The sequence below is a fragment of the Tistrella arctica genome, from assembly GCF_039630945.1.
GTDB classification, from domain to species: domain Bacteria; phylum Pseudomonadota; class Alphaproteobacteria; order Tistrellales; family Tistrellaceae; genus Tistrella; species Tistrella bauzanensis.
Map to the genome: position 1 here is coordinate 56,509 of NZ_JBBKTV010000015.1, position 48,415 is coordinate 104,923.

Here is a 48,415-nt window from a genome sequence, read left to right on the forward strand (position 1 = left end):
GCCCAGCAGGCTCAGAAGGCACGAGAAGCGGGCGTGTTCTTCCAGATTGCCACTCGGCCTGCGCCAGCCGCCACATCGAGCGCGGGGCAGGGCGCCAGCATCGCGACGGCGGGCGAGCTCCCGCCGACAGCGGACGCCGATCGGCTTAATCTCGATCCTGAGCGCGATCAGAACAACCAGCAGCGCAAGCTCGACTTCCTGAACCAGCCGGTCGAGAAGAGCATCTACAATCCCCACGCGCTCCAGACGCCGGCGACGCCCTATCAGGTGATGGCGGGCAGCATCATCGCCGCCAGCCTCGTCACGGGCCTGAACTCCGATCTGCCGGGTGCCGTCGTCGCCCAGGTGACGGAGAACGTCTACGACAGCGTCACCGGTCGCACGCTGTTGATCCCACAGGGCGCGCGGCTGATCGGCAGCTATGACAGCGTCATCGCCTTCGGACAGTCGCGTGCGCTCTTGGTCTGGCGGCGCATCGTTCTGCCCGATGGCTCCTCCATTCAGATCGAGAATCTGCCCGCGACCGATGCCGCTGGCTACGCCGGGCTCGAGGACGAGGTCGACTTCCACACCTGGCGGCTGATCAAGGGCGTGGTCCTCTCGACGCTGCTCGGCGTCGGCACCGAGCTCAGCCTTGGCGGTGAGGAGAGCGATCTGGTCCGGGCTCTGCGGGAATCCACCCAGCAGAACGCCAACCGCGCCGGCCAGCGCCTCACCGAGCGGAACCTCAACATCCAGCCGACCATCACCGTCCGCCCCGGCTGGCCGCTGCGCGTGATCGTCCACAGGGATCTCGTGCTCAGGCCCTATCGCGGATGAAAGGAGCAGGCCCATGTCCGAACTGAAGCTCGGCAAGCTGCCCGACCGGACGCCGGTCAAGATCGCCATCACGGTGAGTCCCGACCTCAACCAGGCGCTTCGGGATTATGCCGCGATCTATCGCGCGACCTATGGTGAGGCCGAATCCGTCGCCGACCTGATCCCGTTCATGCTCGGCGCGTTTCTGGAAAGCGACCGCGGCTTCGCCAGGGCGCGAAAGACGGTGTCGCTCGACGCCCCTGTTGAGACGGCGCGGGACCGCCGTACCCGCCGCTCTCTATCCGAACCCCCGTCAACCACGAGCCAGGAGGAGTAAGACCATGTCTGTGATCGGCACATTCACGCCCGCCAAGGATGGCGGCTGGACCGGTTCCATCCACACGCTGACGATCAACACGAAGGTGCGGCTTGTCCCGAACGACAACCGCGACAACGAGAACGCGCCGGTGTTCCGGGTGTTCGTCGGCCAGTCCCGCGTCGGCGACGCCTGGGCGGCGCGCTCCAGCGGCGACAGCCCGAAGGACTACCTTCGCGTCCGCCTCGACGACCCCAGCCTGCCGGGACCCATCAGCGCCGCCCTGTTCCAATCCGAGGACGGGAACGAGGCGCAGCTCGTCTGGAGCAGGCGGAAGGCGGAGGGGGCTACGAAATAGGCTCTCTGTCCTGAGATCGGAGAAAGCCATATTGCATATATGGTTTGGATCAATTTTGACGTAGTACGTTGGTTCGATCGCCGCTTTACCATTGACGGGCGAAGCCATATCTAATATATGGTTATGGTCGAATTTGTCAAAGTAAGTCCGAAACCGCCATGTCCCGGCTCCTATCCGCGCCCTTCTTCAGCGCTCACCCGGTCTTCAGCCGCGCCGAATATGCCGCCGCTGTCGGCCGTCGCCCGCAAGACAAGGTCGTCACGGTGATGCTCACCCAGCATCTTCAAGCGGGCAACATCCGGCGCATCGCGCGGGGCGTCTTCGCGTCCGTGCCCAAGCATGCCGACGCCGGGAAATGGTCCGTCGACCGCTTCCTGGCCGCCTCCCGTCTGCGCCGTGGCGGCGTGATCGCCTATCACTCGGCCCTCGAGCTGCACGGCTGCGCCTACACCGAGGGCCATGAGGTGCAGGTGATCGCGCGCGGCGACCCCGGCCTCTTCGAGGCGGTCGGCTTGACCTGCCGGTTCGTCAAGCCGCCGCGCGGCTTCGCCCAACGCAATGGGGCATTAACTGACGGCGTCACGGCGGTCGACCGCCTGGGGCTGGAGGTCTGTGTGACGACGATCGAGCGGACGATCGCGGATCTGTTCGACCGCTATGACCTGGCCGGCGGCGCGGAGGAACTCTTCAACTCGCTGGACCTGGTCGCACGCGTCGACGCCGAGGCGCTGGTCCGGTACGCGCGCGCACTCGGCAATGCCACGGCCGCTGGCGCGCTGGGCTCCTGGCTGGAGCGCGAGCAGAAACGGCTGGGTGTGCCGGACCGTGCGCTCGAAGAACTCCGCACGCTGGCGCCGTCCCAGGCGCGATATGCGCTGGGCACCAAATCGGGCGAGGGTAGGACAGCCAAGGGCTGGAACGTCATCCTCCCCATCGACATCGTCGAACGCCGGTTTGAGGGGCTGTGAATGGCGGCGCCCTCGGTCCAAACACTGCAGCGCATTGCGGACGAGACCGGCCACCAGCTCGGCACGCTCGAAAAGGTGCTGCGGCTCCTGGACCTGTTGCAGGAGATCGCCCGCGATCCAGACCTGTCGGAGCGACTCGTCCTCAAGGGCGGAACGGCGCTCAATGTCTTCCACCTCGGCCTCGACCGACTCTCGGTCGATATCGACTTGAACTACATAGGCGCGCTCGACCGGGCGGTGATGGAGACCGAGCGCCCAACCGTCGACGCTGCGCTCAATCGTCTCCTCGCTTCCCAGGGTTACAGCGTCCGCCGTCAGCCCGACGAGCACGCTGGCGGCAAGTGGCTGTCGCGCTACTCGTCCGCGCTTGGCGGCAATGCCACGCTGGAGCTCGATGTCAACTACATGGCGCGCCAGCCCCTGTTTGGCGCGGCCCGCATGGAGTCGCGTCCCCTCGGCAAAATACACGCGAGCGACGTTCTCGTTCTCGACCTCCATGAAATCGTCGCCGGCAAGCTCGTCGCACTCGTTGACCGGCATGCCGCGCGCGATCTGTTCGATGCGCGCCGCATACTATCGATCGACGGGCTCGACTGGAGCGGGATCAAGGCCGCCGTTCTGGCTATCGGCGCCTGTGGGCGGCGCGACTGGCGGACCATGTCGGTCGACGCCATCAAAGGCGATCCGCGCGAGCTTCGCCAGAAGCTCGCGATCTGCCTGCCGCGCGACTGTTTTGCCGCCAAGGGAGACGTCGACGCGTGGATCGAAGAGACCGTGGCGCTTTGCCGGGAAAGATTCGCCTTCCTGTTCAATCTGTCGGCGAACGAGCGCGAGTTTCTCGATCGCGTTCTCGATCGGGGCGAAATTAATGCAGATCTGCTCGACGTCGCCCCCGAGATAGGTGCTCGAATTGAGGCTATGCCGATGCTTGCGTGGAAGTGCCTCCATGTCCGGAAAAACCGAGGATTGGACCGCTGACCGAATGGAACCGGTGAGGATCTCATCATCTGATCAAAGCCTCCGACGACCGGTCCGGCTCGTCCTCTTCAATCGCGCGTCCTTTGGAGTCAATTTGGCCGTGCCTCTCGCTATCGGCTCGGCGTTGCTATTTGCCGGCAATGTCGATTTTCTCGAAGACACGTCCGAGCCCCGTCGCGGTCCGCGACACCTTTGCGCTCGACAGGGTACTTGCTGCAGTCTATATGGTTCTAGTGACTAAGTTCGTCCGGATATTCGTGTTCGCCTTGCTCACCGCATTTGCGGTGGGTTCGGTCGCGCACGCGACGAGCGCAACCGCCATGTCGCTTAAAATGGCACTCGCCGATGGCGGCGCCATGGATATGGCCGACTGTCAGGGCTGCGGCTCCGACAACGAAGGCGACGATGGCGGGCTTGGTTGTGACATGGTCTGCGTCGCTCCGCTTCTGGCCAGTCTCAGCCCGGAGGGCAGCGTTCCGGCGGTAACCGGTATATCTCCGTCGGCCCGCGCCTTTTACGACCTTGTCGGACGGACGGGTCCGCCCGAACCCTACCCTCCCCGAACGCTCATCTGATCGGACGCCGGTCGGGGTACGCTCCGACCGCTGCGCCCTGCTGCGCTTCCCGGGCAATCGCACGGGCAGCCGCCGCTCAATGCATGTGCAGACCCGAGTCTGCGCATCCGAAGCACAGCGGAAATCAGATGAGAGCGAACCATGTCACCGATCACCCTGGCGCTATCGCGCCGGACTTTACTGAAGGCGTGCGCCGCCGGCGCTGCCAGCCTGGGAATGCCCGGTCTCATGTTTCCCGCGCGGGCGGCCGGCATCCGGGAGTTTTCCTTGCGGGCCGCACCGGGACGGGCGCGGCTCGTGTCGGAGCCGCACCGCGAAACACCTGCCTGGTGCTATAACGGAACTGTCCCCGGACCTGAAATCCGCGTCCGTCAGGGCGAGCGCCTCCGGATCACCGTCGAGAACGGGCTCGCCGAAGAGACCACCGTCCACTGGCACGGGCTCAGGGTGCCGAACGCCATGGATGGCGTCCCGCATCTCAACCAGCCGCCGATTGCGCCGGGCAAAAGCTTCTTCTACGAGTTCGACGCGGTCGATGCCGGTACCTTCTGGTATCACCCGCATCAGCGCAGTTTCGAGCAGGTCGGGCGCGGCCTCTACGGGCCGCTGATCGTCGAGGAGCCCGCACCTCCCCAGGTAGATCGGGAACTCTTCTGGGTGCTCGACGACTGGCGCCTCACCAGGTCCGCCGAGATCAGCGACGACTTCGGCAACGGCCATGACATGAGCCACAATGGCCGGATCGGCAACACCGTCACGATCAATGGTCGCGTGCCGGACGCGCTTCCGGTGCGAAGCGGCGAGCGCATCCGGCTGCGGCTCATCAATGCCGCGAACGCACGCATCTTCGGGCTCGACTTCCAGGGCCATGCACCAACGGTCATCGCGCTCGACGGCCAGCCGGTTACGCCGCATGCGCCCGCGGGCGGTCTCGTCGTGCTCGGGCCAGCCATGCGGGCCGACATCATGCTCGACATGACCGGAAAGCCAAACAGCCGTGTGACGGTCAGCGACCGCTTCTACCGGGGCCTCGAATACCGGCTGATCGACCTCGTCTATGACCAGAGACCGGTGAGAGACACTGTACCCGACTGGCCCATCGCGCTTCCCGCGAACCCGTTGCCCGAACCCGATCTCGCCGAAGCCCGTCGCCATGAGGTGATCTTCAACGGCGGCATGATGGGCGCGATGGTGATGGCGAAGATGGGCGGCAGCATGGGCGAAGGCGGCCGGACCGGCATGGCCAGCGGCATGATGCGCGGCATGATGGGAATGATGCACGGGCAGGGCATCTGGTTCGTCAACGGCAAGGCCGCCGAAGGCCATGTGCTCGACCCGATGCTGACGCTCGACCTCGACCGTTCGCATGTCATCGCCATGACCAATGCGACGGCGTGGCACCATCCGATCCACCTGCACGGCCATTCCTTCCGGGTGATCTCGCGCAACGACGCGCCGACGCCGCACCGCGAATGGCAGGACACGGTGCTGATGGCGCCTCGGGAGAAGGTCGAGGTTGCCTTCGTGGCCGACAATCCCGGCGACTGGATGTTTCACTGCCACATCCTCGAACACCAGGCTGGCGGGATGATGGGCGTCATCCGCGTCACCTGATCCAGAGATTCAAGGAGAACCACCATGCACAAGATCATCGTCGCCGCCCTCGCCGCAGTAATTCTCGGTGCAGGCGTCTATTTCACGAACGCATCGCTCGCGGTCGCCGAGGACGTGACCCTCTACAAGAACCCGCAATGCGGCTGCTGCGAAGCCTATGCCGACTATCTGCGCGACAACGATTTTACCGTCACCGTCAAGCCGACCCACGAGCTCGTCACCATGAGCCGCGATGCCGGCATCCCGGACGACTTCCAGGGCTGCCACCTCGCCTTCATCGACGATTACGTGGTGAGCGGTCATGTCCCCATTGGAACGGTGAATCGCCTGCTCTCGGAGCGTCCCGACATCAAGGGCGTGACTTTGCCCGGCATGCCGATGGGATCGCCCGGCATGAGCGGCGCCAAGACCGAACCTTTCACGATCTACGCCGTGGGTGACGGCAAGCCGTCCGTATACGCGGTCGAATAGGGAGATTTTCCGATGAACAACGCACCGACCGGCATGGGTATGGGCATGATGGACGGCATGGGCGGCATGATGATGTGGGGCATGGGCCTTGTCTGGCTTCTCGTGATCGTCCTGCTCGTCCTCGGCATCGCGGCGCTGGTCAAATACCTCTTCGTGGGCAAGCGCTGATGAACCGTGCCGTTCTTGGCGCCACGATACTACTCGGCGGAAGCGCCGTGGCCGGGCTGCTCTGGGTCGGACTTGACCGGAGCGGTCCGGGGGAGGAATCCGGCGAACGGCTCGAACGCGGGCGAGCGATCTATGCGGCGAATTGCGCGTCCTGTCATGGCGCGAAGCTCGAAGGCCAGCCGGACTGGAAGAGCCGCCTTCCATCCGGTCGCCTGCCCGCGCCGCCGCATGACGCCTCTGGCCACACCTGGCATCACCCCGACGCGGTTCTGTTCCGCATCACCAAGGAAGGACCTGCAGCCGTTGTTGGCGGCGGCTACCAGAGCGACATGCCCGGTTTCGCTGGCGTGCTGTCCGACGACGACATCCGCGCCGCCCTGGACTTCATCAAGAGCACCTGGCCGGAGCGAGAGCAGCAGTACCAGGCCAAGTTGGGCCGACGGGAAAGGGAGGCACGCCAATGAAACCTTTTTCCGTGCTCGGGTTCCTGCTGGCGCTGGTTTTCTCGACCGCAACGATGGCGGACGGGCCGAATGCCGTCCCGCTGCACGACACGTCGCAGCTGCTACCGACAATCTTTTTTGCTGACGAACACGGCAACGCGCTCACGCTCGACCGCTGGCGCGGCAAGGTTGTCCTTCTCAACGTCTGGGCCACCTGGTGCGCCCCTTGCCGCCATGAGATGCCGACACTGGACCGCCTTCAGGCAAAGCTCGGCAGCGGGCGCTTCGAGGTCGTGGCCCTGTCGATCGACCGCGCCGGCGTCGGTGTCGTTCGTAAGTTCTTCGACGAGATCGGTATCCGGCATCTGGGTATCTTCATCGACGAGACGATGAAGGCATCGCGCGACCTCAGGATACTCGGCCTCCCGGGGACGTTGCTCATCGGGCCGGATGGGCGGGAGCTCGGCCGGCTGATCGGACCGGCTGAATGGGACACACCGGAGATGGTCGCCTTCTTCGAGAGCGTCATCGCCGGGCAAACAGGAAAGGAATAGACACGATGATCACGAAACGGACCGCCGCAATTGCGACCCCGCGCATCCCATTGTTCCTCCGGATGCCCTGGCTGTCGAAACGTCGGATTGTGCTGCTTGCGGGTCTCGGGACGCTCGCCGCTGGACTTGCCCTGAACTGGGGCTGGCTGACGGCGGTCGGCGTGGCGCCGATCCTGCTCGCCCTCGCGCCCTGCGCCGCGATGTGCGCCCTCGGCCTGTGCATGCGCGGCGGTGGGGCAAAGTCCTGCGCGACCCATGGCGAGACGGATGCAGGCCCGTCGCCGCGGAGCCGACAGGAGTGATGTCGCCGACCGGTGTCATCGACCGCAAGGATGGCCAAGGAGAGCGTATGAGTTTCGCTCGATTTACCGCTGTTCTGATCGGCGCGTTCGCTTTTGCCATGCCGGCATTGGCGCACCATCCGGGCGCCGACCTCGACCGGGTCATGGGCAGCAAGGAGCAGTTATTTCAGGCCATCGACAGCCTGGCCCCGCCCTTCGATCTGGCCGATGCCGACGGGAACATCGTGAAACTATCGGACTTCGCCGACAGAATCGTCGTGCTGAACTTCATCTTTGCCAGCTGCACGGATGTCTGCCCGCTGCACTCCGCCCTGATCGCCGACGTCCAGTCGAAGATCAACGTCACGTCGATGAAGGACATGATCCAGTTCATCACGGTGACGACCGACCCCGATCTCGACACGGCGGATGTTTTGAAGAGCTATGGCGAGGCGCATGGCCTCGACCCGTATAATTGGATGTTCCTGACCCGCCGTCCGGGCGACCCCGAGGACGCGACACGAACGCTTTCGGAGACCTATAAGGTCAGGTTCGAACCGCTGAATGATGGACAGCAGATGCATGGCGTCGTGACGCACGTGATCGACCGTGACGGGCGTTTCGCTGCCAAGTTCCACGGCTTGCGCTTCGAGCCGTTGAACCTGGTGCTTTACATCAACGGGCTGACCAACGCCTCCTCTCGCCCGTCCAGGCCGGCAGAGGCGGGCTGGTGGAACAGCGTGAAGGGGCTGTTCCGATGACGAACGTGAATTCGAGCAATGGACAATTCGCCGCCGCAGGGGCTGGCGAATGGCTGTCCGCGCTGCGTCGATACGTCGCCTTCGTCGCTGTCGCGAATCTCGTCTGGGAGTTCGCGCACATGCCGCTCTACACGTTGTGGGAAACGGGGTCGGCAGGGGACATCGTGTTTGCCGTCGTGCATTGCACGGGCGGCGACATCCTGATCGCGCTCAGCGCGGTCATGCTGGCGCTGTTCCTCGCCGGCACTCCTACATGGCCAGCCGTAGGGACAGGCCGCATCGTCGTAATGACCCTGATGCTCGGGCTTGGCTACACGCTTTTCAGCGAATGGCTCAACATCGAAGTGCGGCAGGCATGGGCCTACCGGGATCTGATGCCGGTCATCCCCATCATAGACGCCGGACTCAGTCCGGTGCTGCAATGGATATTTGTTCCACTGACGGCGTTCCGCGTCGCGACCGGCAGGTGGTTCGGACTGACCAGAACGGCGGGCGGTGCCGATGCTTGAACTGTCGGGCATCGGCCTGATCGCCGCCTTCGCGGCGGGCGCGGTCTCCTTCGTCTCTCCCTGCGTCCTCCCGCTGGTGCCGGGATATGTCTCTTACGTTGCGGGACATACGGTCGTCGCCAGCGACGTCGATCCTGTCGGCCGTCGGCGCCAAGCCATCGGTATGAGCCTGTATTTCGTCCTTGGCTTTTCGACGGTCTTCATGATTCTGGGAGCAAGCGCGACGGCGCTCGGCCAGATACTTCTGAGCTACCGGTACGAACTGAACCTCGTCGGTGGCGGTATTGTAATCGTGTTCGGCCTGTTCTTGATCGGCATGGCGCGGATCACCGTGATGCAGCGAGAGGTCCGCTTCCACCTGTCCATCACGGGGGGCCAGCCGCTCTCGGCCTATGTCCTCGGGCTCGCCTTTGGCTTCGGCTGGACGCCCTGCATAGGGCCGATCCTCGGCGCCATCCTCACGGCGAGCGCGGCCACAGCAACGGTTGGAGAGGGCGTCGGACTCCTCGCCATCTACTCAGCCGGGCTTGGTGTGCCCTTCCTGCTCGCTGCCGCCTTCACCGACCGCTTGACCCGGCGCCTGCGAGCGATCGGGCGCATCGGGCGTCGACTGCATCAGATCGCCGGGCTGCTCATGGTGGCAATGGGCATCGCTATGATCACCGGGCAGCTTTCGGCGCTGTCCTACTGGCTGCTGGATACCTTTCCAATACTGGGGACGGTCGGGTGATGCGATGGCCTGCCCCGGAACCCACAACCGCTCGCGTTCCAGGTCATAGCAGGCGGCCCGAAGGCTTGCGGGAACCCCCGAAGCTTTGACGCGTTAGTGTCCTACACCCCGCGAGCGGATGGAGAGGATACACTCTGAACTCATGCTGGCTCTCGGACGGAGTAAAGACGGCGCCAGCAGGAGAAATGCATGTCAAAAGGATTTGGAGCGGGTCTGGGGCTCGGCATCGTCGGGACGATCATCGTCGCTATCGCCGTCTGGATCACCGTCACTTATACGGGGATCTACAATGTCGCTGCCTCGGATCAACATGCAGATGCGGTCCGGTGGACGTTCGACACCACAATGCACCGTTCGGTCGCCAACCGGGCAGGCGGCGCGGACCTGCCGGACAGCTTTTCCCGAGACCTGATTGTCCAGGGCGCGCAGCATTATGCGGAAACTTGTGCGCACTGCCACGGCACTCCGGGCGGGAAGCCGGCGGAATGGTCGCGGGGGATGCGGCCTGAGCCACCGCATCTGACCGAAGCCGCGACCGAGTGGAACCCGCAGCAGATCCACTGGATCATCACCAACGGTATCAAGATGACGGGGATGCCGGCGTTCGGGCCGCATCATTCCCGGGAGGAAATCGTAGCGCTGACGGCGTTCGTAACGACGCTTCCCGCGTTGACGGCGGATGAATATGCCACGCTAACGGGTGGCGCCAATGGCCCTGCAACTGAGCGACCGTAACGAAGAGGAACGCCAGCGCATGTCCTATGTACGCTTCGGGCTGATGATCCTCACCTCCACGGTGGTGATGTTCATCCTCATGTACCTGAACACCTACGCGTGGGAACACGTCTTCTTCTCGGAAACGCGGACCTACATGGCGATCATGATGGGCGCGACGATGGCGGTCATCATGCTTGCCTACATGCTGGGCATGTATTCGAATAAGGGAGTCAACATTGCTATCTTCGCGGGAGCGATTGTCGCCTTCACCCTGTCGCTATGGTTGGTCCGGAGCCAGGTCGCGGTCAGCGGGCCGAGTTACATGCGGGCGATGATCCCACACCACTCGATTGCCGTCATGACTTCCGAGCGGGCGCAAATCCGTGACCCGCGTGTGCGCAAGCTGGCCGACGAGATCATTGAGGCGCAGCGGCGCGAGATTGCCGAGATGGGCTACCTGATCGCGGACGTCTCGTCCGGAAACGTCGTCGAGAGCATTTACAAGGATCCGCCTGCCGAGCCGGGGACCGTTGAGGATGCTCTCTCAAACACACTTGTCAGCCAGCTCGACCTTGCGCCAATGCCTGAGGCCGAGGCCGATCGAGTGCTTGAAGCGTCTGCTCCCTGCACATTCACCCGAAGTCCGGAGGCCGACCCGATACTTTGGTCCGCTCGCGAAAGTGGCGCGGCGGCGATAAAGTTGAATGGCGTCCTGGTGTCTCTCGCCGCAGCTGGTGCCCTACAGGATGGCGGCGCGACTTTTTCGGCGCCCGGCACAACGATAACCGTCCGGCCGCTCGGTGACGATGCCAACTGGCGCCAGAATGCCGAGCTCGTGTTCGAACTCGACTCGGGCCTGAACGTGGGTTACCGCGGATTCTATAGCTGTGCGGCGGACTGAGGCCCAGGGAAGCGGTATTCCTAGGAAGGAGAGCCACATGGCTTTGGACGAGAGCGACAGGACCGCGAGCCTCTACCGGATGGTAATGCCCGATCATTTGTGCCCCTACGGGCTCAAGGCGAAGGATCTGCTTGAGCGTCGGGGCTTCACCGTCGAGGATTACCACCTCAAAACCCCCGAAGAAACCGAGGCCTTCAAGAAGGAGCATGGTGTCGACACGACTCCGCAGGCGTTCATCGGCGGAGAGCGGATCGGCGGCTATGACGATCTCCGCGAGCATTTCGGGCAGGAGCTCCGGGACCAGGGCAAAACTAGCTACCAGCCGGTCATTGCCATCTTTTCGGTGGCGCTCCTGATGGCGTTCGCCGTGAGCTGGTACACCTTCGGCACCGTCCTCACGATCCGCGGCTTGGAGTGGTTCATCGCGATCAGCATGTGCATTCTTGCCATCCAGAAGCTCCAGGACATCGAGGGCTTCTCAACGATGTTCCTGAACTACGACCTGCTGGCGCGACGATGGATCCGATACGGATACGTCTATCCGTTTGGTGAGGCGCTGGCCGGCATCCTCATGATCGCCGGCACACTGATCTGGATCGCAGCGCCGGTCGCGCTTTTCATCGGAACGGTAGGTGCTGTGTCGGTCTTCAAGGCGGTCTACATCGACAAAAGTGAGCTGAAATGCGCTTGCGTGGGCGGCTCGAGCAATGTCCCCTTGGGGTTCATCTCGCTCACCGAGAACGTGATGATGATGGCGATGGCGATCTGGATGCCGCTTCGGATGGCCTGGCTCGGCTGAACGGCTCCAAGCGACCGATGTTCTCCCGGTAGCTCCGCTCGCGTTCTGGCCAGCTACCCGTAAGCGAGCGCGGCGGCACCACGGCGGTGCTATGCCGCACCCCCTTTCCTGGAATGAAGTCGTTGCCGTTGATGACGCCGTATGCTATCCACTCTCCATGTTGAACTGGTCCTTCAGATTGTGCATCAATGTCCGGCGCCTCTTGGGCGCCCTTGTTGCTGTCGCATTTTTGATGGCGAGCGCCGGCGTCGGCCATGCCATCCCGGCATCCGGTCCGCACGATCACCCGGCCGAAAGCGGTTCTCTTCATGGGGGAGCCTGTCATGCCGGCATCTCGCAAGCAGCGGATTGTGCCGACAACGCTGCACAGCAGCACCAAGGGCAGCCCGCGAAGCACGGCGCCCTTGGAAATTGCTGCGTCGTCGCTTGCTCTCCGACTATTGTAGTTGCCGCCATTACGGAAGTCGGTGCTATCAACTTTTTTGTGGTGCGGCTTGGTGTTCATGTAGACCAGTTCGCGGGCTTGGATGCCCCCGACGGCCTTTTCCGTCCTCCCCGCGCGCGCATCTGATCTCCGCGCGGCTGCCCTTGTCGGGCGGGATTCGGACATCGAGAACTTCACGTTCCTGCTGACATAAGAACTGCGTTCGTTCGGGCGCAGCAGGTTCGGAAGTGCGCGATCGCACGTCCCGATTCCCTTCCAATCCGCTTGTCGCGCCCGCCGGAGATCCGCTCCCGGCCACTGGAGGTCTGTGTCCTCAACAAGCAGCCTCGGTTCTCTCAATGTGACAAACAGGATTCGCAAAATGTCGAAAACACTCCCGAACCTTCTCCGCATTTCTTTCCTCGCCGGCTTCACGACGATCGCCGCCGCGAGCGCCGCTTTCGCATCTCCCGGTCATGGCCTGCCGTTCGGCGAGGCCGCCAAGGCCGAGCAGGCGACGCGCACCGTGACGATCACCATGCGCGACAATCTGTACGAACCAGAAAGTCTGACCGTGAAGCCGGGCGAGATCGTCCGCTTCGTCCTCGTGAACAAGGGCGAACTGCTTCACGAGTTCAACATCGGAACCGCCGCCATGCACGCCAAGCACCAGGAAGAAATGGCGATGATGATGCAACACGGCATGCTGACGCCGACGGGCATGAATCACGACATGTCGAAGATGGACCATTCAAAGATGGGCGGCATGAACATGGGCGATATGAAGCATGACGATCCCAACAGCGTCCTGGTCGAGCCCGGCAAGACGGCGGAACTAGTCTGGAAGTTCACGAAGCCGACCGAACTCGAGTTCGCCTGCAACATCCCGGGCCACTACGAGTCCGGTATGGCTGGCCCCATCAACTTTACGAAGTGAACGGGGAGGAGCAGACGATGAACAATCCAATCTCTGGTTTCTCGCGACGGGATGCACTCAAGCTTGCCGGAGCGGCGGGCTTTGCCGGCACCCTCGCTGTCTATCCTGGTCGCCGCAGCTTCGCCTCCTCGACGAAGGAGTACACGCTGAACGTCGACGTCGATCGCATAGCCGTCGACGGCATCAGCAGCAAGGCGATCCTGATGGGCGGCTCCGTGCCGGCGCCGACGATGCGCTGGCGCGAGGGCGACGAGGTCGTGGTCTATGCGACCAATCGGCTCGATGTGCCCACGTCCATCCACTGGCACGGACTCCTCATCGAAGGCGTCATGGACGGCGCACCCGGCTTCAACGGCTATGTCGCCATCCAGCCCGGCGAGACGTACACCTACCGCTTCAAGCTCCGTCAGGCTGGTACTTATTGGTACCACAGCCACTCCGCGATGCAGGAACAGCAGGGCATGTATGGCGCCATCGTCATCGAGCCTTCCGGGCGCGAGCCGGTGCGCGCGGACCGCGACTATGTCGTGGTTCTCTCGGACCATACCCAGGAAGACCCAAAGCGCGTGCTGTCCAACCTGAAGGCCGATGCCGGGTACTACAATTACGGGAAAAGGACCCTCATCGACTTCTTCCGGGACGCAAACCGCGACGGGTTCAATACCGCGCTGAAAGATCGCCTCGACTGGGGCGACATGCGGATGGACCCGACCGACCTCGCGGACGTTACCGGATACACCTTTCTGATCAACGGCCGTGGACCGAAAGACAACTGGACCGCCCTGTTCAACCCCGGTCAGCGTGTCCGGCTCAGGTTCATCAATGCGTCGGCCATGAGCTTCTTCGACGTCCGCATACCGGGACTTCCCATGACCGTGTTCTCGGCCGATGGGCAGAATGTCCAGCCGGTTCGTGTCGACGAGTTCCGTTTCGGCGTCGGCGAGACATACGACGTCATCGTGCTTCCACGGGATGACAAGGCGTTCACGATCTTCGCGGAGCCGATCGATCGTTCGGGCTATGCCCGGGCTACGCTGGCGCCGCGTGAGGGTATGGAGGCCGTTATCCCCGAACAGCGACCGCGCACGATACTCAGCATGGCGGACATGGGCATGGCACACGGTGGCATGGACCACGGTTCGATGACGGGGATGGACCATGGCTCGATGGCGGGCGGTGCCATGTCCGGTGGCGCCATGGGTGGCATGGACCATAGCAAGATGGGCGGAGCGCCCATGGCTGGCATGGACCACGGCACCATGGGCGGAGCGGCGGCCGAGGGCGGAGAACGCCGTCCCTTCGGCTGGGCCGACGCAAGTACGCCGCCGGGGACGAAGGCTCTGGACTACGCGGACCTGAAAGCATCGACGCCGAATCCGGACGGCCGTGAGCCGAATCACGAGATCGAAGTGCGGCTGACAGGCATCATGGAACGGTACATGTGGAACCTGAACGGCCGTCCCTTCGGGAAGGACGAGCCGATCCGTGTGGCCTATGGGGACCGGGTACGCTTGAAGTTCGTCAACACGACGATGATGGCGCACCCCATGCACCTGCACGGCATGTTTGTCGAACTGGAGAACGGCCAGACCGACAGGAAGCCGCGCAAGCACGTCGTCGTGGTGCCTCCCGGCAAGACCGTCTCTGCGGTGTTGACGGCGAACGAGCCGGGCGATTGGCCGTTCCATTGCCACCTGATCTATCACATGGAAGCTGGGATGATGACGCGTTTCATCGTCGAGCCGAAAAGCGCGTGAGGCAGAACGATGAAATCAATGACTGGACGATGCAATCCTCGGCAGAAGCTTGCGTTCCTTGCCGGTTTCATGCCCGCCCTGTTCCTGTTCGGCCCGGCCCAGTCCGCCGAGCCCGGTCAGCTGTTCACCTTCTTTCAGGCCGAGCAGTTCGAATACCGAGCGAATGATGGGCAGGATAGTCTCAACTGGGATGCCCAGGGCTGGATCGGTAACGACGACCACAAGGCCTGGCTGAAAACCGAAGGCGAGAAGCCGACGGACGGGCAGTTGGAAAAGGGAGAAATCCAGCTGCTCTATAGCCGCCGGATTTCCGATTTCTTCGATGCTCAGGCGGGTGTGCGCTATGACCTGGAACCCGGCCCCGAACGGGGATTCGGCGTCTTCGCCCTGCAGGGACTGGCACCCTATTGGTTCGAAGTCGATGCCTCCGCCTTCGTCAGCAACAAAGGCGAGCTTTCGGCTCGCTTCGAGGCCGAGTACGACCTCCTGATCACACAGAAGCTGATCCTTCAACCGACGGCCGAGGTCAACCTTGCAGCCCAAAGCGTACGGGAGCGGGGCATCGGCTCCGGCATCAACGATGTCGAGCTCGGGCTTCGCCTCCGCTACGAAATCGAGCGGAGCTTCGCTCCGTATATCGGCATCAGTTGGGAGCGCAAAATCGGCGAGACGGCCGATTTCGCGCGGGACGAGGGAGAAGATATCGACAATCTATCCTTCGTCACCGGAATCCGTTTCTCGTTCTAAGCAGGAGATTTCTATGTTTCCGAGAAGTTTATTCGCTTTCGCCACCATACTGCTGCTCAGTAGTCCGGCAGTGGCTGGCGAAGTGCGCATGGAGATGCGCAATCAGTCTGGAAGCGAGCGGTTCGTCTATGAGCCCGATTTCATCCGAGTGTCGCCGGGTGACACGGTCGTCTTCGTCCCCATCGACAAGGGCCACAATGCCGTCTCCATCGGCGGGTTTGGCGCCGGCGGCGATCAGCCAATCAATGTCGGCTTCAACAAGGAGGTATCGGTTACGTTCGACAAGCCTGGCATCTACGGCGTGAAATGCACGCCCCATGTCGGGCTTGGCATGGTCGGCATCATCGTCGTAGGCGAGGTCGAGGTATCGGAGGCAGCGCGCGCGAGCATCGCAAAGCTTCCGCCGAAGGCACGCCAGCGGTTCGAATTGCTGCTCGGACAGGTCGGGCGTTCCTGATGTCCGTGGCCCGAACAGAGCAGGAGGGGCGCCTAACGAGCGCCTCTCCGTCCACAACGACGAAGGTTGGCCCGACACTGGATGGTGCGCGACCTGGCTGGCGGCGGTTGGGACAGGTCACCAGAGTGTTGGTCGCTGCCGGCTCTTTCAACCTTCTTGCGGACCTTGAAAGTGTCTACGCCGACGCCCCGCCGCTATCATTGGGATATCAGGTCCAGGTCGAGAACGCCTATGCCACCAGTGGTCCCGCGGCAAGTTCAACGGAAGTTCGTTTTCGACTGGTAAACGACAGCGGCACAACCGTCGTGCTGTTGGGAGTCAGTTCCCGGATTGCGAAAAACTCAAGGCTCGTCGCCCGAATCGGAGCCCAGGCGACCACCGAACTCCAATCGGTTAGTGTGCCCGCAGGGGAGGTACTCGATCTCACGACGTCGCACCTTTGGTATGAGTTGTCTCCCCTGCGCAATAAGCTCGAAGCGGGAGACGTCTTTGAACTGGAACTCAATCTTGTGAATTCACGTGTTATGACAGACGTCCACGTCCACTGACTTAGGGGGACCGTAAAATCCACGCCGATGAACGATGTTCGAAGAGATTATCGAATCAAAGAAATCTACGCATAGAGTGAAGGATTGCTGATGGCGCAAGAATACCAGAAAGGGAGCATCAGCCTTTCCGGAGCAGTAGCTATGGGCACCGGTGTCATGATCGGTGCCGGGATCTTCGCGCTTACCGGACAGATCGCGCAGTTGGCCGGACCGCTTTTTCCGCTGTCGTTCGTTGTCGGCGCGATCGTGACCGCATTCAGCGCGTACACCTATATCAAGATGTCGAACGCTTATCCGTCGGCGGGCGGCATCGGGATGATCCTGAAGAAAGCCTATGGGCCGACGACAATCGCGGCAGGTGCAGCGCTTCTGATGGCGCTTTCGATGGTCATCAACGAAAGCCTCGTCGCTCGGACGTTCGGCACTTACATCCTGCGAGGGTTCGGCGCCGACCCGGACAGTTTCCTGGTGCCTTTGCTTGGCGTCGGGCTCATCGTCTTCGCTTATCTTGTCAATGTCTCGGGCAACCGATCCGTCGGGCTTCTGTCCATCGTCATGGCAGCGCTCAAGATTGGCGGCATCGCGCTGTTCGGCGCGGCGGGACTCTGGGCCAGCGGCATTTCCTTCGAAGCCACGGGCGGAGATACGGGCACCGGCGGCTTTCTGGCGTCTGTCGCGCTTTCGATCCTGGCCTTCAAAGGCTTTACGACCATCACCAACAGCGGCGCCGAGATCACCGCTCCGCACCGCAACGTCGGTCGGGCAATCGTACTCTCCATCGCGACCTGCGTCGTCGTCTACCTGCTCGTCGCCTTCGCGGTCGGCTCCAGCCTGCCGCTCGATCGCATCGTGGCGGCGAAGGATTACGCCTTGGCTGAAGCAGCCCAGCCCGCCCTCGGTCAGACCGGCTTCTACCTGACGGTGGCGCTCGCTCTGGTGGCGACGGCGTCTGGCCTGATCGCCAGCGTTTTCGCGGTCTCGCGCATGTTGGCGATGCTGACCGACATGAAGATGATTCCACACAGCCATTTCGGGATGCTGGGAACGATCAAGGACCACACGCTCGTCTACACCGTCGTGATCGCAGGCTTTCTGACGGTCTTCTTCGACCTCAGCCGGATCGCCTCTCTCGGGGCCTTCTTCTATCTCGTGATGGACATCATCATCCACTGGGGCGTGTTCCGGCATCTCCGCCAAGAAGTCGGCGCGCGCGGCTGGGTGCTGCTGGCGGCAATCACGCTCGACGCGGTGGTGCTTTCTGCCTTCGCCGCGATGAAATGGCAGTCCGATCCGCTGATCGTCGTGATCGGCATCGTCGGTATGACGTTGGTGTTCCTGTTTGTGCGGGCTTTCCTGGCGCGCAATCCGGTCAGAGAAGGCGGTCAGAACCATCATTGAAAATGGCGGCTTGAGCTTCCTATCCCTGGAAGCCTCAAGCTGAGGCGCGGTAGCGAAAGGTTGGCATGACATGGGCCACGATCATCATCACGCAGCGTCCAACATTCCGGTGGATGCCAAAACGACGAAGGACCCGGTCTGCGGGATGACGGTCGCAGTCAAGCCCGGCACTCGCCACGCCGAGTTCCAGGGCGAGACCTTTCATTTCTGCTCAGAGAAGTGCCAGACGAAGTTCGAGGCAGACCCTTGGTTCTACGCCTCGGGCCGGGCCGCAGGGCGGAAGAAGGCTGCTCCGGCCAACGTCCAGTATACCTGCCCGATGCATCCTGAAATCGTCCGCGACTCGCCCGGTGCCTGCCCGATCTGCGGCATGGCGCTGGAGCCGATGCTGCCATCAGACGAGCCCAGCGAGGAGCTCACCGACTTCACCCGCCGGATGTGGATCTCGGCGGCGGCCGCAGTGCCGCTCATCATCCTGACTATGGGTGAACTCGTGGCTTTGCCGGTGCGCGACTGGATCGGGCACCAGACCGCGAGTTACCTCGAGTTCGTGCTGGCGACGCCGATCATCCTTTGGGCGGCCTTGCCGTTCTTCAGGCGCGGGTTGGACTCGGTGGTGAACCGATCCCCCAATATGTGGACGCTGATCAGCCTCGGCGTGGCGGCGGCCTATCTCTATTCGCTGGTCGCCACCTTCCTGCCGGGCGTCTTTCCGGATGCTTACCGGATGGGTCATGGCGTCGGCACTTATTACGAGGCGGCGGTGGTGATCGTGGCGCTGGTCTTCGTGGGCCAGGTTCTGGAGCTGCGGGCACGCGAACGGACCGGCGACGCGATTCGGGCGCTGCTCGACCTCGCGCCCAAGACCGCCCGGCGCATTCTGCCCGATGGATCGGAATATGACGCGCCGCTGGACAACATCATGGAGGGAGACCGGCTGCGGGTGCGCCCTGGGGATGCGGTCCCGGTGGACGGGACGGTGATCGAGGGCAGATCGTCCCTGGATGAAAGCATGCTGACCGGCGAGTCGATGCCGGTGGAAAAGGGTCCTGGCGATGCGGTGACCGGGGCCACGATCAACAAGAACGGCAGCCTCGTGATCCAGGCGGGCAAGGTCGGCGCCGATACGGTGCTGGCGCAGATTGTGGCGATGGTTTCGAACGCACGCCGGTCGCGCGCGCCGATCCAGGGGCTGGCGGACCGGGTCTCGGCAGTGTTCGTGCCGACCGTGGTGGCCATCGCGATTGTCGCGTTTGTCGTCTGGCTGATCTTTGGCCCGGAGCCCGCGCTCGTCTTTGCCATCGCCTCGGCCGTGTCGGTGCTGATCATCGCCTGCCCCTGCGCGCTAGGTCTTGCCACGCCCATCTCGATCACCACCGCGGCGGGGCGCGGTGCGCAAGCAGGCGTCCTGATCAAGGATGCTGAGGCGCTGGAACGCATGGCGGCTGTCGACACGCTGATCGTGGACAAGACCGGCACGCTGACCATGGGCAAGCCGAAGCTGACGGATACCGCGACACTTGGAGACCTGCCGGAGGCCGACCTACTGTCACTTGCCGCAGCGCTCGAGCGCGGCTCGGAACACCCGCTCGCCGAGGCGATCGTCGAGGGCGCCGAAACGCAGGGTGCCCTGCGTCAGGAGGCGGAGGACTTTGAGGCGGTCACCGGCAAAGGCGTGCGCGGCAAAGTCGGTGGACGCGCGGTGGCGCTCGGCAATGCCGCGATGATGCGGGAGATGGGGCTGGATACGGCACAGGCTGAAGCAAAGGCAGACACCCTCCGCGCCGAGGGCAAGACGGCGATGTTCATCGCGGTCGATAGCGCACTTGCCGGCGTCGTGGCGGTGGCCGACCCCCTCAAGGAATCGACGGGGCAGGCGATCAAGGAGCTCCACGACCAGGGGCTGCGCGTCATCATGGCGACGGGCGACAACGAGCGCACGGCGCAGGCGGTGGCGGGCAAGCTTGGCATCGACGAGGTGCGCGCGGGCATTCTGCCCGAGGCCAAGAAGGACCTGATCGACCAGCTGCGCCGCGATGGCCGCAAGATCGCCATGGCGGGCGACGGGGTGAATGATGCGCCCGCGCTGGCCGCTGCCGATGTCGGCATCGCCATGGGCACCGGGGCCGATGTGGCGATGGAAAGCGCGGGCATTACCCTATTAGGCGGCGACCTCATGGGCATCGTGCGGGCACGTAAGTTGGCGCGTGCTACGTTGCGCAACATCAAGCAGAATTTGTTCTTCGCCTTCGCCTATAACGCCCTTGGCGTACCGATCGCAGCGGGGCTGCTCTATCCCGTTACCGGGCTGCTGCTGTCGCCGATGATTGCGGCGGCGGCGATGAGCCTGTCGTCGGTATCGGTCATCACCAACGCGCTTCGCCTCCGGCGCTTGGATTTGTAGAAGGTTCGTTCCTCTACATGAGAGGCAGCGCTAGACTAGGCCCGCGATCGCGACCCCGATCACGAGGCGGGGAAGGACGCCCCGCAGCGTCATGCGGCGGGCTCCTGGCGGCCCAGCGGGTAGAGGCGGTCGTCATCGCGGAACGGCTGCAGCAGCATGCGGTCGAGGCGCAGTTCGCGCGGGTCGCGGAACTGCTCGATGCCGATCGTCATGGCCTCGTGGCCCGCTTGCGGTTGTGCCTGGTAGATGCCGAGCAGCCGGTCCCACCAGGGCAAGTTGAAGCCGAAATTGCTGTTGGTCTCGCGTGGCACCACCGAGTGGTGGACCCGATGCATCTCCGGGGTGACGATGATCCAACGCAGCACGCGGTCGAGCCGTTGTGGCAGCCGGACATTGCCGTGGTTGAACATCGAGGTGGCGTTGAGCAGCACCTCGAAGATCAGCACCGCCGCCGCCGGCGCGCCGAGCGCGGCCACGACGCCGAGCTTGATCCCCATGGACAGCAGGATCTCGATTGGATGGAAGCGCGCGCCCGTCGTTACGTCGAATTCGAGGTCGGCGTGGTGCATCCGATGCAGCCGCCACAACGCCGGCACGGCATGGAAAAGGACATGCTGCAGATAGATGGCGAGGTCGAGCAGGATCACTGCGGCGGCGACGGCAAACCACGCCGGAGCCTCCAGCGCAGGGAACAGTCCCCAGCCACGGGATTCGGCCAGCAGCGCCACGCCGACGGCCGCGGTCGGGAAGGCGAGACGGACGAGTAGCGTGTTGAGCACGACAATGCCGAGATTGCCCGGCCAGCGGCGCAGGCGCCCAATGGCTTGGCGCCGCCGCGGCGCCATCAGTTCCCAAAGCGCCATCGCCATGAAGATGGCAGCGAAGGCGCCGAGGCGGATCAGGGGTTCGAGAGCAAGCAGAGTTTCGGCCAAGGTCATGTCTCATACGCAGCGGCCTTGACGGGCCGCTGAGATTACGCCATCATTCAAGTAGTTTCTTGAATGATGTAACGATGATTGTCCGGGGATGTCAAGCGAGAGTCCCAAGCAAGCCCTGTTCGCCCAGTTCGCGGCCGTAGCGAAGGCGGTGGCCCACCCGCATCGGCTGGCGCTCCTGGAGCAGCTTGCCCAGGGTGAGCGCAGCGTCGAGGTGCTGGCGGATCGGACGCGGGTCTCTGTCGCCAACGCGTCGCAGCATCTCCAGCACCTGCGCCGCGCCGGGCTGGTCGCTGCCCGGCGGGACGGCAAGTTCGTCTTCCATCGGTTGGCGGACGACGATGCCGTTCTGGGGCTGCTGACGTCGCTTCGGCGCATCGCCGAGCTCCAGTCGGCCGAGGTCGAGCGTGTCGTACGCAGCTACTTCAATGACCGCGACAGCCTGGAAGCCGTCTCCCGTCCGGAACTCATGGACCGGCTCAAGGCAGGGATCGTGACGGTGCTCGATGTCAGGCCCGAAGACGAGTTCGCGCTTGGACATCTGCCGGGCGCTATCAACCTTCCACTGAGCGAGCTTGAAAGGCGGCTGGCGGATCTCGATCCCGGTCGCGAGATCGTGGCGTACTGCCGTGGCCCGTACTGCGTTCTGTCCTATGAGGCCGTGGCGATGCTCAGGGCCCGCGGCTTCAAGGTCCGCCGCCTGGAAGATGGGCTCCCGGAATGGCGCGCGGCTGGATTGCCCGTCGAAGGCAGCACGTCGGCGTAACGTCTCGCGCAACGGCGCCGGCGGAGAACCATTGCGCCTTTGTAGGACGCGCGCTGCCTTCGTACATGAGCGCCATTGGCTTCGGACCTTTCGTGTACCCGGTGTCCATCCGCTCGATGCGAAATCTCGGGCCCGCGCTGCGGTCGGCAATCACGGCGTACGCCGGCATGGGCGAACGGCCGTGCTCGACGAAAAGAAATGGGCCACGGGGGTTGAGCATACGGCGCGTCTCTTCCAGCGCCCACGGAGGCGTCCGGGATACGGTGAACGACGTGAGCGCCGTGATCTCTTACACCAATCGTTCGATCGCGATCATGCGGGGCGCTCGATGGACCTGCCGACGCTCAAGATCGCCTGGAAGAACAGCGACGGCTGGCCCCATAGCGAGTTGAAGAAAATGGTCGTCACGCTCACCGCCATGGCCGCCATCGCCCAGACTGGATAAATCAGCCCGGTCGCCGCCAGCGGCACGCCGATGCCGTTGAACAGGAACGCGAGCGAAACGTTCTGCACCATCTTTCGGTAGCTGCGGCGGCTGATCTCGCGGGCGGTCACCACCCCATCGAGTTGGTTGCCGAGGATAATGATGTCGGCCGAATCGATGGCGATGTCGGTGCCGCCGCCCATAGCGATGCCGACGTCCGCCTGCATCAGCGCCGGCGCGTCGTTGATGCCGTCGCCGACCATGGCGACCCGGCCCTTTTCGTGAAGGCGCCGCACGAGCGCCGCCTTTTCTCCCGGCAGGACGCCGGCGTGGATTTCGTCGATCCCGACCTCGGCGGCGACACGTCGGGCGGTGCGCTCGTTGTCGCCGGTCACCAGCACGGTTCTGAGGCCGGCGTCCTTGAGAGCGGCCACCGCTTGGGCGGCCTCGCTCCTCACTATGTCGCCAAGGGCGAGAAGGCCAAGGGGTTGCCCGTTGCGGCAGACAGCGATGACGGTGCGCCCGGCGCTTTCGAGCGCATCGATGCGGCTCGCCAGCGGCGCCAAGTCAATGTCGCTCTCGGTCATGAAGCGAGGGCTACCGGCCAGTACCGCTTCCGTACCGATGCGCGCACGAACACCCCTGCCCGGAACAGCCTCGAAGCGCTCCACCTCGGGCGGCGTGATGCCCCGCTCGAAGGCAGCCGTTACGATCGCGTCCGCCAGCGGATGCTCGGAGGAGGCCTCGGCTGCTGCGGCGACCCCGAGCAGAACCTCCGCGCCGATGCCTGTAGCTTCGATCTCTATAAGGCGCGGCCGCCCCTCGGTCAGCGTTCCGGTCTTGTCGAAGGCGATCTGGTTCACCAGGCGGTAGCCCTGGAACGCCTCGCCGGTGCGCATGAGGATTCCCCGCTCGGCCGCTTCGCCGGCGCCGCGCACGATCGACAGCGGCGCCGAGATGCCGACGGCGCAGGGATAGCCCATGACGAGCACGCTCAGGCCGGCGAAGACCGCCCTCTGGAGGTCTGGCTCGCTGCCCAATAGCCAAGGACCAATGATCCAGCCGAGCGTCGCGAGCGCCGCAATCGTGAGTACTGTCGGCGTATAGACAACGAGCACGCGGTCGACGAGGTGCAGGAGGCCCGGCTTCAGCGCGCGGGCGTCCTCGACCTCGCGCGCGATCCGTTGCAGAAAACTCTCCTCGCCGACGGCGGTGACCCGAACGAGCAGCGTGCCCGTGCCGTTGATCGAGCCGCCGATGACCGTATCGCCCGCCGCGCGCTCGACCGGGATCGGCTCGCCGGTGACGAGCGCCTGGTCGACCGAGGAATGGCCCTCCACCACCTCGCCATCGACGGGCAGGCGCTCGCCCGGGCGAATACGCACGAGGTCGCCGACCACGACGTCCGCTATCGGGATCTCTAGCTCCCGGCCGTCACGCTGAACGCGGGCGACGTCCGGCTGCAGGTCGAGGAGCCGCTTGACCGCCTGCGAGCTGCGTGTCTTGACGATGAGCGACAGCCACTCCGAAAAGAGATGGTAGGTGGCGACCATGACCGACACGGCGAAGAACGGTGCGGTCGGAAATCCGGGCGGATCGAAGATGAGCCCGATCAGGCCGCCCGTGAGGCCGGCGAATGCGCCTGCTTCCAGGAGCACGTGCTGATTCAGAATCCCACGGCGCAGAGCCTGGAAAGCCATATTCAGGATGTGACGCGCGATGCCGAAGACGAGGACAGCCGCAAGGGCGCCGACCAGCCACGGCGTGACATGCGTCAAGCCAAGCGCCTCGCGAAACAGGAGCAGTACGCCAGCAAATACGCCGAGCCCCACGGCGCTTGCACCGGAGACCCATAGCCCTTGCGCACGCAGCACCAGGAACACGAAGGCGATCAGGCCGATCGTGGCGACGAGCGGCAGCGCGGTCGACCAGATGCCTGTCGGACTGGCGATGAGCGCGATGGCGATCAGGCTGAAGGTGACGGCGACGAGAAAGCGCCGGCCCTCGCGTACGAGATCGCGCTCCTCCTCCTCGAAGGCGCGCAGCTTGCGCGGATCGTGCAGCGTGTAGCCGATGTCGCGCAACGTCTGCAGAAGTTCGGCCGGATTAGCCACGGCCGGGTCGTATTCGATCAGCGCCTGCTCGTGGGTGAGGCTCACCGCCACCTTGTCGACGCCGGGCTTGCGACCGAGCGCCTTTTCGATGGTGCTCGTGCAAAGCGAACAGTGGAGCCCGCCGATGCGGGCCCGGATGCGCGCCCGATCCGGCCGGCTCGCGGGCTCCTCGGTCCACAGTGGAAGGGTGGCGGGCTCTGTCGCTGTCGCGATGGTCATGATGACCTCCCATGAGGCTGTCGGCCAGGAAGGGAGCCCTCCCGGGCCTCGATCCAACGATGTCAAAAGAAGTCTGCACCCCGTATCAACGTACGGAGTCAAGAGGCTATGATCGCCCGCGAAAAGTAAGATCGCGCTTGCGTCACGCCGGCTCGGGCAGGTGGGCGAACAGTCCGAATCCGATCGACCACAGGCCGAGTGCGATGAGCACGACGCCGGTCCAGAACGGCATGCGTCCGGAGAGACCTGCCAGCCAGTCGAGCGCCCGTCTGGCCGGCTCGAACAGCACGGCGAGGACAAGCGGCAGCGACAGCGCGAGGCCGAACACGGCGAGCGAGACGAAGCCGCCGAGAAATGTCGTGCCTGCCGCGCCACCGGCCGCGGCGGCCCCGAGGAGGACCACCAGCAACGGCGCTGCGCAGGCCGGGATGTTGAGGCCGAACACCACGCCGAGGCCAATCGAACTACGCGCGGCGGAGAAACCGCTGAGCCTCGGCCCGATCGACTGCATCAACAAGCGCGCCCGCCCCGTGGCGTAGAGCGCACCGATGACGAGGTACACCGCGCCAAGCAATATCCACGCGCCTTTCTGCAACCCGAGGAAGGCCGTACCCAGAAGAACCGCAAGCACGCCCAGCACGCCAATGAAAACGGCGCGCGTGGCGGCAAACAGCACGGTTTCGGTGATCTTCCGCGCCGCTTCCTTGCGCTCCAGATATTTGATGAAGAGGAGACTCGAGCCGATCGAGCAGGGCTCGATGAAGCCGAACAGGCCTACCGCCGCGGGGACGATAAGGAGATTGATGAGCCCAAATTCCGTCACGATCACTGGCTCGCGACGGAATATCCGGCCTTTCGGATCGCCGCCGCGAGTTGGTCCTCGCTTGAGGCTTGCGGATCGAACAGGATGCGCGCCTCCCGCGCCTTGAACGAGACGGTCGCCTTGCGCACGCTGGGTTCCATTGAGACGAGCGCCTCGATGGTGCGTGCGCAGCCGTCGCAGTGCATCCCGTCGATCTTGAAGGTGGCCGTTTTCATGTTGCGTCCCTTCCTTACTCGGTTCTGACGATCTGTCTTGCCCGACGGCCGGAGGTCTTTTGTCGCTCGCCGCCCGGCCAATGCGTCGATGATCGTGCAGGCGCGCAAGGCGCCACCGCCCGGGCAGGTGGCGATCAGCTCGCTGAGCGCCGCTCGGATGTGCTGAAGCTGCACGATCTTGCGGTCGACCTCCTCGCGCTTGCTCACCGCCTGCGTGCGGACGTCGCCGCAATCGGCCGCCGGATCGGCCCGCAACGAGAGGAGTTCCGCGATCTCGCGCAGGGAGAAGCCGAGCTCCTGCGCTTGCCGAATGAAGCGGATGCGTTCGACTACCTCATCTTCGTAGAAACGATAGCCGCCACTGCGTGGCCGCGCGGGCTGCTCGATTAGCCCGCGTCGTTCGTAAAAGCGGATGGTCTCGACGCCGACGCCCGCCCGCTCGGCGGCTCGGCTGATGGTCATTCCGGTGGCCATGGCGCGTCTCGCTAACTTTGCACGTTAGTTCCCGTACTATAGTACGGAGTCAACGGCATCTTTCTGTGGATGTTCCATCGTGCGGCCATTCCCCTTCCGGACGGTCCCTCGCCGAAGGGCGCGCCAGGCGAGCCAGCCGCCAACGGCCAGGACCGATCCAATTAGCGGCACGCCGAAGCCGCCGAGCCATGCGAGAAACCACCCGCCAGCCGCCACGAGTGCAGCCGGACCAAGCACGCAAACGCGGCAGAGCGGAGCGACTGCAAGCGCCGCCATGACTCCGGCGAGTGGTTTGTCCGACATGGAGGTCTCCTATCCCGCACAGCATGACAGCATGGCGACGTCCTTTTCGAAGGTCTGCGCGGCGAGCTTGAGCCCCTCGACCGTGGTCAGATAGGGGAAGATCGTCTCGCCGAGCGCCTTGGCCGTCATCCCGAATTTCAGGGCGAGCACGGCGGTCTGAACGCTGTCCGCGCCCTCGGGCGCCAGAATATGAGCGCCGAGCAATCGGTCCGTCCGTGCGTCGGCAACCAACTTGATGAGGCCGCGCGTATCGTGCGCGGCAAGAGCCCTCGGCACGTTTTCGAGCGACAGCACGCTCGTCTTGACCTCGTTGCCGGCCCTGCGCGTTTGCGCCTCCGTCAGCCCGACGCTCGCCACCTGCGGGTCGGTGAATACCACGGCCGGCATGGCGCCATTGTCGTAGACGAGACCGTCGCCGTTCAGCGCGTTCAGCGCGGCGAGCTTTGCGCCATAGGCGGCCATGTAAACGAACTGGTCGCGGCCCGCTACGTCGCCCGCGGCGTAGACACCTGGTCGCGTGGTGCGCATCCGGTCGTCGATCCTGATCGCGCCGTTCGAATGCCGGGCGACGCCCGCCTCCTCGAGCCCAAGACCTTCCGTGTTCGGCGTTCGGCCCGTCGCGACCAGCACACGCTTGGCGGCGAGACGCTGCTCTCGACCGTCCCGCTCAACGGTGAGGACGACATCCGTGCCGGTCTGCTCGATGCGCCGATAGGCGATACCGGAAACCACTCGGATGCCTTCGTCGATAAAAAAGCCCGTCAGCGCTCCGGCGATCTCCGGCTCCGCTTCCGGCAACAAGCCGCGGCGGCTGACGATCGTGACCTCGACGCCCATGCGGGCGAACATTTGCGCGAGCTCGCAGCCGATGTAGCCCGCGCCGACCACCAGCAGGGATTTGGGGAGGCCGGTCAGTTCGATGGCGGTGGTGCTGGTAAGGCAGGAAACGGTCTCGATGCCCTCGATGTCGGGCAGCGCCGGGCGCGCGCCGGTCGTGATGATGATCTTTGGCGCCGAGATGGCGGCGCCGTTCACCGTCACGCCGGTCTCGCTCAGCCGGGCCGCGCCTTCGAGATAGGCAACGCCGTCATATCCGGGCAAGAGATCGACATATTTCTTCTGCCGCAGTGTCGCGACAAGGTCGTCCTTGGCGGCGACCAAGCGGCTCCAGTCGGTGACGTGCGCCTCGCCCGCGAGTCCAGCGAAACGGCTCGCGGCGCGAGCACCGTGCAATGCCTCGGCTGCACGGATCATCGTCTTGGACGGTACGCATCCGATATTGACGCAGGTGCCGCCGATGGTGCCATGACCGATCAGGGCAACCTTCGCGCCTCCTTCGGCCGCGGCGATCGCGGCGGAGAAGCCGGCCGAGCCCGCACCGACGACGGCGAGGTCATACCGTCCAGTCGACCCATTGTTGGTGGCGCAGCAATTCGGCATGTCAGGCATTTTCCTTGTTGCCAACGGATTCTTGTGAGCAGCAGGCCGCTGCCCGTTGACGGCGCCACAACCCGTATACGGTGATGCCAAGAAAGAATACGAGGGCCGGGAGCAGAACGTAATCGAGCCACCCGAGCCAAGCCGAAAGACCGGCCGCTCCGAGCAAGATGACGAGAACGGGCGTGAAGCAGCAGATAGCGGCAATAACGGATCCGGCGATGCCCGTCTTCAAAATTGTGGCATCCTTCATCTCAACTGCCTTGCCCCGCCGGAGTTGCCGGATAGCCGGCATTCGTCGAGGCTCTGGCGATCGCCTCTACTGTCGCGATCGACGGGTCATAAACGACCGTTGCCGTCTTGGCGTCGAAGTTCACCTTTACGGACTTCACGCCATCGACGTACTCCATCGCCGTCTTGACGGTGATCGGGCACAACGCACAGGTCATGTTCTCGATGGCGAACGTTTCCGTCCGCTCGGTCGCGGCTGCGACTATGGCCGCCGTTCCTGCAGCGGCGGGGGCCAAGGAACTGAACGCACCAAACCCGGACAGGCCAAGTGCGACGAGAGCTGCAAGACTCATTGCCGAGCGGTTCATGACGGTCTTCTCCTAGTAAAACAACGGGGCCCAATAATTGATCGTGATGGCGAGGAGGACGAGGACCGTCGCCAGCCACAACGCGGTCTTGGTGAGGCGCGAGGACTCCGGACGGGCGCAGTAGGTGCCATCCTCGCAAGCCGATTTGGGCTTGGAGTAGACGTGCCAGAAGCCGAGACCGATCAGGACGACCGTGACGGTCGCGAAATACGGCTTGTAGGGCTCGAGTGCCGTCAAATTACCAATCCATGCCCCCGAGACTCCGACGGTCACCAGCGCCAGCGGTACGATGCAGCAGGATGAGGCCAGAACCGCGCCGAGAACGCCGCCGACGGCGAACCAGCCTTTGCGACGGTCCGGGATATTTACCGGGCGCGGGAGTGTCCCGAGATCTGTGTCGATATCTCTCATGGAGAATACGTCCTCGATTTCCACGTCGGGCCATCGTATGGTCTGTAGAAACTACAGACTCAAGAGGTGTTTCGCGCTATGGCCGATCACGTTTCCGGGAAGGGGTTGCAGCGGGCAGAGCTGGCCCGCCGCACGGGCTGCAACCTCGAGACCATCCGCTATTACGAGAAGATCGGAATGATGCCCGACCCGCCGCGGACGGCCTCAGGCTATCGGGTCTACGACGCAGGCCACGTCTCGCGTTTGCGCTTCATCCTGCGGGCCCGCGAACTCGGCTTTGCGATCGAGGAAATTCGCGGCCTGCTTCAGCTGGTCGACGGCGGAACCCAAACCTGTGCCGAGGTGAAAGCCCGAACCGAAAGCCATCTTGCCGACGTGCGGGCGAAAATCGCGGATCTCCGGCGGATCGAGCGGGTGCTTGCGACGACCGCGGCGTCCTGTTCCGGCGACGACGCCCCTGAATGTCCGGTCCTGGAGGCGCTCGCTTCATAATCGCGAGCTACTCGGCTGCGACTGCCACCGTCTCTCGTGTCGCCTTCCGCCTTGGTGCAGTCGCCAGCTTGCCTTTCTTCGGCGTTCCAGTTCGCCTCGGTTTCTTCCGTCTCCCCAGCATCGCGGCGCCGATCGCGTCCGACACGCGTCCGGCGGCTGTCTTTACGGGGTCGTTTGCCAAGTGCGCGTACCGTGCTGTGGTCTGCACCTGCGTATGTCCGAGTAGCTTGCCGATCATCGGCAACCCTTCTCCCAAGGCGAGGGCACCACTGGCATAGGAATGCCGGAGATCATGAATACGCACGTTATCGAGACCGGCTTTGGCCCGGATGCGCCGCCATGGGTGCTGCAGGTCGGTGAGGCGGCCACCCTGCTTTTTGCCGGTGATGACGTAGGAGTTGTCCTCCAGTTTCTCGATGCCTTTCAGCACGTCGGCCGCTGTCTTCCCGAAATGCACGATCTTCGCCCCGGTCTTGGAGTCAGGCAGGTGTAGCTCGCGGCCTTTGAGGTCCACATAGTCCCATTTCAGCGCCATGATCTCACCGAGCCGACAGCCGGTCAGCATCAGGAGTCGGATGGCATCGACGGCCGATTGGGTCTCCGAGCCGTCAGCTTCGACCTCCCGGAGTGCCTTGCCCAGTGCCGCGAACTCCTCGGGGCTTAGGAACCGCTCGCGCTTCTGCTCGGGATACTTCTTCACGTGCAGGCAGGGATTGCTGCCATCAGGACGGAGACCCCAGACCTCGGCGAGGTTGAACATCTTCGACAGCACGCCGAGGGTGCGGTTGGCCTGATAGGGGATGTGGCTGAAAGAATGATGCAGCTCCGCGATGTCGCGGCGCTCGATGTCGGTGACCTTCCGCGTGCCAAGCTTCGGATTGATGAACAGCTCCACCGAACGCTTGTATTCATATTGGGTCGAGGCCTTGCAGCGCACGGCGACATGCTCCTTGAGGAAACGCTCGCCCAGCCCCTTCATGGTCGGCGCCTTGCGCGCCTGGTCGAGCTTCTTCGCGGGATCACGGCCATTCTTGGCTTCGGAGAGGATGTTGTATGCCCTGGTTCGGGCCTGATCCGCCGTCACTGGCCCGTGCTGGCCAAGGGTGATGAAGCGCTGCTGGCCCTTGATGCGGCATTTGACGACATACACCTTGCGCCCGTTCGGATAGACGCGCAGGCCGAAGCCCCGTAGTTCCTCGTCCCAGATCGCCGTGACCTTGGCGCCGGCCGTCGCCAAATCGGCGGTGCGTTTCGTGAGTTTCGCCATGAGCTACCATCTCGAACCTTCAGGTTCCAGACCCTCAGTTTCAGCAACCTGAAAGTCACCCCAGCTACCAAATAGCTACCACTTGAGGGAAAATTCGGTCGCATGAGAGAGTAGCAGGCGGTGGCTCTATGTCAATGTTTATCAAGCAAAGACAGTATGTTAAAGCGTGTTCGGCGTAGGTCGTCGTATGTGGGGGACGTCGGTTTAGCCTATCTCATAACCTGAAGGTCGCAGGTTCAAATCCTGCCCCCGCAACCAAGTTTCAGACACGCCGCCCCAGGTGAAAGCCAGGGGCGGCGTTCTGCGTTTCGGGCGGGGGCTGCGGGGTAGGCATGGTCTGGGGGGCCGGAGCAGGGCAGGGGGCACCGAAAGCCCCACCACAGCCCCACACGCGGCCCGTCATCCGCCCCGCCATCCACAGCCCCGCCACGCCCAAAAAGGGCAGGGGGATCCGAGGGGGCCCACGGCCCCCTCGCCGCTTCCATCTTTCGGCTCACCCCCCAAGGGCTCCGAGCGGAAGCATCAGTGCCGCCGGCTGATAGAGGCGACCTGTGGTCAGCGGTCACTCCCAGGCCAGCCGCTCAGGGCCTGCTCGGCCACCGCCTGGAGAACCGCGCGAGGGAAACCGGCTTTTGCCTGTACGGCGATGCCGTGGGTCACCGCCATGACAAACGCGGCCAGGATGGCGCAGTCGGCGGTTTCCGGCAGGTCACCCTCGGCCTTCGCTCTCTCGAAGCGCGCGCGAAGCCGTGCTTCGCCGGTGGCCCGATAGGCGATCAGGGCCTGGCGGATGGGCTCGGCGGTGTCCGATCCGGCCAGCACGCCGTTGACGCCCAGGCAGCCTGTGCGGTCGGGATAGCGCGTGTTGAGGTCAACCGCGCCATGCAGGAAATGTGCTGCCACCTGACGTGCGCTGGACATCTCAAGCGCTTCCGGGAGATAGCCCAGATAGCGCTCGTGATAGCGCGCCAGAGCCTGACGGAAGAGCGATTCCTTGTTGCCGAAGGCCGAATAGAGGGCAGGCCGCTCAACGCCGGTCGCGTCGGTCAGATCGGCGTAGGACGTGCCCTCATAGCCTTTGCGCCAGAAGACGCACAGCGCGGCATCAAGGGCCTTCTCCACGCAAAATTCACGATGGCGTCCCATCAGATCAATCCGGCTGTTTTCATAACGATCATTACTAATCCACTTGACAGCCTGTGTCCATATTTCATACCAATCGTTATGGTAACGAACGTTATGATAAATGGGCAATGTCGCCCACCTTGGATCAGGCCGGGCCCTGGTCCTGCACAGAAAGGATTTTTCATGCAGACCCTGCTGAAGGGAAAGGTCGTGCTGATCACGGGCGGCTCGCGTGGACTTGGGGCCGCGACGGCGGAAGCCTTCGCCGAGCGCGGCGCGGATGTTGCGATCAGCTACGCCGCCTCGTCCGACAAGGCCGAGGCGGTCGTGGCGAAGTTGAGGGTGAAGGGCGCGCGCGCCATCGCGATCAAGAGCGATCAGGCCGACCTGTCCACCGCCAAGCCTCTGATCGACGCGGTGATCGCCGCATTCGGCAAGCTCGACATCCTCGTGAACAATGCCGGCATCGCAATCCAGGGCCAGCTCGTCGACGATCCCACGCTCGATGGAGCGGCATATAATCGCCAGTGGCAGGTCAATGTCATGGGCACCATCGCCAACACCCGTGCGGCGGCGCCCAGATTGAGCAATGGTGGCCGGATCATCTTTATCGGCTCGGGGCTCGGCTCTTTCGTTCCCTTCCCGGGTGTCGCCGATTATGCCGCAACGAAGTGGGCGCTGGCCGGATATGCCAAGGGCATCGCGCGCGATCTCGGCCCCCGGAACATCACCGTGAATGTCGTACAGCCCGGCATCATGCCCACGGACATGGCTTCGGACGTCGCCGGCGAGCTTCCGAACCGCGAGGCGATCCTGGACATGCATCCGATCCGCCGCATCGCAACCCTGGAAGAGGTGGCGGAAACCGTCTGCTTCCTCGCCGGACCGTCTGCGGGCTACATCAACGGTGAGACCATAAACATGACAGGCGGTTTCGGGATCTGAGAGAAGAGAAGGCCAGCGGTCTGAGGGGGCATCCCCATATCGGGACATCGGGACCCCCCTCGCCGCGCCCGTCTTCAGCCCCCCAGCACGATCATGTCATGCGGGGCGATGGCTTTCAGAAACGCCTCGTCATGGCTGACCACCAGCACGGCGCCGTCGTAAGCGGCCAGCGCCGTCTCCAGGGCTGCAATGGCATCCAGATCGAGGTGATTGGTCGGCTCATCCAGGATCAGCAGCATCGGGGGCGGTGTGGCCCCGAGCGTGCAGGCGAGCCCTGCGCGCAGGCGCTCGCCGCCGCTCAACTCACCCGTGCGGCGCAGGGCATGCCTGGCGCGGAAGCCGAAACGGGCCAGGGCCGCATGGGCCATATGCGCATCCGCGGCGGGATTCAGGTGCCGGAAGCTCTCATACACGGAGCGGGCGGGATCGAGCAACCCCGGATGCCGATCCAGCAGGGCGACGGGAACCGTCAGCGCCACCGTGCCGCGTTGCGGTAACAACTGGCCGGTGATCAGCTTGAGAAGCGTGGTCTTGCCGCAGCCATTCGGCCCGGCGATGGCAAGGCGCCGAGGCCCGGTGACGGTCAGCGACAGGTCGTGGATGAGCGGTCGGTCGGGATCATAGCCCCCCGTCACGCCGTCAAGCCGCAGCACCACCCTGCCCGGTGGCAGACCGGTCGGGGGGATATCCATATGGAGGGGTTGCAGAACCTCGATCTTCCGGCGGGCGGTTGCGAGCGCCGCGTCGACCGCCTCGCGCCGGCTGTCGCGCAGGCGCGCATCCGCTCCCCCCGATGCCTCGGCCCGGCCCCTGGCGGCATCCATCAGAATTTTCGGCTGATCGCCTTTCGCCCGCGCCCTTTGGCCGGCGCTGTCCTTGCGCGCCTTGCGCTCGGCCGCCTGCTGCGCGCGGCGGGCCATCTCGGCACGCGCCGCTTCCACCTGGGCGAGATCGCGGCGGGCGGCGTTGAGGTCGCTGTCCTTCTGCTGCCGGAAGGCGCTGTAATTGCCGCCATATCTGGCCACCCTCAGCGGGGTCAGCTCCACGATGGCGTCGACCGTGTCCAGCAGCGCGCGATCATGGCTGACGATGATCGCGGCGCCTTTCCAGTCCCGGATCAGGTCGATCACGGCCTGCCGACCGGCCCGGTCCAGATTGTTGGTCGGCTCGTCGAGCAGCAGGATGTCCGGCGCGGCAAAGATCAATGCTGCCAGAGCGGCGCGGATGCGCTGCCCGCCCGACAGCGAGGCCAGCCGGGTTTGCGGATCGGCCGACAGGCCACAGCGCAGCAGCGCCGCCTCGATCCGCGCAGGCAATGTCCAGTCCGCACGGCCGAGATCATCGGCATCGGCAAGCCCCGCTTCGGCCCGGCCGAGCCGTCCGAGGGCCGGGCGCACGCCGAACAGGTCGGCGATGGTCCAGGCCGGGTCTTCCAGCGCCTGCTGCCGCATGATCGCGATCGTGCCGGATATCCGCACCCGGCCGGAAGCCGGGCGCAGATCCCCCGCGATCAAACGCAGAAGCGTGGACTTTCCCGTGCCGTTGCGCCCGACGATGCCGGTGCGTTCGGCCCCGAAACGCAGGGTCAGCCCGGTGAAAAGCGGGGTGCCGTCAGGTGCGGCCCATGACAGATCGGACAGGGAAACAGAAGCAGACATAAGACAGACCATCTCGCAGCGATACCGAAGGGGTGAAGGCGGCGAGGATCAGGTCCATGTCGAAAGCGTCTCCTGTTATCGGATCATGTCGGGTTCAACATAAGGTATGTCAGGCCACGTGCAAGGGCAGGTGGGCCGCTGAGGCTCGGCATCCCGTCTGGCGGCCTATGCGAACTGCGCCACACCATGACCGACCGACCAGTTCTCTTTCGCGGACGGGATGATGGTCACGAAGACATCCTCCGGCCGGATACCGGGACTGGTGCCCAGCCGTTCGGCGATCCGCTGGAACAGGGTCTTTTTCTGCAGAGGGGTGCGGGTGTCGAACAGGGTGATCTGGATATAGACGAGGTCGTCGCCGCGGGCGATGCCGAAGGCGGCGCCATAGCGGAAACTGGCGGCGTCGTGTTCGGTGATGACCATGAACTGATCGTCTTCGGGCACGTCGAGCGCGTCGCGGAGCGCGCCATAAAGGCTGTCGCAGATCGCCTGGCGATAGGCAGCGGGCTTTCCGGCACGCAGGGAGATGTGGGAGAACGGCATTGTCGGCCCCTTTCGGTTGTGTCCTGGGCTTTACACTAGGGGCCGTTCATCTATTTTAGAACACGATGGATTTTGATATCAGTGATGATGATTGAAAATGATAGAGCGGCCGCTTGACCTGGATGCCGTCCAGGCTTTCCTCCATATCGCCGAGCTTGGCAGCTTTACCCGCGCGGCCGATGCCATGCGGACCACGCAATCGGCCGTCAGCCTGAAGCTGAAGCGGCTGGAGGAACGGCTTGGCTGCCGGCTGGTCGAGCGGACGCCGCGCTCGGTGGAGCTTTCGGCGCAAGGGGCGGCGTTCCTCGACCGCGCCCGTGACCTGCTGGCGGCGCATCAGCGCGCGGTCACGGTGTTTGCCGGCGCGCGTCAGCGCCTGACCATCGGCATCAGCGATCATGTCGCCGGACCGGAGCTGCCGGCGCTGATCGCACGCATGAACGCGCAGGATCCCAAGCTGCTGATCGACATCCGGATCGGGTCTTCGGGCGAGCTGCTGCAGCGTTTCGACCGGCGGGAACTGGATGCGGCGATCGTCCGCCTGCATGCCGGGCGCAGCGATGGCCAGCTTCTGGCCGAGGAAAAATTCGGCTGGTATGCGGCCGCCGGCTGGCAGTGCCGTGCCGGCGAGCCGCTGCCGGTGGCGACCATGCCCGAACCCTGCGGCGTGCGCGGGCTGGCGGCGCAATTGCTCGATGACGCGGGCCTGCCCTGGACGGAGGTTTTCGTGGGTGGCGGGGTCGCGGCGGTCTCGGCGGCGGTGATGGCCGGGTTGGGCGTCGCGGCGCTGGCGCGGCGCATGCTGCCCTTCGGTGCGGTCGATGTCGGCCCCCGGCTGGGCCTGCCCGACCTGCCGCACCTGCCGGTTCTGCTTCATGCCCGGGTGGCGGACGGTCGCGCGGGCGATGCGCTCGCGGCCCTGGCGGCTGCCTATGGAAGCGTGGTGCGGGACCAGGGGCCGTCGTCTATCCGGCCTTAACCAAAGTCGGGCCTTAACCAAAGTCGGGCCTTAACCAAAGTCGGGGCGGCGCTTTTCCAGAAAGGCGGCGAGACCTTCCGCGGCTTCCGGTCCGAAGCGCGCGAGATTGATCGCCCGCGCCTCATCGTCGAGCTGTGCTGCAAGGCCGCTGACCTCGGCTGCGCCGATCAGCCGCTTGATCGTGCCCAGGGCGGCAGACGGACCGGCGGCCAGACGCGCCGCCAGATCGAGCGCCCTGGCACGGGCCTGCCCCTGGGGGACCAGATGGTTCACGAGCCCCGCCGCCGCCAGCCGTTCGGCGGGGACCGATTGGCCGAACATGCAGATCTCGTTCACCATCTGCCGGGGAAGGGCGCGGCGCAGAAAATAAGTTGCACCACCGTCGGGACTGAGCCCCACCCGGACATAGGCCGCCGAGAAAACGGCGGTTTCGCTGGCAACGATCAGGTCGCAGGCCAGACACAGCGAGAATCCCGCACCGGAGGCGCCGCCTTCGACCGCCGCGATCACGGGTTTGGTGCCGTCCGTGACCGCCTTGATCATCGCGTTCAGCCTGTCGGTGTTGCCGGTCACGGCGGACAGCGATGACTGCCCGCTGGCCTTCAGCGCCCGCACATTGCCGCCCGAGGAAAAGAACCCGCCCGCACCGGTCAGGACGATCGCGCGCACATCGGGGTCCTGCTCCGCGTCGAGCAGATGCGCCTGTACGCTGACATAGACGTCAGGTCCCAGCGCATTGCGCGTCTGGGCACCGTCCAGAGTGAGTGTCGCAACGCCGTCCCGCCGGTCTATCAGGACATGTGTCACCTGATCGCTCATTCCACGCTCCTTCTCGCTCGGCGGAATGATGGGCCATGGCGGCTAAAAACGCAAATAAATGAATCAATACCAATATCATTCGAAATAACGGAACATTGTGGCACTTATAGGTGAATATATGGAGAGGTGCCATGACGAGAGACACCGGGCAGGGGCCGCTTTCAGGTCTGCGTGTGCTGGACATCGCAACGATCATCGCCGGGCCCATGGCGGCCACGATGATGGCCGATTTCGGCGCGGAGGTTATCAAGCTGGAACTGCCCGGCATAGGCGACGGCCTGCGTGGATTCCCGCCCCTGAAAGGGCAGAAATCGCTGTGGTGGAAGGTCACCAACCGGGGCAAGTATTTCGGGACGCTCGACCTGCGTCACGAGGAGGGCAAGGCGTTGTTCCTGCGCCTCGTCGCACAGAGCGACGTCGTCGTGGAGAATTTCCGTCCCGGCACCCTGGAACGCTGGGGCCTGGATATCGAGACGCTTTGGGCGGCGAACCCCCGCCTCGTGGTTCTGCGGCTCAGCGGGTTCGGCCAGGATGGCCCCTATCGCGAGATGTCGGGCCTTGCCCGGATATTCGAGGCGATGGGCGGGCTGACCGCGATTTCGGGTGATGCGGACCGCCCGCCGATGCACACCGGCTATCCCATCGGCGATCCGGTCGGCGGGTTGTTCGGTGCGTTCGCGATCATGGCAGCACTCTGGCGGGTCGCGCAGGATGAGCGTGAGGCCGGCGAGGAGATCGACCTGTCCCTGACCGAAAGCCTGCTGCGCATCATCGAGGTGCTGGCGATCGAATACGATCAGCTTGGCGCGGTGCGCGAGCGGGCGGGCAACCGGAACCTCTATTCGGCGCCATCCGACGTCTATCTGACCGCCGACAAACGCTATGTGACGGTGGCGGGCAGCACGGCGCGGACCTTTGCCAACAATGCACGGGCCATCGGCCGTCCGGACCTGATCGACGATCCGCGGTTCTGCGACAACACGTCGCGGGTGGCACACGTGGCCGAACTCGATCGCATCTTCGGCGGCTGGATCGCCGCGCATACGCAGGATGAAGCGGTCGCGGCATTTCGCGCCACCGGCGGCACGCTGGCGCCGATCTATTCCATCGACCAGATTTTCGCCGACCCGCATTTCATCGCGCGGGGAACCATCGCGACCGTCGAGGATGAGGATTTCGGCGCGGTGCGGATGCAGGGGCTGGTTCCGCGTTTTCGCAACAATCCAGGGCGGATCCGCTGGGCAGCCAAGGGGATCGCCGCCGACAACGATTACGTCTATAGAGAACTCCTGGGCCTCGACGACTCGGAAATCGAGGGCTTCAAGGCAAGGGGTATCATATGACCATAGCGCAGGACGCGTCGGAACAGACGGAGGATCAACAGGCAGTCTCCGAAGGTGGCCCCGACGCATCTCTCTCGTCCACGCTCATGCGGGGCATCGAGATCCTTCAGTGCTTCTCGTCGTTAGAACAGGAACTGTCCAATGCCGATATCGCGCGCCGCATGGGGCTGAAGCGCCCGACGGTGTCGCGCCTGTGCAAGACGCTGCTGCATATGGGATATCTGCGCAAGACGCAGAAAGGCGCATTCCGGCTGGCACCGCAACTGCTGTCCCTGACCTATCCCGTGCTGGCCACGATGCCGTGGCGGCACAATGTCGGTGGTCCGATGCGCGAGATTGCCGAGATGTGTTCCGGCAATGCGTCCGTCGGGGTGATGTCGGGCACGTCCTTCGTTCACGTCCAGACCGCCGGCATCCCGCCGGGCTGGCCGCATGTTCCCGATATCGGCCAGACCGGGCCATTGCTCCATTCCGCCCTGGGCTGGTCGCTGCTGTCGATGCTGGGCGCCCGCGACTATGACGAGAAGATCACCGAAATCCAGGCCCGCCACGGGCAGGACTATGAGGACTCCCGCGCGGTGATGGAGGCGGCGGTCGCGCGCTGCCGGTCGGAAGGGTTCTGCGTCTCCTATGGGGACTGGCGGCCGGACCTTGTGGCTGCCGGGGCACCTCTCGGGCAGACCAAAGACGGCCTGTGGGTGGCGATCGCCTGCGCCGTGCCGCGCTACCGGGCCGTCGCGGATTATTTCGAAGCGGATCTCGGCCCGCGCCTGGCCGAGGCGGCGGCTTCCATACGGTTGTCGGGCGTTTTCAGACTGTGATCCGGCACGGCCTGACCGTCCCGGGCTCATTGCCGGGTCAGGCGGGCCAAACGGCATATTGCAGAGATACCCAATGGCCCCGCGTATTTCATTTCATATATTCAAACGAATACGTCAGAATGACCATTAATTAGAAAATACATTGAAGGGAGGCAGACCGTGTGCAAGTCTTTTCCCATACCGACCGCCTCAGTGTCGGATGACTTGGGAGGAGACGATGCGAAAGATTGTTTTCGCTGCCGCCATGTGCCTTGCGGCACCCGCTGTGCACGCGGCCGACTTCGATCTGCCCCGTCAGATCGCCTGGACGGCCTATGGCACCGGCTCGGCCGGCTATAACGAAGCGGTTGCCATTGGTGCGGCGTTGCAGGATGAGGCGGATATCAACCTTCGTATCCTGCCTGCGGGCAATGACGTGTCCAGAATGGAACCCTTGCGTCAGGGCAAGGTGCAGTTCTCGCTGAACGGCATTGGCGTATACCTCGCGCAGGAAGGTGTGCTGGCCTTCGGCAGCGAGAGCTGGGGCCCGCAGAAGATCCGGACGCTGGCCACCAATTCCGGCGGTGGCGTCGCCATGTCCATCGGTGTGGCCCGAGAGGCCTGTGACCAGGTGGGCAAGCCCGATTGCAAGGGCTTCACCTATGCCGATGTCAGGGGCTTGCGGGTCGCCTACATCAAGGGCGCGCCGGCGCTGAACACCAATACCTCGTCCTGGCTGGCCTATGGCGGCCTGGATTGGGACGATGTGACGCTGGTGGAGTTCGGCGGGTTCGGTGCAGCCTGGAAAGGCATGGTCGACGGGTCTGTCGACGTGGCCTTCTCGTCGACCAACGCCGGTGTGACCTATGAGGCCGCGTCAAGCCCGCGCGGCCTGTTCTGGCCGCCGTTCGACCCCGCAGACGAGGACGCATTCAAACGTCTGACGACCGTCGCGCCTTACTACATCAAGTCCAAGGCCATGGTGGGCGCGAATATCGACGGCACCGGCGGGCGCGACATGGCGGCCTTTCCCTATCCGATCCTGATCGGATTGGACACCACCGACACCGACCTGGCCTACAACATGACCAAGGCCATGTTCAAACTGCTGCCGGTCTATTCAGGCAAGACCCCCGGCATCGAAGGCTGGGCGATGGAATTCCAGCAGTTCGAATGGGTGATCCCCTATCACGAGGGCGCGATCCGCTACTACAAGGAAGCAGGCGTTTGGTCGGATGCCGCACAGCAGCACAATGACAGGCTTGTCGCCCGGCAGAACGCCCTTGCCGCAGCCTGGGAAGACCTCAAGGCCGAGGCACCGGCGAACTGGGACGAGGTCTGGCCCGAGAAACGCCGCGCCGCGTTGAAGGCCGGGGGATTCCAGGTCGCGTTCTGAAGACGGCGGGGCGGGGACCGTTTCCCGCCCGAACTGCTTCCTGACGGCTCGAACAGCAGGAAAATGCAGATGAGCGACGGGTCCGGCAACAGCCTTTCGACAAAAGCCATTGAAGACGAGATCGCGAACGAGGCGCTGTCGTTTCCGCCGATAGCCAGATGGTATATCGGCCTTGCGACGGTGGCGGCCATCGCGCTGTCGATCCAGCAACTGTTCAACCTGCGCATCGGCGGCTACGCGATGCTGGAGGGCATGTATCTCTACCTCCTCGCGGGCATCTTCCTGTCCGTGACGTTTCTGGGCTTTCGCATCACCGGACGGCGCTCGACGGACATCCCATGGTATGACTGGCTGCTGTGCGGTGCGACGCTTTTCGTTGGCGGTTATTTCGCCGCGACGACGGACGAAAGCCTGAACAACGGGTGGGAATATGCCACCCCCGAGACGGCGACATGGTTCTCCATCGTCTTTTACGCATTGATTCTTGAAGGCACGCGACGGGCGGGGGGGCACGTGTTGTTCGCCGTCGTGCTTGCCTTCTCGCTCTATCCAACCTTTGCCGAAAGCGTTCCGGATCCCCTGAGCGGCTTCACGCAGCCCTTCTCCGACGTCATCCCCTTCTTCATGATCTCGTCGGAGGCGTCCTTCGGCATTCCGATGCAGGCCTTCGGGACGCTGGTGATCGGCTTCATCCTGTTCGGCGCGGTGCTCCAGTACACGGGCGGCGGGCGTTTTTTCAACGATCTGGCAATGGCGCTTGTCGGGCAGTACCGGGGCGGGGCCGGCAAGGTTTCGATCTTCGCCTCCGGATTCATGGGGTCGATGTCGGGTTCCGTCATCTCGAACGTCCTGACAACCGGCGCGGTGTCGATTCCGGCGATGAAGGCCAGCGGCTTCTCGGCCCGCTTTGCCGCGGCAACCGAAGCCTGCGCGTCGACCGGGGGCGTCCTGATGCCGCCGATCATGGGGGCCACGGCCTTTGTCATGGCGTCATGGCTGGGCCTGCCCTACACCCAGATCATGCTGGCGGCGGCGATCCCCTCGGCACTCTATTACTTCGGACTGTTCGTGCAGATCGACGCCTATTCGGCGCGGCGGGGTCTGATGGGCCTCAACCGCGCGGACCTTCCCAGGAATGGCGACACAATCCGGGACGGGTGGCCCTATATCCTGGTCTTTGTGCTGCTGATCGTTCTGATGACGGCGTTCCGGTGGGAAACCACGGCGCCGTTCTATGCCGTGGCGCTTCTGCTGGTTGTCAACCAGTTCAGCAGGCGCGACAGGTTCACCCGATCCGGCTTCGCCGACATGATCATCTCCGTCGGTCGCACGCTTTCCGAGATCGTGTCGATTCTGCTCGGCATCGGCATGATCGTCGGCGCGTTTCAGGCGACGGGCCTGACGGGCCCGCTGGCGAACGAGCTTGTCCATGCGGCGGGCAGCTCGACAATCATGCTGCTGCTGATGGGCGCCCTTACGTCCTTCATCTTCGGAATGGGGATGACGGTGACCGCCTGCTACATCTTCCTTGCCGTGGTGCTGGCGCCAGCGCTGGTTCAGGCGGGGCTGAACGAGCTGGCGGTGCATCTGTTCATTCTCTATTGGGGGATGGTCAGCTTCATCACGCCGCCCGTGGCGCTTGGTGCGTTTTCCGCGGCGACGCTGGCCGGCGCCAACCCGATGGCATCCGCGTGGCAGGCGACGCGGCTGGGGGTGGTGATCTATGTGATCCCCTTCTTCTTCGTGCTGAACCCGGCCCTGATCGGGCAGGGATCGATGCCGCAGGTCGCGATGGCGGTGAGCTGCGCCTTCCTCGGCATCTGGTTCATTGCCGCCGGAATGCAGGGTTATCTGGCCTTCGTCGGTTCCCTGGGAGAGGGCCTGGTCTCGATCGCGATGCGCCTGCTGCTCGTGCTGTCGGGTCTGATGATCGCCGCCCCGTTCGGCGGGATCCTTGGCCTGAGCCCGATCGAGCTGTCGCTGGCCGGGCTTTTCCTGGCGGCCCTTCCCGCCGCCTTCGCGTGGCGGCTCGGCGCTCTGGCCTCACCGCGTAAAAGAACCGCCGACTGACGGTCTGAAACAACCGCCTGCGCGGGGGAGGCGCGGACGATCTTGAGGGAGGAGAGAGATCATGCAGATATCCATCAGGGCCCTGACATTCGGGATCGCGATGGCGCTGGCGACAACGGCGGCAGCCGGGGATCTGCCGACCGTCGAACCGGAAACCGTCGGTCTGTCCCGGGACAGGCTTGAGCGGATCGACACCATGCTTCAGGGCCGTATCGATGCGGGCGACTTTCCCGGCGCGGTTCTTCTGGTGTCGCGCCACGGAAAGATCGCGCATCTTTCGGCCCTGGGCAGTCTTGCCGAGGGCGGCGGACCGATGCCCGAGGACGGGATCTTCCGCATCTATTCGATGACCAAGCCGATCACCTCGGTTGTGGCGCTGAGCCTTGTCGAGGAGGGCAAGCTCGATCTGAACGCCCCGGTCTCGCGTTACCTGCCCGAGTTTTCGCAGATGACGGTCGCCACGGGAACGGCGGGCGACGGCACGATCCAGACCGAGCCCGCGAAGAAGGCGATCACGATACTCGATCTGATGCGCCACACGGCCGGGCTGACCTACGGGTTCTTCGGAACCGGCCCCGCGCGTGAGGCGCTGAAGGCGCAGAACCCCGGCAACGGAGACAAGACCAATCGCGCGGTCGCGCAGGTGCTGGGCGGGCTGCCGCTTGAGTATCAGCCGGGCACGACATGGGAATACAGCCGCGCGACCGATGTTCTGGGGGCGGTGATCGAAGTCGTCGATGGTCGCAGCCTCGGCGCTTCCATGCGGGCGCGCGTCCTTGGGCCACTGGGGATGGAGCATACCGGCTTCAGCGTGGATGATGTGCAAGCCCAGGCCCAGATCGCGGAACCGAATAACGACGACCGGATGATCGGGAATATCGCGGTCTTCGACCCGCGAGAGCGGCGGCCCTTCGAAACCGGCGGCGGGGGCCTTGTCTCGACCGCAGGCGACTATGCCAGGTTCATGCACATGCTGATGAACGGCGGCGAGCACGACGGAGCGCGGATTCTCTCCCCCTTTACCGTGAACTACATGCTGACCGATCAGTTGGACGGGATAGCCAAGGGCAAATACTACCTGCCCGGCAGCAGCTATGGTTTCGGGCTTGGCGTCGCGGTCCGCCGCACGGCGGGCGGGATGTCGCAGATGGGCAGCGTGGGCGATTTCTTCTGGGGCGGCGCGGCCGGCACCTACATGATGGGAGATCCCGCCGAAGACCTCTTCATCATCTGCATGCTGCAATCGCCCTCAACCGGCACCACCATCCGCCCCATGCTGCGTAACATGGTCTATGCCGCGCTCAGCGACATTCAGGCGACGTCCGGTGAGGGCTCGCCGACAGCGGCCTTGCAGCGGTAAGACCTGCGACGGAACAGTCGGCCGCGACGGGGCCGGCCCGGCTTGGGCCGGTTCCTGTGGCATTGAGACGAGATCATGACCGGGTGCTGGTTTTCGGAGGAGATCCGAAGGCCTGTCGAAAAGCGTGGGCAAACGCGCTTTGTGAGGTATAGCCGACCTCATTCGCCACATGGGCGATCGTGGTATCGCCGCGTATCAGTGCCGCACGCGCGATGGTCAGGCGCCATGTCCGCACATATGCGAGCGGCGGCCTGCCAACACGGCGCGTAAACTCGGCGGAGAAGGCCGCGCGCGACATGCCGGCCACGCCGGCGAGCCGGGCCACGGTCCATGGCTGCGCGACATCCTGGTGGATGGCACGGAGCGCCCGGCCGAGCCGGGCGTCCGAAAGCGCGCCGAGCCATCCCATGCCGCTCTGCCCGGCGCTGCCGGCACAGGCGCGGATCGCCTCCACCACCAGCACGTCGGCGAGCCGGGCGCTCACGATCTCGCCTCCCATCATATCCCGCTCGATCTCGTTGCTGATCAGGGCGAGGACCGTCGCGATCGCGCAGGATCCGGGCGAGGATCGCGGCACGATCATGAATGCCGGCAGCATGTCGAGCAGGAAGTCCGCATCCGCGGCTGCGAAGGTGACCGTGCCGCCGATCCCGATCGTATCGTCTCCGCCGATGCGCGCCACGTCGCAGCCGGGGCCATCGTAGAGGGACTGTCCATCGATCGGCGTCACGTCGAGGTCGCTGGCCACCGTATATGCGGTGCGTCCGATCAGACAGACATCCCCTTCGCTCAGACGTTGCGAGGGGAGCCCCGGCACCAGCATCCAATGGCTGCCGCGCAGCAGCGCGACGAATTTGAGCCGGTCGATGGCCGGAAACGCCAAGGCCCATCGCCCCGCCGCCGCGATGCGGGTTCGCCGGGTCACCCTTGCGCCCAGAACGTCGAGAACGTCCGACAGCGGGTCGCGGGTTATCTTGGACGATTGCGATAATGTCATAGACTACAGAGCATAGATGATCTTGAGGCCGTCGTATATTGTCTTCGTGAAGGAGATTGAAAATGAGCATCCAAGGTAAAGTTGTCATCATAACCGGAGCAAGCAGTGGGATCGGCCGCGCGACGGCGAGGCTGCTTGCGGAGCACGGCGCGTTCGTTGTGCTGGGCGCTCGCAACGTGGCGTCGCTTGGGGCGGTTGTCGACGAGATCACCGCCGCCGGCGGCCGGGCGGCCTTCAAGAAGACCGATGTGCGTCATCGGCGCGACCTTGAAGAGCTTGTGGCGTTCGCGGTCGCGCGGGGCGGCCGGCTCGACGTCATCGTCAACAACGCCGGGGTCGGCCCGATCTCCCGCTTCGACGCGCTGCGCGTCGATGACTGGGATGCCATGATCGACGTGAATTTCCGGGGCACGCTTTACGGAATCGCTGCCGCCCTGCCGGTGTTCGCGCGCCAGGACAGCGGGCATGTGGTCAATGTCGTCTCGACGGCAGGCCTCCAGATCGTGCCGACCATGGGCGTCTATGCCGCGACCAAGAACGCGGTGCGCACCGCGACCGAAGTCTTGAGGCAGGAGGCGGGGCCCAGGCTTCGCGTGACCGAGGTGTCGCCGGGCGTGATCGCCACCAGTTTCGGCGACACGATCACCGATCAGCCGACCAGGAAAATGATCGAAGAGCGCTTGGGCGGCATCGCGATTTCTCCCGATGCGGTCGCACGGGGCATCCTTTATGCCTTGGAGCAACCGCCCGAGGTCGACGTCGGCAGCATCGTCATTCGCCCGACCGCCCAAAGCTGATGTGTCTGCAACCCGCGCCGACAGACCTCACACCGGCGGCGGGTTGCGGTCGGACATGGTCCGGCGCTGATGCCAATAGGGATAGGCCGGCGTGGTATCGCTGGCGGCATCCAGCCGGGCGATCTGGTCGGCGGTGAGGGTGATGTCGGCGGCCGCGAGATTGTTGCGCAGTTGATCGGCATTGCGGGCGCCGATGACGATGCCCGAGATGCCGGGGCGTCCGAGGCACCAGGCGAGCGCGATCTGCGGCACGCTGTGGCCCGTCTCTGCCGCCAGGGCGTCGAGCACGTCGGTGACGGCATAGAGCCGGTCGTCGGGCACGGCCCAGGTGGCGTCGGTTGCGGCGCGGCTGTCGGCCGGGGCCGGGCGGTTGCGGCCGATCCTGCCGCTGAGCCTGGCGCCGGCGAGTGGGCTCCAGACCAGCGTGCCCACCGACTGGTCGAGGCCGAGCGGCATGAGTTCCCATTCGAAATCGCGCGCGACCAGAGAATAATAGACCTGATGCGATACCGGCCGCGGCAGGCCCAGACGATCGGCCGTGGCCAGCATCTTCATCAGGTGCCAGCCGGAATAATTCGACACACCGGCATAGCGGATCTTGCCGGCGCGGGTCAGGCTGTCGAGTGCGTGAAGCATCTCGTCCACCGGCGTCACCGCATCGAAGGCATGCAACTGGTAGAGGTCGATATAATCGGTGCCGAGCCGGCGCAGGCTGTCTTCGCAGGAGCGGATGATCCGGGACCGCGCGGTGCCGACATCGTTGGGGCCGGGGCCCATCGCCATGCCGGTCTTGGTGGCGATCAGCAGATCATGCCGCCGGCCGCGCACCGCCTGGCCCAGAATTTCCTCCGACAGCCCGCGGGAATAGCTGTCGGCGGTATCGAACATGGTGCAGCCGGCATCGCGCGCCAGATCGACCAGGGCGCTGGCCTCGCGGGCATCGGTTTCGCCCCATTTGCGGAAGAAGTCGGTGCCGCCGCCGAAGGTGGCGGTGCCGAGGATCAATGCCGGCACCTTCAGCCCTGATCCACCGAGTGTGCGGTACTGCATGACGGAGTCCTCCCCTGATTGTCTGCTTGCCACCAAGCAGACATGAGCCGGCGGCGCAGGTCACCCCGCAATTTTCTCAAAAATAGGGTGAGCGCCGTTCAACCAAGGGGCCTGCCGTCTGTCAGACGCCGAGCCGGTCGAGCAGGCCGGTGACCATCGGCCGATAGCCGGCGCCGAACAGCCTGAGATGGACCAGGGCCGGCCACAGCCGATAGGGTGTTTTTCAGTCCGACGGAATAGGAAGAAATTTCCCTTTTATGGGGATCTGCTTCAACATATGCGCGGGTGAAGGAAATCAGCCGACGTGACAGCACCTTTGCCGGAGCGTGTCGCGATAAAGGGTAGCGAGGTTACCTCATGACCTTGGCGACGCGATTGCGGCCGGAATCTCGATGAAGCCAGACGTGATTGGGCGTGGTGTGATCTCATCGCTTCCGCCCGCTTCTTGAGTTACCGGTTCAAGGCTAGTGCCGGAAAGATGCCTGAAGCGTAGTTCCAGCGCAGCCGAAAGCGCGGGCAAAAGGACGACGCGATCAGGGTGCCATCGTACATGAAGGTTCCAAAATTTAATATTATTTCGGCACCTTTCCAGACTCTGTCTGCCTATGACGAGCGAATATCGTTTCCTTGAGTTCTGGAATACAATTGAGGCTGGAGACAAGAAAATGTCGGACTGGATTTACGTTGATAATTCAAACGTCTTTATCGAGGGCAAGCGCGTCAGTGCGGTGAAGGTCGGTATAGCGCTAAATATCCGGGACGCCTTTGAGCGCGGCATTCTCGATAATGCCTATCGAATGAGCTTCGGCAAACTCTACCGCTTCGTCGCTGGCAACAACAAAGCCGACACGGCACGTGCAATGCTGTTCGGCTCGCGCCCGCCGCAAAACGATGCGATATGGCAGATTGCCGAGCAGGCGGGCTTTGAGGTGATCGTCAAAGATCGTAATATTGCGAACAAGGAAAAAAAGATTGATACTGGCATCGTCGCGGCCATGATGCGCGATGCCTATAAAAATGCAAAAAATAAAGACGTATTCACCATCGTTTCGGGTGATAATGATTATGTACCCGCAGTCGAACAACTGCGTGAAGACGGCTTCCAAGTGGATGTAGTGTTTTGGGAGCATGCAGGTCGTGAGTTACGTGAGGCTGCAACGAACTTTATTCCGCTCGATCCACATTTGGACGCCTTGCGTGTCTAGCAGGCTGCTGAAGCCCGTCTGAAGATCGGATTGATCGCATGATCGGTAGTGGCGCCAACTGTCAGGTCATTTCCGTCTCAGTACAACCAGAGCGCTGGGCATGCGGGCGTCAAACTGTACAGAGAGGGTATTCGCCTGACAGTTCCGCCTCGGGAGCCGGGTTAAGCGGCGGTCGCCGCGATGGCTTTCGGGGTCGTGCGCTTCTGTTCCTTGGGTTGGGGTTTCAGGATGCCTTC

The 48,415-nt window shown here is 64.0% G+C and carries 52 protein-coding genes and 1 pseudogene (1 of these 53 cut by a window edge); 37 read left to right on the plus strand and 16 right to left on the minus strand.

Annotated features, from left to right (window positions below; all coding sequences use genetic code 11):
- The 26 genes from WG924_RS25190 to WG924_RS25315 all read left to right on the plus strand — a co-directional run.
- Positions 1 to 819: the 3' portion of a TraB/TrbI/VirB10 family type IV secretion system protein gene (locus tag WG924_RS25190; protein ID WP_345935804.1), read on the plus strand. 411 nt of this gene lie to the left of the window's left edge; only the last 819 of its 1,230 coding nucleotides appear in the window; its start codon lies beyond the left edge, outside the window; its stop codon occupies positions 817 to 819.
- A 13-nt stretch (positions 820 to 832) separates the two neighbouring features.
- Positions 833 to 1,135, plus strand: a complete 303-nt coding sequence (locus WG924_RS25195; RefSeq protein WP_345935805.1) for a DUF2274 domain-containing protein — start codon at positions 833 to 835, stop codon at positions 1,133 to 1,135.
- Positions 1,136 to 1,139: 4 nt separating this feature from the next.
- A complete protein-coding gene (locus WG924_RS25200; protein ID WP_345935806.1) occupies positions 1,140 to 1,472 on the plus strand; it encodes a DUF736 domain-containing protein in 333 nt (110 codons plus the stop codon).
- A 158-nt stretch (positions 1,473 to 1,630) separates the two neighbouring features.
- Complete coding sequence (locus tag WG924_RS25205) at positions 1,631 to 2,440, plus strand: type IV toxin-antitoxin system AbiEi family antitoxin domain-containing protein (protein WP_345935807.1); 810 nt, start codon at positions 1,631 to 1,633, stop codon at positions 2,438 to 2,440.
- Positions 2,441 to 3,418 (plus strand): nucleotidyl transferase AbiEii/AbiGii toxin family protein, encoded by a 978-nt coding sequence (locus tag WG924_RS25210; RefSeq protein ID WP_345935808.1) that lies wholly within the window; start codon positions 2,441 to 2,443, stop codon positions 3,416 to 3,418.
- A 140-nt stretch (positions 3,419 to 3,558) separates the two neighbouring features.
- Positions 3,559 to 3,993 (plus strand): hypothetical protein, encoded by a 435-nt coding sequence (locus WG924_RS25215; RefSeq protein ID WP_345935809.1) that lies wholly within the window; start codon positions 3,559 to 3,561, stop codon positions 3,991 to 3,993.
- 141 nt (positions 3,994 to 4,134) lie between these two features.
- Positions 4,135 to 5,607, plus strand: coding sequence for a multicopper oxidase family protein (locus tag WG924_RS25220; protein ID WP_345935810.1), 1,473 nt, complete (start codon positions 4,135 to 4,137; stop codon positions 5,605 to 5,607).
- Between the two features lie 24 nt (positions 5,608 to 5,631).
- Positions 5,632 to 6,078, plus strand: a complete 447-nt coding sequence (locus WG924_RS25225) for a DUF411 domain-containing protein (RefSeq protein ID WP_345935811.1) — start codon at positions 5,632 to 5,634, stop codon at positions 6,076 to 6,078.
- A 12-nt stretch (positions 6,079 to 6,090) separates the two neighbouring features.
- On the plus strand, positions 6,091 to 6,246 hold the full coding sequence (locus WG924_RS25230) for a hypothetical protein (RefSeq protein ID WP_345935848.1): 156 nt from the start codon (positions 6,091 to 6,093) through the stop codon (positions 6,244 to 6,246).
- Complete coding sequence (locus WG924_RS25235; protein WP_345935812.1) at positions 6,246 to 6,710, plus strand: c-type cytochrome; 465 nt, start codon at positions 6,246 to 6,248, stop codon at positions 6,708 to 6,710. The genes WG924_RS25230 and WG924_RS25235 overlap by 1 nt, the downstream gene beginning before the upstream one ends.
- Complete coding sequence (locus WG924_RS25240; protein WP_345935813.1) at positions 6,707 to 7,243, plus strand: TlpA family protein disulfide reductase; 537 nt, start codon at positions 6,707 to 6,709, stop codon at positions 7,241 to 7,243. Before WG924_RS25235 ends, WG924_RS25240 begins: the two co-directional genes overlap by 4 nt.
- A 5-nt stretch (positions 7,244 to 7,248) precedes the next feature.
- The gene (locus WG924_RS25245; protein ID WP_217895477.1) at positions 7,249 to 7,545 is read left to right on the plus strand and encodes a hypothetical protein; all 297 of its coding nucleotides are present in this window, start codon (positions 7,249 to 7,251) and stop codon (positions 7,543 to 7,545) included.
- Complete coding sequence (locus tag WG924_RS25250; RefSeq protein ID WP_345935814.1) at positions 7,545 to 8,285, plus strand: SCO family protein; 741 nt, start codon at positions 7,545 to 7,547, stop codon at positions 8,283 to 8,285. Before WG924_RS25245 ends, WG924_RS25250 begins: the two co-directional genes overlap by 1 nt.
- Positions 8,282 to 8,794, plus strand: a complete 513-nt coding sequence (locus WG924_RS25255) for a hypothetical protein (protein ID WP_345935815.1) — start codon at positions 8,282 to 8,284, stop codon at positions 8,792 to 8,794. The genes WG924_RS25250 and WG924_RS25255 overlap by 4 nt, the downstream gene beginning before the upstream one ends.
- A complete protein-coding gene (locus WG924_RS25260; protein ID WP_345935816.1) occupies positions 8,787 to 9,524 on the plus strand; it encodes a cytochrome c biogenesis CcdA family protein in 738 nt (245 codons plus the stop codon). The genes WG924_RS25255 and WG924_RS25260 overlap by 8 nt, the downstream gene beginning before the upstream one ends.
- A 189-nt stretch (positions 9,525 to 9,713) precedes the next feature.
- Positions 9,714 to 10,259: a c-type cytochrome gene (locus tag WG924_RS25265; RefSeq protein ID WP_345935817.1), complete on the plus strand. Its 546-nt coding sequence runs from the start codon at positions 9,714 to 9,716 to the stop codon at positions 10,257 to 10,259.
- Between the two features lie 19 nt (positions 10,260 to 10,278).
- Complete coding sequence (locus tag WG924_RS25270) at positions 10,279 to 11,142, plus strand: DUF6692 family protein (RefSeq protein WP_345935845.1); 864 nt, start codon at positions 10,279 to 10,281, stop codon at positions 11,140 to 11,142.
- A 37-nt stretch (positions 11,143 to 11,179) separates the two neighbouring features.
- The gene (locus WG924_RS25275; RefSeq protein ID WP_345935818.1) at positions 11,180 to 11,941 is read left to right on the plus strand and encodes a MauE/DoxX family redox-associated membrane protein; all 762 of its coding nucleotides are present in this window, start codon (positions 11,180 to 11,182) and stop codon (positions 11,939 to 11,941) included.
- Positions 11,942 to 12,032: 91 nt separating this feature from the next.
- Positions 12,033 to 12,512 (plus strand): hypothetical protein, encoded by a 480-nt coding sequence (locus WG924_RS25280; RefSeq protein WP_345935819.1) that lies wholly within the window; start codon positions 12,033 to 12,035, stop codon positions 12,510 to 12,512.
- Positions 12,513 to 12,747: 235 nt separating this feature from the next.
- Positions 12,748 to 13,302, plus strand: coding sequence for a cupredoxin domain-containing protein (locus WG924_RS25285; protein ID WP_345935820.1), 555 nt, complete (start codon positions 12,748 to 12,750; stop codon positions 13,300 to 13,302).
- A 17-nt stretch (positions 13,303 to 13,319) separates the two neighbouring features.
- Positions 13,320 to 15,059: a copper resistance system multicopper oxidase gene (locus tag WG924_RS25290; protein ID WP_345935821.1), complete on the plus strand. Its 1,740-nt coding sequence runs from the start codon at positions 13,320 to 13,322 to the stop codon at positions 15,057 to 15,059.
- A 9-nt stretch (positions 15,060 to 15,068) separates the two neighbouring features.
- Entirely contained in the window at positions 15,069 to 15,806 is a 738-nt protein-coding gene (locus tag WG924_RS25295) for a copper resistance protein B (protein ID WP_345935822.1), read from the plus strand.
- 13 nt (positions 15,807 to 15,819) lie between these two features.
- Positions 15,820 to 16,263 (plus strand): pseudoazurin, encoded by a 444-nt coding sequence (locus WG924_RS25300; protein WP_345935823.1) that lies wholly within the window; start codon positions 15,820 to 15,822, stop codon positions 16,261 to 16,263.
- A gap of 125 nt (positions 16,264 to 16,388) precedes the next feature.
- Positions 16,389 to 16,811 (plus strand): copper chaperone PCu(A)C domain-containing protein, encoded by a 423-nt coding sequence (locus tag WG924_RS25305; RefSeq protein WP_345935824.1) that lies wholly within the window; start codon positions 16,389 to 16,391, stop codon positions 16,809 to 16,811.
- 90 nt (positions 16,812 to 16,901) lie between these two features.
- A complete protein-coding gene (locus tag WG924_RS25310) occupies positions 16,902 to 18,209 on the plus strand; it encodes an APC family permease (RefSeq protein WP_345935825.1) in 1,308 nt (435 codons plus the stop codon).
- 70 nt (positions 18,210 to 18,279) lie between these two features.
- Positions 18,280 to 20,613 carry a heavy metal translocating P-type ATPase gene (locus WG924_RS25315; RefSeq protein ID WP_008946223.1) on the plus strand — a complete coding sequence of 778 codons (2,334 nt, stop codon included), beginning with the start codon at positions 18,280 to 18,282 and terminating at the stop codon, positions 20,611 to 20,613.
- Positions 20,614 to 20,702: 89 nt separating this feature from the next.
- Here WG924_RS25315 and WG924_RS25320 read toward each other — a convergent pair whose 3' ends face one another.
- A complete protein-coding gene (locus WG924_RS25320) occupies positions 20,703 to 21,551 on the minus strand; it encodes a sterol desaturase family protein (protein ID WP_008946222.1) in 849 nt (282 codons plus the stop codon).
- 88 nt (positions 21,552 to 21,639) lie between these two features.
- Here WG924_RS25320 and WG924_RS25325 point away from each other — a divergent pair, with 88 nt between their 5' ends.
- Positions 21,640 to 22,314, plus strand: coding sequence for an ArsR/SmtB family transcription factor (locus WG924_RS25325; RefSeq protein WP_345935826.1), 675 nt, complete (start codon positions 21,640 to 21,642; stop codon positions 22,312 to 22,314).
- A gap of 312 nt (positions 22,315 to 22,626) precedes the next feature.
- Here WG924_RS25325 and WG924_RS25330 read toward each other — a convergent pair whose 3' ends face one another.
- The 7 genes from WG924_RS25330 to WG924_RS25360 all read right to left on the minus strand — a co-directional run bounded on the left by WG924_RS25330 (position 22,627) and on the right by WG924_RS25360 (position 29,333).
- Positions 22,627 to 25,071 (minus strand): heavy metal translocating P-type ATPase, encoded by a 2,445-nt coding sequence (locus tag WG924_RS25330; RefSeq protein ID WP_345935827.1) that lies wholly within the window; start codon positions 25,069 to 25,071, stop codon positions 22,627 to 22,629.
- Positions 25,072 to 25,213: 142 nt separating this feature from the next.
- Positions 25,214 to 25,894 (minus strand): cytochrome c biogenesis protein CcdA, encoded by a 681-nt coding sequence (locus tag WG924_RS25335; protein ID WP_345935828.1) that lies wholly within the window; start codon positions 25,892 to 25,894, stop codon positions 25,214 to 25,216.
- Positions 25,895 to 25,896: 2 nt separating this feature from the next.
- The gene (locus WG924_RS25340) at positions 25,897 to 26,583 is read right to left on the minus strand and encodes a MerR family DNA-binding protein (RefSeq protein ID WP_008946218.1); all 687 of its coding nucleotides are present in this window, start codon (positions 26,581 to 26,583) and stop codon (positions 25,897 to 25,899) included.
- Between the two features lie 312 nt (positions 26,584 to 26,895).
- Entirely contained in the window at positions 26,896 to 28,326 is a 1,431-nt protein-coding gene (merA, locus tag WG924_RS25345) for a mercury(II) reductase (RefSeq protein WP_040708401.1), read from the minus strand.
- A gap of 1 nt (position 28,327) precedes the next feature.
- Positions 28,328 to 28,576, minus strand: a complete 249-nt coding sequence (gene merF / locus WG924_RS25350) for a mercury resistance system transport protein MerF (RefSeq protein WP_008946216.1) — start codon at positions 28,574 to 28,576, stop codon at positions 28,328 to 28,330.
- 1 nt (position 28,577) lies between these two features.
- Positions 28,578 to 28,922 carry a heavy-metal-associated domain-containing protein gene (locus WG924_RS25355; protein WP_008946215.1) on the minus strand — a complete coding sequence of 115 codons (345 nt, stop codon included), beginning with the start codon at positions 28,920 to 28,922 and terminating at the stop codon, positions 28,578 to 28,580.
- A 12-nt stretch (positions 28,923 to 28,934) separates the two neighbouring features.
- Entirely contained in the window at positions 28,935 to 29,333 is a 399-nt protein-coding gene (locus tag WG924_RS25360) for a mercuric transporter MerT family protein (protein ID WP_345935829.1), read from the minus strand.
- Positions 29,334 to 29,411: 78 nt separating this feature from the next.
- Between WG924_RS25360 and WG924_RS25365 the strand changes: the two genes are divergently transcribed.
- A complete protein-coding gene (locus WG924_RS25365; RefSeq protein ID WP_345935830.1) occupies positions 29,412 to 29,825 on the plus strand; it encodes a MerR family transcriptional regulator in 414 nt (137 codons plus the stop codon).
- A 7-nt stretch (positions 29,826 to 29,832) separates the two neighbouring features.
- Here WG924_RS25365 and WG924_RS25370 read toward each other — a convergent pair whose 3' ends face one another.
- A complete protein-coding gene (locus tag WG924_RS25370) occupies positions 29,833 to 31,092 on the minus strand; it encodes a tyrosine-type recombinase/integrase (RefSeq protein WP_345935831.1) in 1,260 nt (419 codons plus the stop codon).
- 555 nt (positions 31,093 to 31,647) lie between these two features.
- Positions 31,648 to 32,238 (minus strand): TetR/AcrR family transcriptional regulator, encoded by a 591-nt coding sequence (locus WG924_RS25375; protein WP_345935846.1) that lies wholly within the window; start codon positions 32,236 to 32,238, stop codon positions 31,648 to 31,650.
- A gap of 162 nt (positions 32,239 to 32,400) precedes the next feature.
- On the opposite strand from WG924_RS25375, the gene WG924_RS25380 reads away from it, so the two are divergent.
- The gene (locus tag WG924_RS25380) at positions 32,401 to 33,162 is read left to right on the plus strand and encodes an SDR family NAD(P)-dependent oxidoreductase (RefSeq protein ID WP_345935832.1); all 762 of its coding nucleotides are present in this window, start codon (positions 32,401 to 32,403) and stop codon (positions 33,160 to 33,162) included.
- A 74-nt stretch (positions 33,163 to 33,236) separates the two neighbouring features.
- Here WG924_RS25380 and WG924_RS25385 read toward each other — a convergent pair whose 3' ends face one another.
- Together WG924_RS25385 and WG924_RS25390 are read right to left on the minus strand one after the other, a co-directional pair.
- The gene (locus WG924_RS25385) at positions 33,237 to 34,820 is read right to left on the minus strand and encodes an ABC-F family ATP-binding cassette domain-containing protein (RefSeq protein ID WP_345935833.1); all 1,584 of its coding nucleotides are present in this window, start codon (positions 34,818 to 34,820) and stop codon (positions 33,237 to 33,239) included.
- A gap of 165 nt (positions 34,821 to 34,985) precedes the next feature.
- A complete protein-coding gene (locus tag WG924_RS25390; protein WP_345935834.1) occupies positions 34,986 to 35,363 on the minus strand; it encodes a tautomerase family protein in 378 nt (125 codons plus the stop codon).
- Positions 35,364 to 35,460: 97 nt separating this feature from the next.
- On the opposite strand from WG924_RS25390, the gene WG924_RS25395 reads away from it, so the two are divergent.
- Positions 35,461 to 36,342 carry a LysR family transcriptional regulator gene (locus tag WG924_RS25395; RefSeq protein WP_345935835.1) on the plus strand — a complete coding sequence of 294 codons (882 nt, stop codon included), beginning with the start codon at positions 35,461 to 35,463 and terminating at the stop codon, positions 36,340 to 36,342.
- Between the two features lie 30 nt (positions 36,343 to 36,372).
- Here the strand turns inward: WG924_RS25395 and WG924_RS25400 are convergent, their stop codons facing one another.
- The gene (locus WG924_RS25400; protein ID WP_345935836.1) at positions 36,373 to 37,161 is read right to left on the minus strand and encodes an oxepin-CoA hydrolase, alternative type; all 789 of its coding nucleotides are present in this window, start codon (positions 37,159 to 37,161) and stop codon (positions 36,373 to 36,375) included.
- A 131-nt stretch (positions 37,162 to 37,292) separates the two neighbouring features.
- Here WG924_RS25400 and WG924_RS25405 point away from each other — a divergent pair, with 131 nt between their 5' ends.
- The 5 genes from WG924_RS25405 (at position 37,293) to WG924_RS25425 (ending at position 44,130) form a co-directional block, all read left to right on the plus strand.
- Positions 37,293 to 38,504, plus strand: a complete 1,212-nt coding sequence (locus tag WG924_RS25405; protein ID WP_345935837.1) for a CaiB/BaiF CoA transferase family protein — start codon at positions 37,293 to 37,295, stop codon at positions 38,502 to 38,504.
- Positions 38,501 to 39,325 carry an IclR family transcriptional regulator gene (locus WG924_RS25410; protein WP_345935838.1) on the plus strand — a complete coding sequence of 275 codons (825 nt, stop codon included), beginning with the start codon at positions 38,501 to 38,503 and terminating at the stop codon, positions 39,323 to 39,325. The genes WG924_RS25405 and WG924_RS25410 overlap by 4 nt, the downstream gene beginning before the upstream one ends.
- A gap of 217 nt (positions 39,326 to 39,542) precedes the next feature.
- Positions 39,543 to 40,700 (plus strand): TAXI family TRAP transporter solute-binding subunit, encoded by a 1,158-nt coding sequence (locus tag WG924_RS25415; protein ID WP_345935839.1) that lies wholly within the window; start codon positions 39,543 to 39,545, stop codon positions 40,698 to 40,700.
- Between the two features lie 69 nt (positions 40,701 to 40,769).
- On the plus strand, positions 40,770 to 42,770 hold the full coding sequence (locus tag WG924_RS25420) for a TRAP transporter permease (protein WP_345935840.1): 2,001 nt from the start codon (positions 40,770 to 40,772) through the stop codon (positions 42,768 to 42,770).
- A gap of 100 nt (positions 42,771 to 42,870) precedes the next feature.
- Positions 42,871 to 44,130, plus strand: a complete 1,260-nt coding sequence (locus WG924_RS25425) for a serine hydrolase domain-containing protein (RefSeq protein WP_345935847.1) — start codon at positions 42,871 to 42,873, stop codon at positions 44,128 to 44,130.
- A gap of 73 nt (positions 44,131 to 44,203) precedes the next feature.
- Here the strand turns inward: WG924_RS25425 and WG924_RS25430 are convergent, their stop codons facing one another.
- A complete protein-coding gene (locus tag WG924_RS25430; RefSeq protein WP_345935841.1) occupies positions 44,204 to 45,127 on the minus strand; it encodes an AraC family transcriptional regulator in 924 nt (307 codons plus the stop codon).
- Between the two features lie 62 nt (positions 45,128 to 45,189).
- Between WG924_RS25430 and WG924_RS25435 the strand changes: the two genes are divergently transcribed.
- Entirely contained in the window at positions 45,190 to 45,924 is a 735-nt protein-coding gene (locus WG924_RS25435) for an SDR family oxidoreductase (RefSeq protein WP_345935842.1), read from the plus strand.
- Positions 45,925 to 45,951: 27 nt separating this feature from the next.
- Here WG924_RS25435 and WG924_RS25440 read toward each other — a convergent pair whose 3' ends face one another.
- Positions 45,952 to 46,974 carry an aldo/keto reductase gene (locus WG924_RS25440; RefSeq protein WP_345935843.1) on the minus strand — a complete coding sequence of 341 codons (1,023 nt, stop codon included), beginning with the start codon at positions 46,972 to 46,974 and terminating at the stop codon, positions 45,952 to 45,954.
- A gap of 121 nt (positions 46,975 to 47,095) precedes the next feature.
- Positions 47,096 to 47,188: pseudogene (locus WG924_RS25445) on the minus strand (fructosamine kinase family protein); the annotation flags it as partial.
- A 391-nt stretch (positions 47,189 to 47,579) separates the two neighbouring features.
- Between WG924_RS25445 and WG924_RS25450 the strand changes: the two are divergent.
- Positions 47,580 to 48,179 (plus strand): NYN domain-containing protein, encoded by a 600-nt coding sequence (locus tag WG924_RS25450; RefSeq protein ID WP_345935844.1) that lies wholly within the window; start codon positions 47,580 to 47,582, stop codon positions 48,177 to 48,179.
- Positions 48,180 to 48,415: the final 236 nt, after the last annotated feature.

Coding starts and splice junctions, on each gene's coding strand:
- WG924_RS25390 (WP_345935834.1), bottom strand. CDS start 35,363: ATGCCGTTCTCCCACATCTCCCTGCGTGCCGGAAAGCCCGCTGCCTAT.
- WG924_RS25300 (WP_345935823.1), top strand. CDS start 15,820: ATGTTTCCGAGAAGTTTATTCGCTTTCGCCACCATACTGCTGCTCAGT.
- WG924_RS25410 (WP_345935838.1), top strand. CDS start 38,501: ATGACCATAGCGCAGGACGCGTCGGAACAGACGGAGGATCAACAGGCA.
- WG924_RS25310 (WP_345935825.1), top strand. CDS start 16,902: ATGGCGCAAGAATACCAGAAAGGGAGCATCAGCCTTTCCGGAGCAGTA.
- WG924_RS25285 (WP_345935820.1), top strand. CDS start 12,748: ATGTCGAAAACACTCCCGAACCTTCTCCGCATTTCTTTCCTCGCCGGC.
- WG924_RS25415 (WP_345935839.1), top strand. CDS start 39,543: ATGCGAAAGATTGTTTTCGCTGCCGCCATGTGCCTTGCGGCACCCGCT.
- WG924_RS25195 (WP_345935805.1), top strand. CDS start 833: ATGTCCGAACTGAAGCTCGGCAAGCTGCCCGACCGGACGCCGGTCAAG.
- WG924_RS25265 (WP_345935817.1), top strand. CDS start 9,714: ATGTCAAAAGGATTTGGAGCGGGTCTGGGGCTCGGCATCGTCGGGACG.
- WG924_RS25330 (WP_345935827.1), bottom strand. CDS start 25,071: ATGACCATCGCGACAGCGACAGAGCCCGCCACCCTTCCACTGTGGACC.
- WG924_RS25205 (WP_345935807.1), top strand. CDS start 1,631: ATGTCCCGGCTCCTATCCGCGCCCTTCTTCAGCGCTCACCCGGTCTTC.
- WG924_RS25450 (WP_345935844.1), top strand. CDS start 47,580: ATGACGAGCGAATATCGTTTCCTTGAGTTCTGGAATACAATTGAGGCT.
- WG924_RS25440 (WP_345935843.1), bottom strand. CDS start 46,974: ATGCAGTACCGCACACTCGGTGGATCAGGGCTGAAGGTGCCGGCATTG.
- WG924_RS25420 (WP_345935840.1), top strand. CDS start 40,770: ATGAGCGACGGGTCCGGCAACAGCCTTTCGACAAAAGCCATTGAAGAC.
- WG924_RS25280 (WP_345935819.1), top strand. CDS start 12,033: ATGCCGCACCCCCTTTCCTGGAATGAAGTCGTTGCCGTTGATGACGCC.
- WG924_RS25365 (WP_345935830.1), top strand. CDS start 29,412: ATGGCCGATCACGTTTCCGGGAAGGGGTTGCAGCGGGCAGAGCTGGCC.
- WG924_RS25245 (WP_217895477.1), top strand. CDS start 7,249: ATGATCACGAAACGGACCGCCGCAATTGCGACCCCGCGCATCCCATTG.
- WG924_RS25435 (WP_345935842.1), top strand. CDS start 45,190: ATGAGCATCCAAGGTAAAGTTGTCATCATAACCGGAGCAAGCAGTGGG.
- WG924_RS25255 (WP_345935815.1), top strand. CDS start 8,282: ATGACGAACGTGAATTCGAGCAATGGACAATTCGCCGCCGCAGGGGCT.
- WG924_RS25315 (WP_008946223.1), top strand. CDS start 18,280: ATGGGCCACGATCATCATCACGCAGCGTCCAACATTCCGGTGGATGCC.
- WG924_RS25385 (WP_345935833.1), bottom strand. CDS start 34,820: ATGTCTGCTTCTGTTTCCCTGTCCGATCTGTCATGGGCCGCACCTGAC.
- WG924_RS25340 (WP_008946218.1), bottom strand. CDS start 26,583: ATGGCCACCGGAATGACCATCAGCCGAGCCGCCGAGCGGGCGGGCGTC.
- WG924_RS25400 (WP_345935836.1), bottom strand. CDS start 37,161: ATGAGCGATCAGGTGACACATGTCCTGATAGACCGGCGGGACGGCGTT.
- WG924_RS25320 (WP_008946222.1), bottom strand. CDS start 21,551: ATGACCTTGGCCGAAACTCTGCTTGCTCTCGAACCCCTGATCCGCCTC.
- WG924_RS25220 (WP_345935810.1), top strand. CDS start 4,135: ATGTCACCGATCACCCTGGCGCTATCGCGCCGGACTTTACTGAAGGCG.
- WG924_RS25380 (WP_345935832.1), top strand. CDS start 32,401: ATGCAGACCCTGCTGAAGGGAAAGGTCGTGCTGATCACGGGCGGCTCG.
- WG924_RS25395 (WP_345935835.1), top strand. CDS start 35,461: ATGATAGAGCGGCCGCTTGACCTGGATGCCGTCCAGGCTTTCCTCCAT.
- WG924_RS25210 (WP_345935808.1), top strand. CDS start 2,441: ATGGCGGCGCCCTCGGTCCAAACACTGCAGCGCATTGCGGACGAGACC.
- WG924_RS25275 (WP_345935818.1), top strand. CDS start 11,180: ATGGCTTTGGACGAGAGCGACAGGACCGCGAGCCTCTACCGGATGGTA.
- WG924_RS25425 (WP_345935847.1), top strand. CDS start 42,871: ATGGCGCTGGCGACAACGGCGGCAGCCGGGGATCTGCCGACCGTCGAA.
- WG924_RS25295 (WP_345935822.1), top strand. CDS start 15,069: ATGAAATCAATGACTGGACGATGCAATCCTCGGCAGAAGCTTGCGTTC.
- WG924_RS25250 (WP_345935814.1), top strand. CDS start 7,545: ATGTCGCCGACCGGTGTCATCGACCGCAAGGATGGCCAAGGAGAGCGT.
- WG924_RS25360 (WP_345935829.1), bottom strand. CDS start 29,333: ATGAGAGATATCGACACAGATCTCGGGACACTCCCGCGCCCGGTAAAT.
- WG924_RS25240 (WP_345935813.1), top strand. CDS start 6,707: ATGAAACCTTTTTCCGTGCTCGGGTTCCTGCTGGCGCTGGTTTTCTCG.
- WG924_RS25200 (WP_345935806.1), top strand. CDS start 1,140: ATGTCTGTGATCGGCACATTCACGCCCGCCAAGGATGGCGGCTGGACC.
- WG924_RS25290 (WP_345935821.1), top strand. CDS start 13,320: ATGAACAATCCAATCTCTGGTTTCTCGCGACGGGATGCACTCAAGCTT.
- WG924_RS25215 (WP_345935809.1), top strand. CDS start 3,559: ATGTCGATTTTCTCGAAGACACGTCCGAGCCCCGTCGCGGTCCGCGAC.
- WG924_RS25235 (WP_345935812.1), top strand. CDS start 6,246: ATGAACCGTGCCGTTCTTGGCGCCACGATACTACTCGGCGGAAGCGCC.
- WG924_RS25405 (WP_345935837.1), top strand. CDS start 37,293: ATGACGAGAGACACCGGGCAGGGGCCGCTTTCAGGTCTGCGTGTGCTG.
- WG924_RS25260 (WP_345935816.1), top strand. CDS start 8,787: ATGCTTGAACTGTCGGGCATCGGCCTGATCGCCGCCTTCGCGGCGGGC.
- WG924_RS25270 (WP_345935845.1), top strand. CDS start 10,279: ATGTCCTATGTACGCTTCGGGCTGATGATCCTCACCTCCACGGTGGTG.
- WG924_RS25355 (WP_008946215.1), bottom strand. CDS start 28,922: ATGAACCGCTCGGCAATGAGTCTTGCAGCTCTCGTCGCACTTGGCCTG.
- WG924_RS25370 (WP_345935831.1), bottom strand. CDS start 31,092: ATGGCGAAACTCACGAAACGCACCGCCGATTTGGCGACGGCCGGCGCC.
- WG924_RS25225 (WP_345935811.1), top strand. CDS start 5,632: ATGCACAAGATCATCGTCGCCGCCCTCGCCGCAGTAATTCTCGGTGCA.
- merF (WP_008946216.1), bottom strand. CDS start 28,576: ATGAAGGATGCCACAATTTTGAAGACGGGCATCGCCGGATCCGTTATT.
- WG924_RS25375 (WP_345935846.1), bottom strand. CDS start 32,238: ATGGGACGCCATCGTGAATTTTGCGTGGAGAAGGCCCTTGATGCCGCG.
- WG924_RS25430 (WP_345935841.1), bottom strand. CDS start 45,127: ATGACATTATCGCAATCGTCCAAGATAACCCGCGACCCGCTGTCGGAC.
- WG924_RS25325 (WP_345935826.1), top strand. CDS start 21,640: ATGTCAAGCGAGAGTCCCAAGCAAGCCCTGTTCGCCCAGTTCGCGGCC.
- WG924_RS25230 (WP_345935848.1), top strand. CDS start 6,091: ATGAACAACGCACCGACCGGCATGGGTATGGGCATGATGGACGGCATG.
- merA (WP_040708401.1), bottom strand. CDS start 28,326: ATGCCGAATTGCTGCGCCACCAACAATGGGTCGACTGGACGGTATGAC.